We start from the raw sequence: 42,174 nt of genomic DNA, 5'->3' as shown, positions 1-42,174 counted from the left end.
GTCTGCTCGATCTCGTACGGCTTGATCTCCCGGGAATGGGCAGACATCCTCATTTTCACCACTTCGAGCGCAAGGTGAACATCCGTGAGATCGCTTGAACGGACATACCTGAGCAGGATGACGGTATCGGCGAGGTATTCAATCAGGCCGTGCCGGCTCGAAAAGGAATTATTCTGGTCGGTCTCGGATGTCATCATGATGGTGCATTCCTTGTCCCGCAGCCCTTCAATGAACCGGAACATCTCGCGGCGCCGTTCCGCATCGGTTGTGAACAGATCTTCAAAGAGCGAGATGGGATCGATCACCACCCGGCTTGCCTGAACTTCGCTGATCAGGTTCGGGAGTTCGTTTTTGATCCGGTTATTTGCAAGATTGAAGTCCGTCGGGTCGAGTTTGATGATATAGAGGGACTTGTTGAGGAACGGCTCCACATCCCATCCTTTCTTTTTCATGTACAGGACCAGCCTGTCCTCACGTTCCTCAAGGCTGATGTAGATGATCCGTTCCCCGGCTTTGAGACCGTCCCAGACAAATTCGAGAGAAAACGTTGTCTTTCCGGTCCCATATGTTCCGATGATGGCGCAGATACTTCCCGCAAGCAGGCCGCCGCCGAGCATATCATCAAGACCTGAGATCCCGACTTTTACGCGTTGTCCGTTCATATGACCATCCTGATATTACTCACTTCAAATCCCCCGGTCGTAGATATCCTGACGGCAAACTTCACGAGATCCTGCTCTTCGAGATGGGGCATAACCCCCCGGAACTTTTCAAAGAACATCACCCGCTGTCGCCGTGAACCGGTGCTCTCCTCCCACCGGAACAGGAAGACCGCATCGGCAATATCGGCAAGTTCGCTCTCTTGGGCCGGCTCGATAATGCCCTTACTCAGCAACAGGTATATGGTCAGGCTCTTTGTCTTTGAGAGCCGCTGGAGCCCGCGGAGGAATCCGGTCAGGTCCGCCCAAAGATTCGGGAGGACCGTCTGGGTGGCAATATCGGTGATCGAATCAACGATGATCATACTGCCCGGTTCTGCAGCTGCAAAGATGTCAGCAAGCCTCATGAAGATGTTCGCATGTTCGGAGCGTTTCTGGAGCCGGGTCAGGGTGTTGCTGTGGCTGTACCAGGAGTCGGGGACGATGCTCCGGTCAAAATAGAGATCCGAGAGATCTTCGAACTGTATCGCCGTCATGCCCTCGGTCACGCCATCGGCATGGAACGACTGGATAATTTCGTGGCGGACATCTGCCTCAAGCCGGGTAAAGGTGATATACAGGATCTTTGACGGGCAGCTGGTGCCGGCATCCCTGGGGCGGCTCATGCACGCGAGCGAGCTTACCGTGGAACTGTAGGCAAATTCATAGTGTCCGGCCCCGATCTCCCCGAGAAGGAGGATCATGGACCCCGGCGGGACGCCGCCGTCAAGGATAGGATCGAGCGAAGCGATCCCGGTAGGCATTCTGGTCTTGGTTGTATCCTGCATCTGGCACTCCATGCATCCCGTGAAATGGTTTAACGTATCTCTCATGGGTGCGATGATAAATATATCTGAACCTGTACGGCGTGCGCTCTTTTTTACCAATAACCTTTGTTTAAAGTGCAGGAAAAAACAAAAAAACTCCCTGCATTTGCTTACAGATATGACGTGATTTCCCGTAAAACACTATTTATACAAGAATCCCCCGAACTATAACCGGGAAATATAGTCATTCTTCGTGGAGCGCGGGTTATGCGGCTTTCAGAATTCTTTGCAGGACTTAAAAGACACGAGCCCGGTACCGGGGATATCACGGAGGATGCGATTCCCCGGGAACTGCGTACCGATGATGCCGGGGCAGAACTCCCTGCAGAAGCCTCCCCCCATGCGGAACCTGCGGCGCCAAAAAAACATGAGGCGAGTTACCGGTATTATTTTCGTCTCTTTAACACCAGGGAAAACGTCTCAAGCGATGAGTACGACTTTGCAAAGCATGGCACGCTTGTGAGCGGGGAGCTTCCCGAAGGGTATGAACTCCTTGACCAGTACTGGATCGAAGAGGGCCGGACACTGGTGTATATTGCACTCAACAAAAAGACGAACCAGACCGAGTACCTCCTTTTCGAACCGCCCCTGTCGGATTTCGAGTACGAACTCCTCGAGCGGCTCCACCAGGACCTTATAGATGTCCTGATCCTGACCGCGGATGAGATCAAAAAAGATCGCAAAAGGATTTTGCTGTCCAAGGTGCACGGCCTCCTTGACGATTACGGTCTCGTGCTCGACCAGATCCCCCTCTTCAAGCTCGAGTATTATCTTGTCAGGAACTTCATCGGCTGGTCGCGTATCGACCCCCTCATGAAAGATCCTCATCTTGAGGATATCTCCTGCGACGGGAGCATGATCCCCATCTTCCTGTACCACCGGAAACACCGGAATATCAAGACCAATATCGCGTTTGAATCCGATGTCCTCAACTCGCTTGCCATCACGCTCGCTCAGCGATCCGGCAAGCATATCTCGACCGGTTCCCCGATGCTCGATGCCACCCTTCCCGACGGTTCCCGGCTCCAGCTGACGCTCGGGACGGAAGTGACGACCCGGGGGACATCGTTTACCATACGGAAATTCCGGGAAGAACCGTTCTCACCGATCGAACTCATGGAGTACGGCACGTTTTCCAGCGACGAACTGGTATATTTCTGGCTGGCCATAGAAAACAGCATGAGCCTGCTCTTCATCGGCGGGACGGCGTCCGGGAAGACCACCTCGTTAAACGCAGTCTCGCTGTTTATCCCCCCCATCGCAAAGGTCGTGAGTATTGAAGACACGCGGGAGATCACGCTCTACCATGACAACTGGATCGCAAGCGTCACCCGGGAATCGCTCACTGAGGGCGGCAGTGCGATCAACATGTTCGATCTCCTCCGGGCCGCTATGCGGCAGCGACCAGAGTATATCCTTGTCGGGGAAGTGCGGGGCCCCGAGGCGCAGACGCTGTTCCAGGCAATGAACACGGGCCACACCACGTTTTCTACCATGCATGCAGGCAGCATCGATGCGGCGATCCACCGGCTGGAGAGCGAACCCCTCAATGTGCCGCGTAATATGCTCCAGGCATTAAACATCATCAGCGTCCAGGCGCTCATCTACCGGGGGACCGAACGGGTCAGAAGGGTACAGGAAGTCGTCGAAATTGTCGGCATCGACTCGGCGACCGGCAATCTTCAGGTCAACAATGTCTTTGAATATGACCCCCTCCATGACCGGACCTCCTATACCGGGAGATCGCAGGTCTATGCAAAGATGGCTGAGAAGCGCGGGTGGACACGGGACCAGCTCGATACGGAGATCGCGGTACGGGAAAACCTGCTTGAAGAGATGCGCAAACAGGGGATCCGCGACTATATATCAGTCGCCTCGCTTTTCCATCTCTACCATATCAACCGTGCGCACGTGCTCGCTTATATTTCTGATCTCAGACAGGTACTGTAATGAATTTCCGGCACTCCCTCCAGAAATGGCTGCTGCGCGACCCGTTCCGGTACCACAGCCTTCATGCCGATCTGATTGCGTCCCGATCCGGTGTGACGCTTGACCAGTACCTCTGGAGAGCCATCCGGGTTGCGCTTGTCTCGGGGGTACTCTTCGGTGTTCTGGGATACCTGGTGAGCCGGTTTTTTGCCCTGCAGGTTGAATCAGGCAAGGGCATCTACAATGTCTTCAATCTCCACCTGCCCGAAAATCTTGGGGTTCTCTCCAGTACAACCGTTGTGGTCTCTGCAAGTGTCGCGCTCTCGTTTGCCCTTGGGGCATACCTCACGTATCTCATCCTGCTCCGGATCCCGGGTATCGAAAAGAAAAACCGGAGCATCAGGATAAACCTGACGCTCCATAACGCGGTCGCGTACATGTACGCGATGCGCCGGGGCGGGGCGCAGCTGACGACTATCTTTTATGCCCTCTCTGAAAATGCAAATATTTACGGCGAGGTTGCGCTCGAAGTCCGGCAGATCGTGCGGGATGTGGACTTCTTTGGATCAGATGTCGTGACCGCCATCCGCCGGCTCTCTGAAACAACGCCATCGGCAAAGCTCAAGGATTTCCTCGAAGATCTGCTTTCAGTTATCGAGAGCGGGGGCGATATGACGGAGTTCCTTTCAAGCCGGGTGAGGCTCTACCAGGAGGAGGCACGGTTCGAGCAGAAACAGTTCCTGACCATCCTCTCCATGGTGGCGGAATCATATGTAACCCTCTTTGTTGCCGGCCCGCTCTTTTTGATCATCATCATGGTGGTCATGGGCATGATGGGCGGGTCGGCGGTTCTCCAGCTCTCCCTTATCGTCTACGTGATCATCCCCATCGGGTCGCTCATCTTCATCCTCATGATCGATCTCATCTCAACTAAAGCGGAAAAGACCGAACGCTACACAAAGGCCAAGCAGCTCAACACGTACGCGGATGTAAAGATCGTTAAAAAGGCAGGGGAAGAGTCGCTCTTTGAACAGCTCAGAAAATACGACAAGATACGGACACTGGCCCACAACCTCCGGCACCCGCTCGAAAGTTTCGTGAGCGATGTAAATCATACCCTGTATGTCACCATTCCCGCGGCGCTCATTTACCTGGCGCTGGTTCTTTACAGCGTCCCGCAATATGCCGATCCTGAACTTTTTATCGATGTCGTGGACGATCACGTCGTTATTGCCCTGTTGATCGTTCTTATTCCCTATGCGATCTTCTACGAAATCTGGGCCCGAAAAGTCAGGGGGATCCAGATCATGATCCCGGATTTCCTTGAACGGATGTCCGGGATTAACCGGGTCGGCCTGACGATAGCGCAGGCCATCGGGATCATGGTCAACACCAACCTCGGTCTCCTGAGTTATGAAATCCGGCGGATCAAACAGGATATGGACTGGGGCGCGAACTTTTCCGAGGCACTGATGCGCTTTGAGCGGCGGGTCAGTACCCCGACCATTGCCCGGACGGTCACGCTGATCACGAAAGCAAGCGAGATGAGCGGACAGATCGGAGAAGTACTTGCAATTGCTGCAAGCGACGCAAAGATGAGCGAAACCCTGAAAAAAGAACGTTTTGCCGAGATGTTCATCTATACGGCGATCGTGTACCTCTCGTTCTTTGTCTTCCTTTTTGTCGTTGCGGTACTCTCCACGCAGTTCCTGCCGGTCCTTGCCCACATCGGGACATCGGGGATTTCATCGACCGCCGGCCCCCTCTCCGGCATCGGATCGGTGCCGGTGAAATCGCTTGACCGGCTTCTCTACCACGCGTGCCTGGTCCAGGCGCTTTTCTCGGGCCTTATCGCCGGGCAGATGGGAGAGTCCTCGCTTGCCGCCGGTGTAAAACATTCCTGCATCCTGTTGATCATCGCCCTTGTTACCTTCAACTTCATCCTTGTCGTATAGTGAGATAAGAAAAAATCCTTTATAAAAAAGTACGGCCTCCATACCGTAAACAAGCATAAATAATACCATGGGTAGATTAGAGTAGTGAGGTGATTGGAGCATGTGTAGTGTTGGCGGACCTACAGATATCGATCTTCCCGAAGACCGGGTTGTGGCGAAAAACTACCGGTGCAAGGAATGCGGCGAACGGTTCAAGGGGATCGGAAAACATCCCATGTGTCCTTCCTGCCAGTCGGAAGACGTTGTTGAGATATGAACACCTCCATAGGTAACGATGTCCTGCAGGTCAAGGGCATCCATTCTTTTCTGCTTGCGGCGGTTGTCCGCGAAAATTTTTCCCTCTGCATCGAGGCCAGTCATGCAGAGTACTGCCAGGGAGTTCATGCCGGGGATCTCGTGGTGGTTTCCGCTCCTGAATCAGGTCCGGTCGAACCCGCCCTGATGCTGCTTGAGCTGGTCAGGACGTACCATCTGCCGCTCCTGGTTCTTCCGAGGGATCACCCGGGATCGAAACGGATCCCCTACGTGGTCTCGGTGGGACCGGTAATCCGGACAAACTGCTCGATTGTACGAGGGACGCACCCGGAGCAGCACCTGATATGTTCTTCGGACGAACTCGCCGGCATCACGCTGAGTGGAAACGGGGACGGTATTGATGTCTCGCTGCTCTCCCCCACGCTCACGATGGATCGAATAAAATCCAGAGATAATCGCTGATTTTTATTTAAATGCCCGTTTTTTTGGGAATTTCCGCTCTTTAAAACAGACATGAAATCCTAAATAACAATACATATATTGTGTTTTTCACCAACTAATGTACTGCCGTGAGTGGAGGGTTGGATGAAAACTGAGGTCTTAAACGACATCAAGAAAACTGAAACCGAGTATCAGTCGATGATCAGTGCGGCGCAGGAAGAAAAAAAGCGCAGGCACTCCCAGGCAGATCTGGAAGCTGATAACCTGATAACGAAGGCGCAGAGCAATGCTGAACAGTACAAGAAGCTGAAACTGGAAGAAGCACGGCACCAGGCAGCCCAAAAGCACGCTGAAATCATAAAAGAAGGCAATCAGCGTTCAGCGGCATTGAAAGAGAAGGGCACAAAGAACCTTTCAAAAGCAGTGCAGCTGCTGGTATCGCGGTTTAAGGAGCAGCTGCATGTTGGCGCCTAAACCGATGGGCCGGATGCTTATCGTTGCGTCCCGTGATCAGGCGGCACCGATCATTAACGAGCTGTACCGCGAGCACATGTTCCATATCGAAGACTATGTGGAGCAGGGGCAGGGAGGGTACGAGGGCTTTAAGATTGGCACCCCTCTCGAAGGGGCGACGGAAGCATCAGCTGAGCTTATCAAGGTCAGGGCAATCGAGAACGTTTTTGCGATCCGTGGCGAGGATGCCGACGCAAAGCAGAAACTGAGTACGCCGGAGATCCAGAAGAAGATCGAACAGGATCTCCCCGGCATCGAAAAAGAAATCGAAGGACTGACAGGTGCCCGGTCGAAGCTCGATACGAAGGCAAAGGAATACGAGCAGAAGATCGTGGAACTCGCCCCGTTTAAGGAGATCCCGCTGGATCTCGCTCTTTTGCAGGGTTTTAAGCATTTTTCCGTGCTCGCCGGCTATGTCCCGCGTGAGGTGACCATTTCCGTCCCGCACGAGATGCAGGTCGTAAAAGGCAAAGAACGCTCGTTTGTCCTTGTCGTCGTTACGGAGAACGACCGGGCCCGGGCCGAACGGGAACTCCAGGAAGCGCAGTTCCAGTCGGTGTCGATCCCGGCGGAGACCGGCACTGCGACGGCCCGTACCGCGTATTACACGGAACAGATCGCATCGCTGAAAAAAGAAATCGAGGCGATCAACGTAAAACTCGCGAAGATCAAGGAGTCGCATGCCGATCTCTTGGTTGCGTGCGAGGAAGCGTTCCGGGCACGGATCGAACAGACCGAGGCACCGTTACGTTTTGCCACGACCTCGAAAGTGTTCGTGGCAGAGGGCTGGGTCCCGGCGGACCGCATCGCAGCGCTCAGCGCGGCGCTCGACAAGGTGACCGGTGGCCGGGTCTTTGTCTCGGAACAGCCGGTCGACCCCGTGCACGACAACGTGCCGGTGGAGTACAACAACCCGGATTTTGCCAAACCGGCGCAGCTGCTCATGGATGTTTACTCCAGGCCCACGTACACGGAAGTGGACCCAACGCTTGTCTTATCGATCATGTTCCCGATCTTCTTCGGGGTGATCGTAGGCGATGTCGGCTACGGCCTTTTGATGCTTGTGCTGTGCATTGGTCTCTGGAAGTTCATGAAGGGTGACGAGGTCCACCAGTTCCTCAAAATTCTTCGGAACGCAAGCATCATGAGCATCATCTTCGGGCTCCTCTTCAGCGAATTTTTGGGCTTCGAGCTCCCGTGGGCCCCGATCATCTACAGCCGCCACCTCAACATTGGCGTGACTGAAGCCGGTGGGCACGGGGCAGCGATCGCCCAACTCTTGATCGTCTCGGTCTGGGTCGGTATCCTGTATGTCACGCTTGGAAGGGCGCTTGGCATGATCAACCACGCCCGCCAGGACCATGGCGACCACCGGATAAAAGCTGTGCTAGCGAGCCTTGGCTGGATAACCGTGATGTGGGGTATCCTCATTGCTATCTGGTCGATGTTCCCGATCCCGCTCATGCCGGACCTCACCGGGCTTCCCATTGTGGCCGTGGGGCTTTCGGTAGGGATGGTTCTTGCCATCGTGTTCATCGTGATGGGCGTCATCTTTATCGCCCGCGATGCGGTTCTTGAGATCATCGAAATTCCGACGATTATTTCCCACGTTCTTTCTTACACCCGTCTGACAGCCGTGGGACTTTCATCGGTCGCTATCGCGATGGTCGTCAACTACATGTCTATCGGGATGTTCATCAATCCCGGCATGAAAAGTCTCTCAATTGTTGGAATTGTCATGATCATCGTCGGTGTCCTGATATTCTTACTCGGGCACGCGTTTAACCTGGCCCTGGGCATGCTTGACGGTGGTCTCCACTCAATCCGGTTGCATTATGTCGAATTCTTCACCAAATTCTATAAGGGTGGAGGCAGGAAGTATATTCCATTTGGAATGAAACGAAAATTTACGGAGGATTAGATTATGGCAGACGTTAACATGACTCTTGAAATGGTACAGGCATCGCAGGTTGGAATGAAGGCAATCGGAGCCGGTCTTGCAGTTGGTCTCACCGGTGTCGGTACCGGTGTCGCTGAGATGGGCATCGGTGCCGCAGCAGTCGGCGCAATCGCGGAGAACAAGGACTTCTTCGGGCTTGGCCTGCTCTTTACGGTCATTCCGGAAACCATCGTCATCTTCGGTCTCGTCATTGCACTTCTGCTCCTGTTCTAAGCGAGGCAAGAACAATGGGACTGGAAGCAGTACTGGACGAGATCAGGGAAAAAGGCAAAAAAGAAGCGGATGCGATCCGTGCCGAATCGAAAGTGGATTCGGACAGGATTCTCGCGGAAGCAAACCGGAAAGTTGCAGAGATCAAAACGGGTGCTGAGGACGTCTCGAAAAAACAGGAGTCCCGGATTATCGCCCAGGAGGTCTCAGCCGCAAACCTTCTTGTCAAGCGCGAGCTCTTGAACACGCAGAAGGGACTTCTCGACGAAGTGTACGAGAGCACCCGCTCGGAAATTGCAAAACTCCCTGAAAGCTTCCATCGCGAAGCCATCAAAAAACTCCTTACGGAAGCGAAAAAGGAGATCCCGAAAGGCAGCATCCACTGCAATGCACGGGATGCCGCGGCAGCAAAAGCCGTCCTTACCGATAAGGAATTCTCAGGGTTTACCCTGGGTGAACCGGTCGATATCGATGGCGGGATCCTGATTGAAGGCGAAGGTAACGAGCTGCAGATCGATTACAGCTATCGCACCTTCATGAACAAAGTGTGGGAATCCGGGCTCAAGGATGCATCTGATCTCCTCTTCGGATAGGGTGGTACAGGTATGGCAGGGATGAAAGGAATTTCAGCGCCCACTATCTACGTCTGTACCAGGATGCGGGTGAGGAAGTCCAAGCTTCTCCCCAGAGAAGAGTACCAGCGGATGCTCAACATGAGCCTCCCCGAGATTACCCGTATCATCGAAGAGACCTCGTACAAGCAGGAGATCGACGAGCTCGGCACCACGTTCAAAGGGATCGACCTCCTTGAGGTAGCCTTAAGCTGGAACCTTGCAAAGGAGTACCAGCGGATCCTGGAAATTACGCCCGGGATACTCAAGCAGTTCACCCGTGCGTACCTCAGGTACTGGGATATCCAGAATGTGCTCACGATCCTGCGCGGAAAGGCGCAGGGTGAGAAGACCGGTAAGATAAAGGAAGTCCTTGTTCCTGCCGGCAGCCTCGACAAGGTCGTGCTCGACCGGCTTCTTGCCGAAGACAGCCCGGACCGCGTCATCGAAGCCCTTAAAGGAAAACGGCTCTACCCGGTGCTTGCACGGGAGTTCCCGGCAGCAAAGGAGACCGGTTCGTATGCCCGTATGGAAAACGAGCTGTACAAGCAGTTCTATGCGGAGATCATTGCAGAATCCAGTGGCGGGGATGCCGGGGGCCGGCTGTTCCTCGCATTCATCCGGCTGGACATTGATATCAAGAACATCCTGACGCTCTTCCGGCTGCGGGCAGACAAGCTCCAGGAAGATACAAAGGAGATGTATATCCTTGGCGGCACGATGTCCGCAGCAGACTTTGCCGCGTTAAACACGATCCAGGACTACCGGGAGTTTGTCGACCAGCTCAGGATAAAGGTCCGCACAGAGCCGGTCATTGAACTCTTAAAGGGACTGGAGAGCGAACGGCCGGTTCATGAAATCGCATCGCTTCTCGTGCGGGTGCAGATGGAACAGATGGAGAAACTCTCCAAGCGAAACCCCTTCTCCATCTATCCGATCCTCGTGTATCTCGAGAAGAAAAAGTATGAAGTATTCAACCTCCGGGCACTGGCGAGGGGCAAGGAATCCAGGCTCCCCGCAGAGACGATTGGGAAATACCTGGTGATGTAAGATGGAGATTGCAGTCATCGGCAACAGCGAGTTCATTCTCGGATTCCGCTTAGCAGGCATCAAAAAGACCTACACGGCGGAGAACGATGAAAAACTCAACGAGTGCATCACCAGCGCCCTTTCGGACGGACAGGTCGGTATTCTTGTCCTGAACAGCAGCGACATGGAACGGCTCCCGCGCCGTCTCCGTGCTATGCTCGAAAACTCCGTCAAGCCGACCGTGATCGCCCTTGGCGGCGAAGAAAGCGGCCTGTCCTTGCGGGAGAAAATCAAGAGATCGGTGGGTGTTGATCTGTGGAAGTAAAAACCGAAAAAAACAAAGAGGCAAAAAAGGGTGTCCTGAAAAGGATCGCCGGCCCCGTCGTCACGGCAGTCAATCTTGACGCCCACATGTACGATGTGGTCAAGGTCGGAAAGGAAGCGCTGATGGGTGAGGTCATCAAGATCCAGGGCAATAATACCATTATCCAGGTATACGAAGATACCTCGGGTATCAGGCCAGGCGAGCCGGTCGTAAATACCGGGCTCTCGCTTGCAGTCGAACTGGGCCCCGGCCTCCTCACCAGTATCTACGATGGTATCCAGCGCCCCCTTGAAGTCCTCGTGAAAAAGATGGGCAACTTCATCGAGCGTGGTGTCACCGCACCCGGGCTCTCCCATGAGAAGAAGTGGACATTCAAGCCGGTTGTAAAGGCTGGCGACAAGGTAGAGCCGGGCGCAATCCTTGGCGAAGTGCAGGAGACCAACATCGTCCACAAGGTCATGCTCCCGCCCAATGTAAAGGCAGGCGTGGTAAAGACAATCAGGAGCGGGGACTTCACCATCGATGAGACGATCTGTGTTCTCGACGACGGTCGCGAGTACCCGATGCTCCAGCGTTGGCCGGTCCGTGTCCCCCGCCCCGTGCGTGAGAAGAAGAACCCGACGATCCCTCTGATCACCGGTCAGCGGATCCTCGACGGTCTCTTCCCGATTGCAAAAGGCGGCACCGCCGCAATTCCCGGCCCGTTCGGGAGCGGCAAGACCGTTACCCAGCAGCAGCTCGCCAAGTGGTCGGATGCCGAGATCGTGGTTTACATCGGCTGTGGAGAACGCGGCAACGAGATGACGGAAGTTCTTACGGAGTTCCCGAGTCTTGAGGACCCGAAGTCCGGCAAACCCCTGATGGAGCGGACGGTGCTCATCGCAAACACCTCCAACATGCCGGTTGCGGCCCGTGAAGCATCCGTGTACACCGGTATCACCATCGCGGAGTATTTCCGTGACATGGGATACGATGTCTCCTTAATGGCAGACTCGACCTCCCGGTGGGCAGAAGCGATGAGAGAAATCTCGTCCCGTCTTGAAGAGATGCCCGGCGAAGAAGGATACCCGGCATACCTCGCAGCCCGGCTCTCGGAGTTCTACGAGCGTGCCGGTCTTGTCGAGACCCTGAACGGAAAATCCGGGTCGGTCTCGGTTATCGGTGCTGTCTCCCCACCAGGTGGGGACTTCTCGGAGCCGGTCACCCAGAACACGCTCCGTATCGTGAAGGTCTTCTGGGCACTGGACGCAAAGCTCTCCCAGCGCCGGCACTTCCCGGCGATCAACTGGCTCAACTCGTACTCACTGTACCTTGACGCCCTCCATGACTGGTACGACAAGGAGGTCTCCCCCGACTGGAACAAGATCCGGTCCTGGGCCATGGAAGTTCTCCAGAAAGAGGCAGAACTCCAGGAGATCGTGCAGCTCGTCGGTTCCGATGCCCTGCCCGAGTCAGAGCAGGTGACGATCGAGGTCGCCCGTATGATCCGTGAGATCTTCCTCCAGCAGAACGCGTATGACGCGGTCGACACGTTCTGTGACATGAAAAAGCAGTACGATATGTTGAAGGCGATCAAGACCTTCGCTGACTATGCCTATGCTGCCCAGATTGCTGGTATCAGCCCGGCACAGATCATCGCGGTCAAGGCGAAGAATGAACTGCCCCAGATCAAGTTCATCAAGGACTACAAGCCCGAACTTGCGAAGATCGAGAAGGAAATGGACGCAGAGTTCAACACACTGAGGTCGGCAGCATGAAGGAATACAGGACTATCACAAAAATTGCCGGTCCGCTTGTCTTTGTAGAGAAGACCGAACCTATCGCGTACCAGGAACTCGTAAACGTGGTTCTTTCCGACGGCACGATCAAGCGTGGCCAGGTGCTGGACACAAGCGATGAGATGGTCGTTGTCCAGATCTTCGAGACCACAACGGGTATCGGCAGGGACAGTGGCGTCCGGTTCACCGGCGAGACCATCAAGATGCCGGTCGGCAGGGAGATGCTCGGCCGCATCCTGTCCGGTGGCGGTAAGCCTATCGACGGCGGCCCGGAGATTGTGCCGGAAAAGCGCCTCGACATCACCGGTGCTGCGATCAACCCGTATGCCCGTGGCATGCCGGCGGATTTTATCCAGACCGGTATCTCAACCATCGACGGTACGAATACCCTTGTCCGTGGACAGAAACTCCCGATCTTCTCGGCAGCAGGTCTGCCGCACAACAATGTTGCGCTCCAGATCGCCCGTCAGGCAAAGGTGCCCGGTTCGACCGAGAATTTCGCCGTGGTCTTCGCTGCCATGGGTATCACCAAGGAAGAAGCGAACTACTTCATGGCGGACTTCGAGCGCACCGGTGCTCTTGAGCGTGCCGTCGTCTTCCTCAACCTTGCGGATGACCCGGCCGTCGAGCGTATCATCACGCCCCGTCTTGCTCTGACCACCGCAGAATACCTTGCCTTCGAGCTCGGTATGCACGTGCTTGTCATCCTGACGGATATGACCAACTACTGCGAAGCGCTGCGTCAGATCGGTGCCGCCCGTGAAGAAGTGCCCGGTCGCCGTGGCTACCCGGGGTACATGTACACGGATCTCGCCTGTATCTACGAGCGTGCCGGTATGATCAAGGGTAAGAAGGGCTCGGTCACGCAGATCCCGATCCTGACCATGCCCGGTGACGATATCACCCACCCGATCCCTGACCTGACCGGTTACATCACCGAAGGCCAGATCGTGGTCAGCCGTGAACTGCATAGAAAGGGTATCTACCCACCCATCAACGTGCTACCCTCGTTATCACGACTCATGAACCTCGGTATCGGCAAGGGGAAAACACGTGAGGACCATAAGAAGGTCTCCGACCAGATGTACGCAGGATACGCAGAGGGTAACGACCTCCGCGGCCTCGTTGCCATCGTCGGTAAGGACGCCCTCTCCGAACGTGACCGGCTGCTGCTTGAGTTCGCGGATCTCTTCGAGAACCGCTTTGTCCGGCAGGGATATGACGAGGACCGGACCATTGAGGACACGTTGGGTGTCGGCTGGGAGATCCTGTCAACGCTGCCGGTTGAGCAGCTGACCCGTATCGACCGTGACCTGATCAACAAATACCACCCGAAAGTCAAGGCCGGTGCAAAGAAGGAGTAAAAAATCCATGGCGCTGCGCGATATCAAGCCAACCCGTTCGGAACTGATCGACCTCAAAAGGAAGATCAAACTCTCCGAGCGCGGCTATAAAATTCTCAAGATGAAGCGCGACGGGCTGATCATGGAATTTTTCAAGATCCTCTCAGAGGCAAAGGACAGCCGGGGAGAACTCCTGAGAAAGTACCAGCACGCTGTCGACATGATGGCAGTGGCAAACACGGTTGAAGGCGCGATCGGTGTCAAGGCCGCCGCCCTTTCGGTAAAAGAGACGCCGGAGATCACGCTCAAGAGCAAGAACATCATGGGCGTGGTCGTGCCGGAGATCGAATCGTCGAAAGTGAGAAAGAGCCTAGCCGACCGGGGATACGGCGTGCTCGGCACGTCGCCGGTCATCGATGAGACCGCATCGGCGTTCGAGGAACTGGTCGAGGCAATCATCGAGAGCGCCGAGATCGAGACCACGATGAAACGCCTGCTCGATGAGATCGAGAAGACCAAGCGCCGGGTCAATGCGCTCGAGTTCAAAGTGATCCCCGAGCTCACCGCCGCCCGGGATTTCATCAAGATGCGTCTTGATGAGATGGAACGCGAGGAACTTTTCAGGATGAAGAGGATCAAGGCCCGGGGTTCGGCGTAACCCCGGGGATGTGGCCACATGCCGATCGGTACCCTCCGGGACTTGGGATGCAGCGGGAAGACGGTACTTCTCCGTCTTGACCTCAACTCCCCCATCGATCCCACCACTCATCTTATTCTGGACGATAAACGGTTCCGCGAACACCTGCCGACGATCCATGCGCTCTCTGACAGCAAAGTCGTCATCGTCACCCACCAGAGCCGGCCGGGAAAGAAGGATTTCACGACGCTTGAGGCCCATGCCGAAAAACTCGAAGAACTCCTTGGCTCACCGGTTACCTACATCGACAGTATCTTCGGGCGACACGCAAAGGAAGCCGTGCAGGCTTCAAAGCCCGGCGATGTCCTGATGCTCGAAAACGTGCGGTTTGCTGCGGAAGAGAACCTCACGATGAAACCCGAGGAGGCCAAAAAGACCCACCTCGTCCGGAGACTTTCCGCGATGTCGGATTTTTTCGTGAACGATGCGTTCGGGACTGCCCACCGGTCCCAGCCAACGGTCGTGGGTCTCCCGCTCGCGATGAAATCAGCGGCCGGTCTCCTGATGGAAAAAGAGGTTTCCACGCTCTCGAAAGTCTTCTCGGGAGCGCCCCGCCCGGTCTGCATGGTGCTCGGGGGCACCAAGGTTGACGACTCGATCGAGGTCGCCGCCCATGTGCTTGAAAACGGCATTGCCGACACCGTGATCGTGATCGGTGTCGTGGCAAACGTCTTCTATCTTGCCGCTGGCTACGATATCGGCAAACCCTCCACCCAGCTGATCGAACAGCTCAAGTACCAGGGCGAGATCAGGAAAGCACAGGATATCCTTGCAAAGTTCGGCGACCGGGTGATCATGCCCACATCGGTTGCGGTGCGGCAGAACGGCAAACGTGCTGAGTACTCGATCGACCGGATCCCTGTCGATTCGCCGGTCATGGATCTCGGCATGGACGCGCTAGCGGCGCTTGTCTCGACCTTGAAGAGGTCCGGGACCGTGGTCTTCAACGGCCCCGCCGGTGTCTTTGAGGATCCGGATTTTGCCACGGGAACCTTCGAACTGCTCAGGGCCGCGTCCCGGGTCGAGTTCTCGGTCGTCGGCGGTGGCCATACTGCCGCCGTGATCGAGAAACTCGGGCTCGAAAACGATTTCACCCACATATCCACCGGCGGGGGAGCCTGCATCGAATTTTTAACCGGGAAAAAGCTCCCGGCAGTCGAAGCGCTCGAAGAGTCGTACAAACTCTTCGGGTAAGCGGCATCCCCACCCCATTTTTTTAAAAGTATTATTTCAAGTCGGGTGAATACAGGATTTTTGTGGTGCACGACGGACCCGAAACCCTATTTATAGTAATCTGGCCTATTTCTACAGCGCATGGCGGATAAAGTACCGGCAAGCCGGGGTGAACGGGTTGCGATCTCCTACAAGATGCCGCCCAATATCTACGAAAAGGTCAACAATCTCGTGTACGTGGAGAAAAAGTTCTCCACGGTCTCGGACTGTATCACCCAGGCACTCCTCTCGTTTGTCGATAACCACCACGACAGGGAGCAACTTCGGGAACTCTTCAGGGAGTACATGGCATCCGATGAAGGCCGGGACCTCATGAAAGCCATGATGAAAGATATGCTGTTGGATGTCCTGTTGTCCGGGAAAACCGACCCGCAGGAACCCGGGCACAATTCATAAAAACTCTTTTTCCCGGTCTTCCTGATGCTTGCAGGAGCGTATTTTTCATGTCAGGGTGAACAATGTATGATGAGGGTGGCTTTCTATGCAGGTACGCATCATTGCGGTCGGGAAGATTAAGGAGCGGTTCCTATCAGAAGGTATTGCTGAGTACGAAAAGCGCCTTACCCCGTACCTGAAACTTGCCATCGCTGAAGTCGCGGATGAAAAGCGGGGTGTTCACTCCTCCGCCGGCCACGAGCAGCTCATAAAAGACCGGGAAGGTGACCGGATCCTCGCTGCGATCCCTGACGGGGCGTACGTCGTGGTGCTTGATGTACGGGGAAAGGAATTATCGAGCGAGGCACTTGCCGCCCGGCTGCATGACTGGCAGCTTGTCGGGACGAATGTTATTGCGATGATCATCGGGGGCGATCTCGGGCTCTCCGATGCGGTGCTCTCCCGTGCCGATCTCCGGCTGTCGATCTCGCCTATGACCTTTACCCACCAGATGGTGCGGCTGATCCTGTTAGAGCAGGTGTACCGCGCCTGCCGGATCAACAGCGGGGAGCCGTACCATAAATAACTCGTCACGGTGGTCCTCCCGTATCCTAAAACCGGCCCGTGGCCAATGTGGTACCCGGGGGTGCATACCCTTTTTTCCGATTTGGGGGTGTATCAGCAGTCCCCGATCCACACTTATATCACCCGGCCCACAAAGAACACCTTCCATGGTAACAAAGGAGCATACAACAAAAGTTGTCGATGAGAAGACGGGCCTGATGGAATGCCTTGTTTGTGGGGAGAAATACCACACCACGATGAAGGCCAAACCGGACGGGAAGTTCATGCCCGAAAACTGGGAATGTGTCAACAAGTGCCGGTTGATCCACACCGAAGAGAAACCTGCACATAAAAAATAAGGTTTGTAGATCGGACGGCTGATCAGGCAAACCGGCCGGTCAGGCTGTTTTCCTGTCTGTTATTGAAGCATATTTTTTGTAGAACCAGCGTTTGACCAGCTCGACAATGATAAGGTAACTGATCACAAGGCCGGCAAGCACCGCAAAGAACGACGCCGGCAGCGGGACAAATCCAAACAGGCTTCCTATCGGGGTAAACGGCAGGATACAGGCAATTGCCACGATCAGGATCGTGCTTGCGGTGAGGAGCCGGTTCGGCCTGCTGTTGTAGAACGGGACAACCCGGGTCCTGATCACGAAAATGACGAGCGTCTGGGTGCAGATCGACTCGACAAACCAGGCCGTCTGGAAGAACGCTGCATCAGCGACAAAGAAGAACAGCAGGATACCAAACGTGATGAAGTCAAAGATCGAGCTGATCGGCCCGAAAATAACGATGAACTTCTTGATGAAATCCATATCCCATTTTTTCGGGGCCATGATATAGGACTCATCAACGTTATCGCTCGGGATGGTCGATTCCGATACGTCATAGAGGAGATTGTTTAAGAGGATCTGGATCGGGAGCATCGGGAGGAATTTGAGGAAGATGGAGGCCCCGGCGACCGAGAACATGTTCCCGAAATTGGAACTCGTCCCCATCAGGATATATTTCATGGTGTTCCCAAATGTCTTCCTGCCTTCAAGCACGCCGTCGCTGAGGATACGCAGATCGTTTTTTAAGAGGATGATGTCTGCCGATTCCTTGGCAATATCCACAGCATTTTCCACCGATATGCCGACGTCCGCCTCACGTATTGACGGTGCGTCGTTGATCCCGTCGCCCATGAACCCGACGACATGGCCGTTCTTTTTTAAGGCCATCATGACCCGGTTCTTCTGCACCGGGGTCATGCGGGAAAAGACGGTCACGTTCTCGACCACCCGTGAGAGGGTCTGGACGTCCATGTGTTCGACATCCTCCCCGGAAAGGACACCTTTGATCTCAAGACCTATCTCTTCGCAGATCTTTCGTGTTACCAGTTCGTTGTCCCCGGTCAGGATCTTCAGCTCGATCCCGGCGTGTTCCAGCTGCCGGATCGATTCCCGTGCGGTATCCTTGGGGGGATCGATAAACGTGACAAATCCGGCGAGGGTCATCTCCTTTTCGTCAGCGACGGAAAACTGCGTCACATCGCCTGGCACGACACGATAACATACCGCGAGGGTCCGAAAGCCATCTGCACTCTGGGCCTGGTAGATCCCCTCGACCTGCGCCCGAACGGCCTCGGTCAGCGGTCCGGTGACACCGTTTCTGTCAACCTGCGAACAGATCCGGAAGACCTCCTCCGGGGCACCCTTGGCAATGATCAGGCGCTTGTCCCCGTCGGTAACGACAACGGAGATCCTTTTCCGGAGAAAATCAAAAGGGATCTCGTCGATCTTATGGAACCTGTCGATATCGAGGTGCCGGAATTTGAGGATCGCATCGTCAAGGGGACTTTTCAGCCCGGTGTCGTAGGTGCTGTTGATAAACGAGTACAGCAGGACGTTCTCGCTGTCGTTTCCTTCCGTGTCCAGGTGCCGTACGAGCGCGATCTCGTTCTGGGTGAGTGTCCCGGTCTTGTCCGTGCAGAGCACGTCCATGCTCCCGAAATTCTGGATCGATTCCGGGTGTTTCACGATGGCGCCCTTCTTTGACATCGCGACCGAGCCCTTGGACAGGTTCAGGGACAGGATCATGGGCAGGAGTTCCGGCGTCATGCCGACCGCAAGTGCGATGGAGAAGAGCAGGGATTCAAGGATGCCGTGCCGGAGCAGGGCATTGATGAAAAATACGAAGATGACGAGGAAGAAGACGAATTTCGACATCAGGTAACTGAAATGCCGAAGTCCCCGTTCGAACTCCGTCTCCGGGGGGCGTTCGACAAGGGTCTTTGCCACTTTGCCAAACTCGGTCGACACCCCGGTCTTTGTGACAAGCGCCGTTGCCGTCCCGCTGACAACCGATGTGCCAAGGAAGATGTAATTTTCCGCTGTGGTGACCGGGGTTCCGGCACCGGCAACGCCCGGTTGTTTTTCGACCGGGAACGGCTCTCCCGTGAGAGAGGACTGGTTTACGTAAAAGGTCCGTGCTGTCAGTATCCGGGCGTCGGCAGGGACAATGTCCCCGGCGGTGAGCCTGACGAGATCCCCCGGGACGAGCTCGGTGATCGGCAGGTCCTGTTCTTTCCCGTCCCGGAGTACGGTGGCCCGGGTAAGGATTTTCTGCCTGAGCAGGTCGGCTGCTTCCCCGGCCTTGTATTCCTGGAAAAAGTCCAGGGTGACGCTTGCAAAGACGATGATAAAGATGATAACGGCATCGGTCAGTTCGCCGACGAACAACGATATCCCCGCAGCGATGAGCAGGATGATGATGAGCAGGTTTTTGAAATGGCCCAGGTACTGGAGGATCACTGGGACTTTCCGGATATGGGAGATGTCGTTATTCCCGAAGCGAAGCAGACCGGCCTGTGCCTGATCTGAGGTCAGACCATTCGGGCTGCTGCCAAGAACAGAGAAGAGTTCTTCCTCTGGTAAGGTATGGAACTGCGCTTGCGGATCCGGTTTTTCCGGTGGTGGTTGGGGTGTCATCGTATCGGGCCTTGAGGAAACATCCTCACAATTATTGAATAATTATATGTTGTTCATGATGATGACTTCGATCGGATGTTTTCATGCCGGGCGGGGGTTTTACAGAGACCTCCGAAACAGATACCACGGGACGCAGGCGCTCCAGTTCATGGGTTCCGCCAGTCTCCCGGGTAAAAAAAAGATTTCTATGACTGCACAACAATGGTGCCGGTCATGGAGGGGTGAATCGAGCAGTGATAGGTATACGTTCCCGGGGTGGTGAACGTGACATTATAGGATGCACCGGGTGGGATCGGATCTGACGAGAACGGGACCAAAGAACCGGTGTCCGAAGTGACGGTGTGCGTGGTTGCGTCCTGGTTCACCCACGTGACCACAGTACCGGTCTTTACTGTGAGGGTTGATGGATTGAACGCGAAATTTTTCATCGTGATAGTTGTCCCTCCTCCCGTGGGGGCCGGGGTCGATGCAGTTGCTGACGATGTCTGGTAGGAAGAACAGCCGGCAGACATGCAGGCGAGGATCAAAAGGACGATACAGGCTGAGCAGAATACCAAGCGGGAATATGCGGGCATAATTCCTTAATGATCGGCCGAATTATAAAAACAGTATGCTCGCACAATGGAAAATAATCCGGCCTGCACTAGTCACCCGGGTGTTGAAATTCTATTAAGTAGTAGTGCACGAAAATGAACATCCGGGAGAACTGGATCATGGACAGGAAAAAGGGGATCGGGCTCTGCAACTGCGGCATGTGCCCGAGTTTTGTGGACTGTAAAGAAGAGATCGCCTATTGTCTCGCAGAAAAAGGAACGAGCGGCTGCATTAAATTTGAGCAGGGATGTCTCTGCCCGGGATGCCCGGTACAAATGGAGGAGAATTTCCAGCATGTCTACTACTGTACCCGGGGAAGCGAGACCGGACAGTCCCATGCCCGGTAAAGCCTGGAAGTGTGCGGTCTGCGGCTACATATCCCGTGCGGAGAGCCCGCCCGCAGAATGCCCGCAGTGCGCCGGCACTGTTAGGGAGTTTGTTGAGTTTTCCGAAAAGAAAACGCTTCGCTATGACGGGGAAAAGTTTGATGTACTGCTGATCAATGGCAGCAATCACCGGGCCAACAACACCGGCTACCTTGCGGATCTTGCCGAGGAGGTCCTGCGTGAAAAGGGGGTGAGTTACCGGCGGTATAATATCAATGAATTTACCATCAACCACTGCTGGTGCTGTTACAGCATGCGGGACAACGCGTGCCGCTACCCGTGCAGGGATCAGCTCGACGACATGCCTGGGTTCCACGAGATGGTGATTGCGTCAAAAGCGATCATCGTTGCCTCGCCGATAAACTGGAACAATATGTCGGCACGGCTCAAGGATTTCCTCGACCGGCTCAACTGCATCCAGAACCTCTACCTGCTAAAAAAGCCAGGCCTGACGGAAGGAAAGGTCGTGGGTATCGCGGTCTCGGGGCACGAGGACGGTGCCACGAAGACAGCGATGGATATATTCCTGTACTTCCAGCAGCTGGGGTACGTGCTCGCGCCGTTTGGCATCGCGTACCGCACGCACGGGTCGCAGTTCAACACAATCACCGATACGGAATTCTTAAAAACCGACCCGCTTGTGATCCAGAAGGTAAAAGGGATGGCAAACAATGTCGTGGAGATGATGCGGCTGGAGAGCGAGGAGAACCTGAAAGGAAAACTGGTGCCGGTCTGCGAATAACAATATCCTATTCTCTCAATTAGCAATTCCTGCCTCCGGTAAGACCGACCCCCCATATGCTGAGTGAGGGGGGTGCCCCCACCTGCCCGGACCCATGGGTGGGGGGTAGGCCCCTACCCCCCTCCGCCATATGTGGGATGCGTGCTGTTTCTGCACGGGAAACAAGGGTTTGTTCGTGTGGAACCTTCGGCGTGAAGGTCCGGTTGCGCTATTTCCCGGATAAAGAAAAGAGGAGCCGGTCCGGGCCAGTGGGGGGTGATCCCCCCATTGAAGGAAAGAAGGGGAGGGGGGTGGGCCCCCTCCCCTCCCTTACATTTTTTTGAGCACAGCCGCCCGGTTCACAAAGAAGAACCGGGACTCAACCAGCCGGAGCCCGGCGTTTTCTGCGAGCGCACAGCTCTCTCGGAATTCGCCACCGGAGACAATGAACGGGGGTTCGGAATAGAAGAACAAGCCGCTAGGCACGAGCATCGCGGCGATCTCCCGAAACAATTTTTCCCGGTCCGGGACTTCGTGGACGACAAAGATGGCAAAGGCGACATCGACCTGCCCGTCCCGGTCCGGCAAAAGATCGAGGGAATCCGGCTGGCAGCGATGCGTTTTTACCCGTGACAGGAACCCTTCGGGCCCGAGCTTGTTGCGGACGATTGCAAGCATCTCTTCCTGCAGGTCGGCGGCGATCACGCTTCCCTTCTCCCCGACCCTCTTTGCGAACTCGCGGGTAAAGAACCCCGGGCCGCAGCCGAAGTCGAGGACCCGGTCGCCGGGTTTCACGTACCGTCCCGCGAGTCGGTCGGGGCGGTAGAGGAAGTGGCGGAAGCGGGTGTCGAGGTGCCCGGCCTTTTCCGCGGAGAAGACGTCGTGGTGTTTGTGGGATTTTTCGCTGGGGGTCATTGGAGTGATGTTGGGAGGAGGTGGTGATATGGTTGTGGGCTTTTGGGGTATTTTTCATTCGATCATAATGTTGATGCCTGCAGGCACCCATAATTGTCCATGATTCCGGATGCGGATGACGATCCGTTTCCCAAGGTCTTCAAGGTCGACCGGCTCTACCCGGAAGAGCAGGATTTTGTTGCCGATGATACGACTCCGCTCTCCCCGTACGAGAGGGCAGACCTCGATGAACCGGCAACGAGAATCGACCTGCCTCCGCTGCTGCCGGGAGAAGAGTCCAATCCCCCTGCAGAGAAGGTGGCCGGTCGCGCCGGCCCGCTGGACGAACCTGCGGTGTCACGGGATATGGAAAAAGCAGATGAGCAGGTAACTCTTGCGTTTTTCAAAAAGGAGAAGGAGAAACTGCGCCGCCCGTGGGATGGGCCTGACCTCTCTGCCGCCGGTCCACGGAAATGATGAAGATCTCCTCACAGAGATGATCTATGGCTCCTGCAACATACAACCCGGCGCATAAAGCGGTACTGGATGACCTCCTCCTGGCAATCCCCGGGGTCGAACCGGGAAAGATGTTCGGGTACCCGGCCTATTACATAGAGGGAAAACTCTTCGCTTGCCTGTACGAAAACGGTGTCGGCATCAAGGTGCCGGCGGCGATGGCAGAAGAACTGGCGGATCAGCCCGGCATGAGCTGGTTCCAGCCCATGGGACGGCGGAGAATGAAGGAATGGATCCGGATCGACCGGGACGCGTCCGGAGAGTACCGGAAAGACCGTGCGATCTTTCTGGCCGCGGTTGCGTACGTCTCTTCGCGGACACAATAACCGGCGTTGTCTTAAAACCCGGTAAAAAAGAGATCGGTTTCCTGAAAGGATCAGTTCTCCGGTGCCGGCTCTGCCGCGGGAGATTCTTTCCCGGCTGCCTCTTCCCCTTCCGCCTGCATGCTCTTCATGGACGGGAAGAGGATCACTTCCTTGATCGAGTTATTGCCGGTGAGAAGCATCACGAGCCGGTCGATCCCGATCCCCACGCCCCCGGTCGGCGGCATGCCGTAGCCGAGCGCGTTGATGTAATCGTAATCGATCATCTGGGCTTCGAGGTCGCCGAGCAGCCGTTTCCTGTCCTGCGCCTCGAACCGCTCCTTCTGGTCGAGCGGGTCGTTGAGTTCCGAGAAACCGTTTGCCATCTCCATCCCGTAGATGAAGAGCTCGAAGCGCTCGGTAAATCCCTCTTTTGTCCGGTGGCGTTTTGCGAGCGGCGAGTTCTCGACCGGGTAATCGTAGATGAACGTCGGCTGGATCAGTTTCTCCTCGACCATGTTCTCGAAGAAGTAGACAAGGAACTCGCGCTGGCTCTTTGGCTTGTCAGACTCCTTGAATTTGTTCTGCACGGCAAGCGCCCGGAGTTCTTCGACAGAATGTGCAAAGATGTCGATTCCTGCGTACTCCTTTACCGCGTCCTCCATCGTGAGCCTGCGCAGTGGCTTCTTAAACGAGATCGTGGTCTCCTCGAACTTAATCTCGTGCGACCCGTGGACCTCCTCTGCGAGGGTCGCAAGGAAGTCCTCGGTGAGGTCCATCATGTCATAGACATCATGGTACGCCCAGTAGATCTCCACCATCGTGAACTCGGGGTTGTGGTGCGTATCGATGTCCTCGTTGCGGAAGTTGCGTGCGATCTCAAAGACCCGCTCGAACCCGCCGACCACGAGGCGCTTGAGATAGAGTTCGGGCGCGATCCGCAGGAAAAGTTTCTGGCCGAGGCAGTTGTGGAACGTGGTGAACGGCCTGGCGTTTGCCCCGCCGTAGATCGGCTGGAGGATCGGGGTCTCGAACTCGAGAAAGTCCCGGTCGTTTAAGAACCGGCGGATGGACGAGATGATCCGGCTCCGGCTCCGGAACCCCTGCCGGCTCTCCTCGTTCACGATCAAATCGACGTACCGCTGCCGGTAGCGTTTCTCCACATCGGTGAGGCCGTGGAATTTCTCGGGAAGGGAGCAGACCGCCTTCGAGAGCAGCGTGAGTTTATCCACCCAGATCGTGATCTCGCCCAGTTTCGTCCTGAAGACGTGCCCGGTCACACCGACAAAGTCGCCCCGCTCAATGAACTGGTTAAAGAAGTCGAACGCCTCGTCCCCGAGGTCGGCCTTCCTTATGTAGAGCTGGATCTTGCCGTTCTCATCCCCGAGGTCGGCGAAGATCGTCTTGCCGTGGTTGCGGATGATGTAGAGCCGTCCTGCGGTGGAAATGCTCTCGTCGCTCTTCTCGTGGGTGATCTCTGCAAACTTTGTCCTGATGTCTGCTATCGTGTTCTTCCGGTCGAACGTGGGGGGGTAGAGGTCGACGCCCTTTTCCCGCAGTGCACGGACTTTGTCGAGCCGGGTCTGGTCAAATGCAAGGGTTTGTGAAGGATCGGTCACGAGAATGCTCCGCACTTTTAAGCTGTACCTTATACCTTCGGTGTCAAGCGTAATAATACCTACAGCGGCGGATCGCACGTCGGCAACCATCAGGTGGAATGGTAAAAACGGTCGGTGCCACGACCACAGGATATCATCAGTGTGTAACAAAAGGAACGCGACAAAAACAGGTTTTACGGGGGGTTATGTCTCTTGAACAGTTCCGAGGCGTACTTCGCGAGGCCGTTTACGCCATCTGTTGACGGGTGGACCTCGATAAACTCCTCGAAGTCATGCACCGAGATATGCCGCTGCATAAGAAACGCGAGGTACCCGGCAACGACCCCTCCCGTCGGCCCTGCTGCGCACATGCCGGTAATCTCGCCCGATGCCGGATCGGCAAAGACCTTTGCAAGCCCTGTATCGCCATACGGCACCGACCAGTAGGTCCCCGGCCCGGCCGGTCCCGGAAGGGCAAGCGATGCGCTCCCTTCACCACCGGACCCGCAGAACGCGAGATCGTGGGCAAGATAGATCGCCTGCGGGATACGGGAATAATCCATGTGCCGCTCCTTACCGAGGATATTGTCGGCCGCGACAATCCCTTCGTGACGGGCGACCGGGGTTAGGAACGGGGCCCCGGCCACGTCCCCGCATGCGTAGATCCCGGGCACGCTCGTCTGCATCCGGTCATTCACCACGATCTCCCCGTCCGGCCCCTTGTCGATCCCGGTCACCATCCCGGAGTTTGGCACGAGACCGGCGGCAAGCAGCACGGCACCGGCCTCAACGGATGCATCCGCTCCCGCCGCTGAATACCGGACGCCCGTAACCCGGGACGTGCCGGCGATCCCGGTCACTTCCGCCCCTTCCCGGATGTCCACGCCGGCAAGTTCCTTAAGGGCGATGGCCCTGAGGTGCTTGTCGAGATTTTTCAGAAAACCACTCCGGGAGAGGACGGTCACCTCGCTCCCGAACGTCTGGAAGATATACGCAAACTCCGCCGCCATCACGCTTCCGCCGATGATGGTGAATTTTTCCGGCAACTCGCGGAGATCCCACAGCGTATGGGGTGTGTACACCCCGGGAAGAGTTATCCCCGGAACATCCGGGATATTCGGCCGGGAACCCGTGGCAATAATCGCGGCCTCTGTATCGACCGGTTCGTCGCCGATGAAGACCTGCGGGCCGTCCACCCGCCCCTCTTTCCCGTAGACCACGTCCACCCCGGCGCTTACGGTCTCGTGGTCGAGGATGCCGGCGATCTTCTGCTGGACCGCGAGCGTCTCGTCCATCACGTTTGAAAAACGGAGCGCCGGGACGGCATCGGTCATCCCATGCTCGTAAAATCTGCGTGCCTGGCCGATGATGCGGGCGACATCATTGAGGGCACAGACCGGCATACAGCCAAAATGGAGGCACTGCCCGCCGATCCCCCGGGATTTTCCCCTGGGTTCGACAAGTGTGACCTTTTTTCCTGCCGTCGCGAGCCGTAGTGAGGCCATCCGCCCGGCAGGACCCCCGCCAAGAACAACGATCATACGGTCCGGTTTTTTAGAAGACTTCGACGCCTTCGTCCATCGGCTCTGAGAGAAGCTCCCCGGTAAAGGCATTGACCTCGACAATCTTCTTGCCCCGGATCTGCCAGACCGGGATGTAAACCTGCTTGGTGTCGACGGTAATGTTCTTGCGGTCCGGTTTTAAGGTCTTTTCCTCGTAGAAGATCGCATCGCCCTTCTCCTGCTTGATCCGGACTTTCTGGGTAAGTCGTTCGATGAGTTCGGTCACCATCCGTTCGGTGGCCTCTTCTTTGGTGATATGCGCATCGGAGACCTCCGCGTTTGCCGGGATCTCCGTATCCTCGACCAGTTTGCCGTCGAGATCGAGCTTGATCCCGTTGATGGCGTTGATCGCACCCCAGCCGTCAGCATCGAAGGGGACGCGCCGGTCCTTGTATACCTGCTCCCCGCTGCTCGCGTAGTGGATCAGGTAGTAGGGGATGAACCGGAGTTTTGCCGCCCCCTGTATCCCTGCGGTACGGATAGCAGCCTGCTCGGAAAGTTTGACCGGGAAGTGCAGGAGCGAAATACCGGAAGGCTCCTCTTCTGCTGCCTCTGCCGGGCCTGCCGCAGCTCCTGCCGCCGCCTTCTTTACCTTTCCCTTGCCCGGTGTGAGGTCGAGCTTCAGTTCCTGCGCGACGATATCGGCAAGCACCGCTTCACCCGCGTACTGGACAAACTCGTCGATGCCCCACTGGGTGCAGTTCTCTGTTGAGATATCCTTTTCCAGGGTGAAGAGGAGCTTCTTGCAGGTCATTTCCTGGTCGTCAACCATCAGGCTGTAGTTGGTCTTGTCAAACTGCCCGATAAGCTCGGCATCGTTTGAACAGAGAACAAGGAGGCACTCCCCGTCCCGGACCGCAGAAAGATCCAGAGGCTCGTCCACCTCTTCGACTTCAAATTTCGCAGCTTCAAGAATGAGCCTCATCGCATTCCTGGCTTTTTCCCGCATGTCGTGTTCCATCATATAAGGATTACCTTGGGCTTATAGAACAATTTTTCTATTGTAATAGCCCAAAATCACTACAATGACCCGTCCGCTCAAGTTTGTCGATCAGAGTATCGATGATTACGCGATGCAGGTGACCTATGATCCCGCCACGGGAACCGGAAATGTCGTTTACAATCTCTCGCTTGTAAAAAACGAGGACTTCGAGTACGCTGTTTCGATCTTAAAGGACGCGTACAAGACCGGGGTTTCTGTCAGCGGGCTGGTAAAGTTTTTTTCATCAGGAGAGCGGATCGCTGATTTCATCGTACCCGAAGGGCGCACGGCCATCTGCACGATATGCAGCATCACGTTCGATGGCCTTTTGATCCGGCGGGGCGTCCCGATCACCCCGATTGGCGGCGGTGTGGTCGAAATCGAGAACCGGGCCCCGCTCCGTTTCACGCATATTATTCTCTACGAGTATACGACCATTGATCCGTTGCAGGTGCTCATCTCCCAGCAGATCACGTCGGTCAACGATGTGATGCGCAAAGGCAGCGGGAACATCCTCGCGAATATCCGGGAGTTCCACATGGAAGCCGAGCCGCTTGTCGGGAGCGTGCTCGACGAACTGGCAGAAAGCAGTTTCACCGGGATCCTCGAAGTTGGCGTGCCCAACGTCCCGCTGCTTGGGGTACCGGGAAGCCCGCAGTATGTTTCCATCGTTGCGGTGGGTGGCACGAACCCGATGGCTGCGATCCGCGAAGGCGGGCGATTTGTCCAGACACAGGCCATGAAGGGCCTCATGGACGTCCGGGAGTTCGTTGAGATCCGGGACTACTAAAACAGGTTTTCCTCGCAGTTTCTGTTTCTTTTTTAACCTGACGGCATCCTGCCTCGCATCGCTTTATATGATACGATATAAATGTGTACCAATAACAACCGCATGTGATTACCGATGAAATATCATTTTACTCTCACACTCCTGATCCTCGCAGCAGTCGTCTGCTGCTGCATGCCCGCGCTGGGTGCGGACAAATATCTGGGGGGAACCCCGGAAATAACGGCGTATCTCACCGGAGTAAACGAATTTTCCCCGGGACAGGATGCCACGATAACGGTTGTCATCCAGAACAGCGGAACAAATGTGGCGGAATTTATCGATCAGAGTACATTGACCCGGGACGATCTCCCCACCACGGCAAAACTTGTCACGGCAGGACTTTCGTCCGGGGGCGCTCCGATCAACATCACGACCGACCCGCAGAACCTTGGCGATCTCCAGAGTCCGGGGATCACCCCCGCGAGTTTTACCGCGAAGATCACCTCGGATGCGACGCTCGGAGAATACACCATTCCCCTGACCGTCCAGTACAAGTACCTCTCCAACAGCCTTGCCAACCAGCCGACGAGTGAAATTATCCAGGACCAGTACACCCCGGTGACCGTGACAATCCCGATCACGATCAAGATTAAACCGGTCGTCCAGATTGACGTACTCAACGCTGACGCACCGGACCTTGTCGTGGGAATGGAAGGGTATGTCAACCTGACGATCAAGAACATCGGCTACGAAGACGGAAAACAGGCGACGGTCACGATCATAAGACACGGTGACAGCGCCGTGATCCCGACCGATGATAATGTCTATATCGGGGACTTCCCGAGAGACGGGATCGTGACCTGCCTGTACAAGGTCGCCGTCTCCAGCGATGCGCAGCAGCAGTCTTATCCTATCGATGTGGACGTGACCTACACAAACGCTGAAGGCGACACGGTGACCTCGGCGATCGATACCGTCGGTGTGCCGGTGGAAAACAAACTCAGTTTTGTTGTGGTTTCACCCCCGACGGTCGTCACGCAGGGATCGACCAGCGTGATCACCGTGGTCTACCAGAATACGGGATCGGTTACGGCACACCAGGCACAGGCCCGGCTCTCGGCGGTCGATCCGCTGTCAAGCTCGGACACCAATGCGTATCTCGGGGATATCCCGCCCGGCGGAAACGTGACCGCTCAGTACGCGATAACTGCCGCAGGCGGGGCTGAGCCCGGGATCTATGCTCTCGATACCGAGGTCAGGTACCGTGATGTCCTCGATAACAGCCAGATCTCCGATACTTTCAAAGCGGATGTTCAGGTTGTGCCCCGGCCGGCAACCTCTGCTCTTGTACAACTGCTTGAGATTGTCGCTGTCGTCGCGGTGCTTCTCGGCGTTGCAGGCTACTACATGTTCGTCATGAGGAAGAAACAGTGAGGTGCGGCTGGAGCGGGGCGTTGCCGGCCCCCGGAATACGGACGATACGGGAGATGCGCTCTGTTCTTGCCGACCCTGCGTGCCCGGCAAGCGACCCCCTCTATTACATGTACCGGGATCTGGCCCGGTCTGAGGCGGACCGGCGCTGGTTATCAGCTCATCAGCTTCGCTATGATATTACGGTCATTCCCCCGCGGGATCTCTGCGGCGAGTATGTCAAGACAAAGGGGCATTACCATCCCGTCAACCCGGCTGGCACCGGATATCCGGAGCTGTACGAGGTTGTGGAAGGGACAGCACAGTTTCTCCTCCAGACACGCACTCTGGATGATATCGTCCTTGTCTTTGCTGGTACCGGGGCGTGCGTGGTCATCCCGCCGGGGTATGGTCATATCTCCATCAATCCTTCACCGGACACCACGCTTGTGATGGCAAATCTGGTCTCCACGGCGTTTGAGAGCGAGTACGGGGAGTACGTGACCCTCCACGGAGCGGCATATTACGTCATGAGCGATGGCCGGATCGTCAAAAACCCGCACTACCCGGACATGCCCCCGGTCAGGAAGTGTACTGTGGTTAAGGGACAGGGTATGGGGGGTCGATCCTGTGCAGGGCCGATCTATTCCCAGATCGGCGACCGGGATACCCTTGCATTCCTCAACGAGCCGGAAAAATACCCGGATATTTTTAGGGGACTGTTAAAAGACTAGGTGCGGCAAGGCGCTTATGGGCGTTCTTCTGTGCCCGGGCCAGCACTTTTTCTTCGGCCGGGGATGCGGCTTTCCAGCCATTTGCCTCGAGATTCCTGAGTGCCGCATCGATCTCGGCATAGGAAAGTCCGATCTCGCCCTCGTCACTCTGCCCGGCCCAGAGCCCGGCTGACGGCGCTTTTGTGAGGATAGGCTCCGGGATCTTCATCTCCCGTGCCATTTCGTAGACCTCGGTCTTGTACAGGTGGACGATAGGCTGGAAGTCTGCCGCATTGTCCCCGTACTTGGTGCAGTAGCCAAGCATGCACTCGCTCCGGTTGGAGGTCCCGCAGACAAGCCGGTGGTCCCGGTTCGCATGGTAGTACAGCACCGTCATCCGGATCCGGGCCATGAGGTTCCCGAGCAGGTACGGGGATTCGGTAAAGCCCGGGAGGGTCTTAAATGCCGCAAGCATGGGGTCGATGCATACCACCCGATGCTCCATACCGAGGCCGGCACAGAGCACCTGTGCATCCTTTACATCCTGCGGGTTACTGACCGATGTCGGCAGGGAAAGCCCGAGTACCTTTTCTGGTCCTACTGCCCGGCAACAGAAGGCGGCTGCGACTGCCGAGTCCACGCCTCCGGAAACGCCGACAACTATCCCGGTACACCCGCTGTTCCAGTAGGCGTACCGGATCATCTGCTCAACCTGTCCCATCCGGCACCCGAGTTCTATGGCCATACCTTATTTCCTCTGTCAGAATAAGCGGATAAATTTTTTTAACTGTTCGGTGTTCCCCGCCACAATCACCGCATCCCCTTCCCGCAGTGCCTCCGCTTCTGATGGCAGGACAATGACCCGGTCCGAGGTTTCGATTCCGAGGACCCGTACGCCGCTTGCGCCTGCGACACTCCCGACCGTTCGGTTCGTGGGATGCCGTATCTGCTTTAAGACAACGACTTCACCGTCCGGAAGATCGATAAGGATCGTGATAGTGTCGGCAAGTACGATCCTGCCGACCGTCTGGCCGCCGATCCGCGGGAGCAGCGCAACGTAATCAGCACCAGCCCGGTATAGTTTCTCCACAGATGACGGCTCGTTTGCCCGGGCAAGGATCCGGATATCCGGGTTGAGGTTGCGTGCCATCAGCGTGGTGAAGATGTTCACGTCATCATCGTTGAGCGCGACGATGCAGAACCGGGCCTCCCCGATTCGCGCCTCTCGCAAAATCTCCTCGTCTTCAGCATTCCCGGTTACCTCGTTTACATCGTATTTTTTTGAATCGACCACCACGCAGGAGATGCCCGATGCCACCATCTCGCTGTATGCGGCAGATCCCACATCGCCAAATCCCGCGATAACCGCGTGGCCGATCTGTTCTTTATCGACTTCAAGTTCTTCGTGGACTGCCCGGCGGATAGCATCCGCAGTCCCGAAGAGAAAAAGCGAGGTGGTAATATCGAGTGTTTCTGACGGCTCCGGACGGGAGATAAACCTGCCTGCTTTCCAGATAAACGGGGCGATGATGCCGTACTGCCCGTACAGGTCCAGCTCGCCGAGCGTTTTTCCCGTCGCCTTGCTCTTGGGCATGACCGGGATATGGATCAGCCGAAGGGTTTTTTCCGGGAATTCATCCTTGTTGATGGTGAGCCGGTCAAGCCCGGGGATGGCGGGTTCGGTGTCCCCTGCCGGGTTGAGGATGGCGTGCCGGGCGAGAATCCTCCCGGTAACCTGCTTGGGGGAGAGCACGTACTCTGCCCCGGCATATCGCAGGTACCGGTCAAAGGAGATCTTGTCGACGATCGAGATAATTCTGGCCGAAGTAAGCCCCCGTATCCCCAGAACAATGCTTGCCGTCGTCCGCTCGTTCTCGCAGAGGATCACAAAATCCGCGTTTTTTATCCAGGCCTGCTCCCATGTCTGCGGGTCATCATAATCCCCCCATATGACAAATGCCCCTCTCCAGTGTTTCCGTGCAAGTTCGCGTGCAGCATTTTCATCTTCTTCGACAAGGAGCACATCCTTGTCCGAGAGAGACAGACTTTCTACCAGTGCGCGGGACAGTTCACCGTTCCCGACGATCACGGTGTGGTGGAAGAGTGCATGGGGCGTACGGCGGGGTGGTCCCGAACGGAGCATCGCAACGAGATACGGGGTGAGAAGAAGGGGTATGACCATGAAGATCATGATGACACCCGAGAGCATCATGACCGATGAGAAGAGGATCATCGCATCCGAGTGGTAGACGAGAAGACTCCCCGTGGTCGTGATCGTCTGTATCACGAATAAAACCGACTGCGACCAGTCTACCGATGTCCCTTCCAGCTGCGGGTACAGCCCATGAAAGAGGATGGTATAGATGAGGATGAGCAGGGCAAATAGCACGAAGTAAATCAGGATCCGCATCCATGCAGACGTGTGGATGATCCGCCAGACGACATTTTTCCTTGATCTCATGATACACGCCTCCGTTCAATGTTCCGGCGGATGCTGCAGGCTTCACATTCCCCGTCGCTGATCGGTTCGCCGCACACCGGACATGATGCGGGTAACCCTTGCGCGGCAGCGATACCGGTAAGGGTCCCGGCGAGGTTTGCGAGCGCGAATTTTGTGGCCGGGTGCCGGTGATCGTAGGTGTCGAGTGCCACCCGTGCATCCGCAGAACGGGAGCCGCTGCCGGGACAGGGGCACGGAGGCAGGGTGCCACAACCGTCACACTCCGGATGCAGCTCCGCATACCGGATCACTTCCGGCGCTGGGACCTCCATGAACGGCCGGATGACGGGGATGTGATTTTTCCCCGTTGTTCCCGAAGAGAACAGGGTGCATTCGACGGTTCCTGAAAGCAGGCTGGAAAAAAAAGCCCCGGCGCTGTCGTCAACGGTAGTGGGGAATGCGCACCGGGTGACACTGTGTGCTTCTGCTATCTCCCCGATCAGATCATGTATGAGCACCCGACAGGAACGGCAGGCCACTTCCTGCCCGTCCTTCTGTACGATCGCATCCATCGTCGTACCGTACCGTTCCGCAAAAGAGCCGCAGAACAATTCGATACCGCACGCATCCGCCACGTTCCGGGCCTGATCCGGTGCAGAGCAGCCGCTCATACCGGGGTCGATGGCGATCGCAGAGAGCCGGATGTCACGGCGATTTGCCGTGAGTTTTACAAGGAATACGAGCAGGGCGGCGCCTGATGCATCGCCCGAAAGTACAACGGCGATATGGTCCCCCGGGCGCAGCCAGCCGTGCAGGCGGATGGCACGCTTTGCCTTTGCCTCGAAATCCTTGAGAAAATGCACCGGGCAGAGGTGTTTTCCCGAATAGGGCTGGAAAACGAGCGCCTCGCGCCGGCACGTATCGCACTGCATAGGAGACAGATCCTGTTCTGATCTGGATGATCAAAGATGTTTAAGGTTGTGATGCTCCGGCGATAGTGGCCACGGAGACCATGATTTTATAGTCTGCCACGTAACCACTTCTAACAACCATGGTCGTGTCTCCGGAGCGTATCCGCAGCCTGCACAAATACGAAAAAGCGATTCTTGTCGCGCTCGAGCGCCAGATGAAGCGGTACAAGTGGGTGCCGCTCGAAAGTCTCCAGCAGGCGACGTGTCTTGCCGACTCCGAGGTCAATTACCGGTTGTCACGGCTCATCCAGTGGGGCATGGTGCGGTTCAACCCGGTGCCATACGATGGTTATGCACTTGTTTTTGGCGGGTACGACACGCTCGCTCTTATCACGCTCACCAAAAAAGGTGTTATTTCGGCGCTCGGCCAGAAGATTGGTGAAGGCAAGGAGTCTGTGGTATTCGATGCGCTCGGCCTTGGGCCGGTGGCGATCAAGTTCCACCGTATCGGCCAGCGTTCGTTTAACACCGCCCGGGTCAACCGAGAGTACATGCCTGAACGCAGCTACTGCCCGTGGCTGCTTGCCTCCCGGCTCTCTGCCGAACGCGAGTACGCGGCACTCACGCTTCTCCATCCGAAAGTTTCCGTCCCGCTCCCCATCGGCCAGAACAGGAACGCGGTCGTCATGTCGCTTATAGACGGGCCGAGCCTTTCAAAGTGCAGACTTTTGGATCCCCGGGCCACACTCGAAGAGATCCTCGCAAATGTGCGGGCCGCGTACCAGGCCGGCGTGATCCACGCAGATCTCTCGGAGTACAACATCCTCCTTGAGAACGGGAAATGTGTCATCATCGACTGGCCGCAGTGGATGGAGGCCACCCACCCCAATGCTGGTGCTATCCTCGAGCGCGACATCAGCAATATTTTAGCCTTCTTTGTGCGGAAGTACAAACTGGAGTATGACCCCGGGGAAGCACTGCGATGCGTGACCGGCTGAGTGTTTTTGGGATCGACATCGTCAAGGGCTCGGTGCGGTCGCGATCACGCCGGCCGATGTACGCGCTTGTCCGTATGGACGGGCAGGATATTTTAAGCGAGAACACGGTCTCGATGTTCCGGCTCTTCCGCCTGCTTGCCGAGGAACGGCCTGATATCCTCGCCGTCGACAGCCTCCAGGAGATTGCGACCGACCAGCACGAACTTTTCTTCTTTTTGCAGGGTCTTCCGCCGCAGACCAAACTCGTGCAGGTGACCGGCGGCGAGAAGAAAGAGACGCTCGGGAAAGTTGCAGCACGGTTCAATATCAGTTTCGACCGGTTCGATCCCTTTGCCGAGGCCCGCACCACGGCCCGGGTGGCATCGCTTGGTGCCGGCGCAGAGGTTATCGCGTTCGAGAACGAGAGCGAGGTCGTGGTGAGCCGGCACCGGTCGCCGGGCCGGGGCGGGTGGAGCCAGAACCGGTACGTGCGGAAGATCCACGGCGCTGTCCAGCTCAAGGGCCGGGAGATCGAGCAGCATCTTTCAGGCGCCGGGCTCCGGTACGAGAAGAAGGAGACGAAAGCATTCGGGGGGTGCAGCCGGGTCGCCTTCCGGGTCTTTGCCGTGCGGGGCCAGGTACCGGTCGGAACGTACCGCGGCGCCGACGTGCAGGTCAGGATCAGCGGCAAGCGCCTCGAACGGATCCGGTTCAGGCCCCTCTCGGGAAAACCCCGGTACCTGATCGTGGGGATCGACCCGGGCACCACCACCGCGGTCGCTGCGCTCGACCTTGACGGGAACCTCATGCATCTCGAAAGTTCGCGGCAGATGAACATGTCAGGCGTGATCGAGGCCCTGTACCGGGTGGGTAAACCGCTCGTCGTTGCATCCGATGTGCAGGAGATGCCGTACTCGGTCGAGAAGATCCGCCGGGCGTTCTCGGCAGTTGCCTATACCCCCCGGCAGGACATGGGCGTCGAGGCGAAGATTGCCCTCACCGCCGCTTTCCCGTACGCAAACGTCCACGAGCGGGACGCGCTCTCGGCAGCGCTCGATGCCTGCCTCCAGTACCAGAACAAGTTCCGGAACCTTATCCGGCGCGTGCCCCCGGGCCACGACCTCGACGAGGTCCGGGCCGGGGTGATCCGGGGCCAAGCGCTCGACCAGGTGCTCATCGATTTGAATGCCGTGGCCCCGGCCGCCCCGGCACCGGCAGCACCGCAGGCGCCGGTGGCAGCGCAGCACGATGACCGGGTAAGGGTTCTGGACGGGATGGTCAAGCGCCTGCGCACGTACGTCGCCGAACTCCAAGAAGAGGTCAAGGCAAAGGAGTACGAGATCCACCGGCTCCAGGGCCGGCTCCGGGCCATGCACGATACCCGGGATGTGCAGCTTGCAAAAGATGCCGAGGTGACAAAGCAGGACGCGATCATCCAGAGCCTCAAAAAACGGCTCAGGAAAGAGGAGCGCCACAGCCGCACGCTCGCAAAAAGGGTGGAACGGATCCGGACCTTTGCCGAACTCTCCATAGATGGCGAGGCGCTTCCGGTCAAAGTGATGGACGCGCTCACAAAAGAGGGGATGCGCCGGCTCGCAGAGGACACCGGCATCCGTGAAGGCGACATCGTGTTCGTGCAGCGCAGCGACGGGTGGGGCAGGGGGATCGTAAAAGACCTGGCTGATGTCCGGGTCCGGGCGCTCATCCTGCCGGCTGCGATCCTGGAAAACGGCGACTCGCAGATCTTCCCTGCATTCCGGGAGGCCGGCATCCCCCTGCTCACTGACACGGTTGCCGGCGTGCAGGTGCGGGGCAGGGTGGGGCTTGCCGCAAAAGACCAACTCGAAACGGCCCTCGCCCGGTGGCAGGACGGGCAGGCACAGTTTTTACGCGAGAAAAAATCCAGCCAGATCGAGCACATGTTCAAGGAGTACAAGAGCGAACGGGGAAAGGAAGTAAAGAAAGGCGGGGGCCAGGGCCATGGACGACCGTGAACTCTTAAAGACCGTGATGGGCATTGTGGGCGAAGAGAACTGCCGTGACGACTGCGCCGTGCTGCCGTGCGGCGACCAGCTGATGGTGGCAACGACCGACATGCTCCACTCGACAACCGATTTTGTTGAAGGCATGACCGACTGGCAGATCGGCTGGATGAGCGCTGCTGTTACCATCAGCGACATCGCGAGCATGGGGGCGGCTCCAAAATATCTCCTCATCGCGGTGGGTCTTGACCGGTGGGAGCACCTTGCCGGCGTCATGCAGGGCGCACAGGACTGCTGTAAAAAATTCGGCGCCGCGATCATCGGCGGGGACATCGACCACCACGGGGAACTCACGGTCGTGACAACCGGCCTTGGTCTCGTGGACCGGGCGCATATCGCCCGGCGGGAAGGGGGCCGGCCCGGCGATCTTGTCTGCATCACCGGTATTCCCGGGCAGGCGCAGGCCTGGCTTGACGGGTATAAGCAGTATGAAAAAGCGCTCTTCGAGCCGCAGCCCCGGGTCGCGGAGGGCCGGCTGCTCGCACGCGGGGGCGTGACCGCGATGATGGACGACAGCGACGGGATCGCCCTCTCGCTCTACGATCTCATGAGCGTGAACGACTGCGGGTTTTCGATCGATTCAGGTCTCGTGCCCCGGCCGGTCGGTATCCCGGAACTGCAGGCCCGCGAGCTGGCGCTGTACGGCGGCGGGGATTACGAGCTGATCTTCACGCTCGTCCCGGACCGGTACCCGGTCGCCGGTGTTCCCTGCACGGTGATAGGAAAAGCCATCCCCGAAAAGGCGGTGCTCGCAGATGGGAAGCCCATGGAGAAACGCGGGTACCAGCACCAATGGTCGTAGCCCGGCATTCCGGGATACACCGGCGCATTTCTCTTAAATACAAACAACAAAAGATAATTGATAGTTAAATGTCCCTTTCACTCAATCATGGAATCGCTGGAAAGTAAACTGGACCGGCTCACTCCCGGAGAGCGCCGGGAGGTCGAGGACTTTGTCGATTTTCTGATCCAGCGGGCGGAGGGGATACATGTCACCGTGCAGGTTGCATCCCACGAGGCCCCGGCCCTCACAAAATCCGTCGCACCCCCGCTTATCGCCCCGGATCCCGTCCCGACTGAGGAGCCGGCCATGCCCCGGTCCCGGGAAGATGTTCCTCCGGCCGCTGTAATGCCGGTGCCTGTGGCAGAACTTCCTACGGTCATCCAGGAGATTGCCGTTGATGACGGGTCTGACGGGTACTTCGATTACGGGAAATTTGAGAAAGCCGCTCCCCCGGCACCGCTTCCCCCGTCTCCGGCAGACGAAGCGGTAAAAAAAGTCAAGAGGAAACTGATCCAGAAGAGCGAGCAGGCGTCAAAGACCCAGCTGCTTGACTGGATCGATTGAGCCCCTCTTGGCAACGGGGGGCAGACTGCTCTCTCACCCGCCGTCCGGAATTTTCAGAACTTTTTTAAAAAAAGAGAGACAGATAGTTCTCACCGGACCGTCACAAGGCGTGCACGAGCGACCGGCGGGTCACGAGGCCAGCCAGTTTCCCTTTGTCGGTGATTGGCACCGTGCTGATGTTCTTTGCCACCATCAGGTCGACCAGCTCGTGGTAATCCGCACCGATGTCAAGCGAGATCAGCGGAGCGCTCATGATATCTTTTACGAGCAGGTTGCGGATCCGGTGATCCTGGTGCTGGTCTTTTACCGTCTCCCGGAACTTCCGCATTGATACCGCCACGTCAGTCTCGGTCACAATGCCGGTGATCTTGTCGTTTGTGGTCACGACAAAACGGGAGATCTTGTCATCCACCATCAGGCGCCGGAGGTGGACGACACGTTCATCGGCATCGATGGTGATGGCCTTTTCAAGGGCGTTTTTTATGGTGCCCTCGTGCGGGTACTTCTTTAACAGGTCGATAGCAGTTACTTGGCCGAGCAGGTTATGGTCGCTGTCATAGACGACCACCACTTTGTACCGCTGGAGCAGGGGGATAAGCACGTCCGTGCTCTCATCGGGATAGACACTCGTGAAATCCTCCTCGACAACACTTGCCACGTGAATGGCGGCCGGCGCAAGGGCGGTGTTCTGCTTGCTGCCCAGTTTCTCCGCGATAGCCTGACGGGATACCGTGCCCACAACCGAATTATTGTTGAGCGCGATGAGGGGGTCGATTCCCTCGTCAAGCATCTTGTCGAGCGCCTCGGTGATCTTTGCCGATTTGGATATGGTCGTTGGTTTTGCCATGATATCTTTAATAAACAATTCTTTTGTCATTTCGCCACTTCCTTTATGATATCATCACGTTTTATTATCCCTACCAGGGTGCCGTGTTCGACGACAACCAGGTTGTTGACCTGTTCTCTCTGCATCAGTCCGACTGCATACGAAAGCGGGCTTACCGGGGCGACCGTGATCACCGGGCTGGTCATCACGTCGCCTGCAGTCACCGGGATATTCGTCGGTTCATCCGGCCCGCTCCCGGCATGAATTGTTTCATATCGTCTGAGAGGTTCTTCGTTGTTTGTCCCCCCGGATCGTTTCCGGTCCTCATCGTGGAAGGCCAGGTTGGTCTCTGTGATGATGCCGGCTACCGATCCATCGTTACTGGTCACCACCAGTTTCTTGTCCCGCTCTTTCATGAGCGCAATTACGTGGGCGAGCGAGTGCCAGCGGTTGACCGTTACTGCATCCTCCATCACGTCCTGCACCGTGCCGCGAAGGCCGGCAACAAAGGCGGATTTCATCAGATCGCTTTTCGTGACAATCCCGGTGATCGTTCCGTGATCCACTATCGGTACACAACCGATGTTTCTTGCCACAAATGTGGCGGCAATAGTCCGGAGCAGGGTGTCGGATGCGGCGACGACCGGGCCGGGTGTTGCATACTCGGCAACCGGAATCTGGTCAGGCATGCGCTTCCGCCATGCCGCACCCTGCTGCAAGAGGCGGTACCCGATGTCTTTTTTCGTGAGGAGCCCGGCAAGTTTTCCCGTATCCACGACAAGTACACGCGAAATTTTGTGCCGCACCATCAGGTTCCGGGCATAAGCAACAGTGTCTGTCGGTGAAACGGCAAAGACCGGGGCACTCATCACATCGCGTGCGGTAAGGTAACTGGCTGGCATGGAGGTTACTCCTCGGAAAATGCCCTTACGAGATCAAATTCCGTCACGAGACCGATAAGACGCGCGTTCTCGATGACCGGCAGCGCCCCGATATTCCGGTTCAGCATCTCCCGTGCCGCCTCGTTCACGGGGGTTTCCGGGGTGGTGGTGAACAGGTCGCCGGCCATGAGCGTCCGCACCGGGAGAGCCATGACCTCTGCGATATTCCCGGTGGTGAGGCGGGCAAATACCTCCCTCGTCCCCAGGTACCGCATGATGTCAGTCGCAGTGATGATGCCAAAGAGCACGTCGTCACTTACCACAGGCAGCCGGCGGAACCGGAATTTTGTCATGTCCTGTGTAACGGTTGCAATCGGGCTGTCGGGAGCGGTTACCCTCAGGGTGGAACTCATTACATCCTCGACAAAGAGGGGGCTGTGCTCCGCGGCAAGCATCCTGAGCACGTCCCGCTCGGTCACGATACCGGCAAGAATGCCGTCATCATCGACAATCGGGAGCCCCCCGATCTTCTTTTTCACGATAAGTTCCAGCGCGTCGACGATACGGGCATCGTGCGGGAGCGCTTCGGGGTGTGCGGTCATGATGGTGCGCACAGGCTCGTTGACAGCGGCCGACAGGTTGCCGTTGTGTCTGACCTTGACAAGTTTGTACTTGTCACCACCGCCCATGAAGTTGATTACGTCGCCGGAGGTGACGATCCCCCGGAGTTTCTTTGTGCCGGCATCGGTGACCGGCAGCCGGCGGAACCCGCATTCCGTCATCGTTGCGACGGCGCTGATAATGCTCTGCGTGGGCGGCACGGAAATAACGTCCTGGGTCGCAATCGCCATCACCTCACCTTCCTGCTGTACGATATGGGATTTGAACTCGACCGGGCCCCGATCGAATTTTCCCTGCATTTTCAAGAGCCGGTCACCCTGCTTGGTGGCCCACCCGTTCTGATTCGTCAACGTTCCTCCTTTTTTTGTCGTCTGCCGGCTCGGTGCTGCATCCCGGTCAGATCTATTTTATCCTGTTCTTTTCCGGCCCGTTTGAGTCCGGGACTGGTTCTCCAGATGGTTTCCTGTGCATCGTGCCATTACGTGGTTTTCTGTAACGTTACTCTTCTCTTTGTGCCGACATCGGTCCCGCCGTAGTTCCCATGGTTTGGGACACCGCCCGGCTTTTACGCAAGCCCGGCAAGGACATCGTGCCGGTCGAGGATTCCCACGAGGGTACTGCCATCAATGACAGGGAGCCGGCTCACATCGTTATCGACCATGAGCCGGGCCGCATCGGAAAGCGGCGCCCCGCCAGAGACGGTCACGACCTCCTGTGCCATAACGTCCCCGGCAGCCTTTGTACTGCTCTGGGCAATCGATGACCGCGAACCACCGGACCGGATCAGGTCGCGGCGGGATATAAGGCCCACAAGCCTTTTTTTCTTCACCACCGGGAACGCGGTAAACCCGGTCTCCACGATCTTCGCATAGACCTGCTGGAGCGTGTCGGCAGGATCCGCGGTGATAATCTGCTTTGACATGTGGGTGCTGACCCGGCCCGAAAGCTCGTTTCTTGATATGATGACCGGGAACAGGTCGGAGAGGAGAACCCCGCCAAGGATATGGCGGCCGGGATCGATGATAGCAGCGCTGTCGGTACGGAATTCCCGCATGGCCCTTGCCACACTCTCGATGGACGCTTCCGGGCCGGCGCATGCCGCCTCCTTCACGAACCCCTCAACGGTCACGTTTGACTTCGTCGCGGTCACCCGCAGGGCATCCGTGATATCGATATACCCCAGCAGGTCCTTTTTTATGCCGGTGACGTAGACTTCGCGGAACCGGTCGTCTCGTAAGATCTGCCGTGCTTTTGTTATCCCGTCATGACAGTTAAGCACAGGAATCTCGATCAGGAAATCCCGTGCTGTTTTCATGTAAGGGTGTCCTCTTCACGGCAGCGGGCGCAGAGCATCACACCGTCTACACGCTTAAGATCATCAGACATCTGACTGCATCGGCTGCACATGCCCACTTCGATATGATCCTCCCGGTTGATCTCGATAAGATCCGTGAGGAGCTCGTTTTGTTCGTTTGAGATGGTCAGAAGATCCCGCACGGTAACGATACCGATGACCTTGCCGCTCTTGTCGACAACGGGAAGTCTCCTGACCTTGTGCTTGACCATCATCTGGGCTGCGTCAGCGACCGTCTTATCCGCACTCACCGTAATGAGTGGCGTACTCATGATTGTACTCACCTGAACTGTGCTTGGTTTGAGATCCTTTGCCACCACCTTGCAGTTGATGTCCTCCTCGGTAACAATGCCAATCGGCTTGTTCCTCTCAAGGATAATGACGCTCCCGACCTCTTCGCGGCACATGGCTTTTGCCGCTTTTGCGACAGTGGCCTCGATGCTGATCATGGTCGGGTTGCGTTTCATCATCTCGCTCAACGGGACGCGGGTTTCAAACCGGATCGTGTTGGTTGTCTTTTTCATGAGTCACCTCCTAAAAAGTGCCTGGCTGATGATTACAATTAGCATCCTTTCCGCCCCTTGTATAAATACAATTTGGCTGCGGCGAAAA

44 protein-coding genes are annotated in these 42,174 nt (G+C 56.7%); 28 read left to right on the top strand and 16 right to left on the bottom strand.

Annotated features, from left to right (window positions below):
• Together WCE46_RS01480 and WCE46_RS01475 are read right to left on the bottom strand one after the other, a co-directional pair.
• The coding region (locus WCE46_RS01480) for a KaiC domain-containing protein (RefSeq protein ID WP_424731926.1) at positions 1-662 on the bottom strand (662 nt) is incomplete at its 3' end.
• Positions 659-1,531, bottom strand: a complete 873-nt coding sequence (locus tag WCE46_RS01475; protein WP_424731925.1) for an RAD55 family ATPase — start codon at positions 1,529-1,531, stop codon at positions 659-661. The genes WCE46_RS01475 and WCE46_RS01480, both read right to left, overlap by 4 nt.
• A gap of 201 nt (positions 1,532-1,732) precedes the next feature.
• On the opposite strand from WCE46_RS01475, the gene WCE46_RS01470 reads away from it, so the two are divergent.
• The 17 genes from WCE46_RS01470 (at position 1,733) to WCE46_RS01390 (ending at position 17,102) form a co-directional block, all read left to right on the top strand.
• Positions 1,733-3,475, top strand: coding sequence for a type II/IV secretion system ATPase subunit (locus WCE46_RS01470; RefSeq protein WP_424731924.1), 1,743 nt, complete (start codon positions 1,733-1,735; stop codon positions 3,473-3,475).
• Positions 3,475-5,409 (top strand): type II secretion system F family protein, encoded by a 1,935-nt coding sequence (locus WCE46_RS01465; protein ID WP_424731923.1) that lies wholly within the window; start codon positions 3,475-3,477, stop codon positions 5,407-5,409. The genes WCE46_RS01470 and WCE46_RS01465 overlap by 1 nt, the downstream gene beginning before the upstream one ends.
• Positions 5,410-5,509: 100 nt before the next feature.
• On the top strand, positions 5,510-5,665 hold the full coding sequence (locus tag WCE46_RS01460; RefSeq protein ID WP_424731922.1) for a hypothetical protein: 156 nt from the start codon (positions 5,510-5,512) through the stop codon (positions 5,663-5,665).
• On the top strand, positions 5,662-6,126 hold the full coding sequence (locus WCE46_RS01455) for an alpha/beta hydrolase (protein WP_424731921.1): 465 nt from the start codon (positions 5,662-5,664) through the stop codon (positions 6,124-6,126). Before WCE46_RS01460 ends, WCE46_RS01455 begins: the two co-directional genes overlap by 4 nt.
• A 123-nt stretch (positions 6,127-6,249) precedes the next feature.
• Positions 6,250-6,579, top strand: coding sequence for an ATPase (locus WCE46_RS01450; protein WP_424731920.1), 330 nt, complete (start codon positions 6,250-6,252; stop codon positions 6,577-6,579).
• Entirely contained in the window at positions 6,566-8,539 is a 1,974-nt protein-coding gene (locus tag WCE46_RS01445) for a V-type ATP synthase subunit I (protein ID WP_424731919.1), read from the top strand. The genes WCE46_RS01450 and WCE46_RS01445 overlap by 14 nt, the downstream gene beginning before the upstream one ends.
• Before the next feature lie 3 nt (positions 8,540-8,542).
• Positions 8,543-8,791: an ATPase gene (locus tag WCE46_RS01440; protein WP_422150630.1), complete on the top strand. Its 249-nt coding sequence runs from the start codon at positions 8,543-8,545 to the stop codon at positions 8,789-8,791.
• Positions 8,792-8,805: 14 nt separating this feature from the next.
• Positions 8,806-9,381: a V-type ATP synthase subunit E family protein gene (locus WCE46_RS01435; protein WP_424731918.1), complete on the top strand. Its 576-nt coding sequence runs from the start codon at positions 8,806-8,808 to the stop codon at positions 9,379-9,381.
• 12 nt (positions 9,382-9,393) lie between these two features.
• A complete protein-coding gene (locus tag WCE46_RS01430) occupies positions 9,394-10,449 on the top strand; it encodes a V-type ATP synthase subunit C (protein WP_424731917.1) in 1,056 nt (351 codons plus the stop codon).
• 1 nt (position 10,450) lies between these two features.
• Positions 10,451-10,753: a V-type ATP synthase subunit F gene (locus WCE46_RS01425; protein ID WP_424731916.1), complete on the top strand. Its 303-nt coding sequence runs from the start codon at positions 10,451-10,453 to the stop codon at positions 10,751-10,753.
• The gene (locus WCE46_RS01420) at positions 10,744-12,510 is read left to right on the top strand and encodes an ATP synthase subunit A (protein WP_424731915.1); all 1,767 of its coding nucleotides are present in this window, start codon (positions 10,744-10,746) and stop codon (positions 12,508-12,510) included. The genes WCE46_RS01425 and WCE46_RS01420 overlap by 10 nt, the downstream gene beginning before the upstream one ends.
• Entirely contained in the window at positions 12,507-13,895 is a 1,389-nt protein-coding gene (locus WCE46_RS01415) for an ATP synthase subunit B (RefSeq protein WP_424731914.1), read from the top strand. The genes WCE46_RS01420 and WCE46_RS01415 overlap by 4 nt, the downstream gene beginning before the upstream one ends.
• Before the next feature lie 7 nt (positions 13,896-13,902).
• A complete protein-coding gene (locus WCE46_RS01410) occupies positions 13,903-14,532 on the top strand; it encodes a V-type ATP synthase subunit D (RefSeq protein ID WP_424731913.1) in 630 nt (209 codons plus the stop codon).
• An 18-nt stretch (positions 14,533-14,550) separates the two neighbouring features.
• Positions 14,551-15,765, top strand: a complete 1,215-nt coding sequence (locus WCE46_RS01405; protein WP_424731912.1) for a phosphoglycerate kinase — start codon at positions 14,551-14,553, stop codon at positions 15,763-15,765.
• 120 nt (positions 15,766-15,885) lie between these two features.
• Positions 15,886-16,200 (top strand): hypothetical protein, encoded by a 315-nt coding sequence (locus WCE46_RS01400; RefSeq protein ID WP_424731911.1) that lies wholly within the window; start codon positions 15,886-15,888, stop codon positions 16,198-16,200.
• Positions 16,201-16,285: 85 nt separating this feature from the next.
• On the top strand, positions 16,286-16,765 hold the full coding sequence (rlmH, locus tag WCE46_RS01395; protein WP_424731910.1) for a 23S rRNA (pseudouridine(1915)-N(3))-methyltransferase RlmH: 480 nt from the start codon (positions 16,286-16,288) through the stop codon (positions 16,763-16,765).
• Between the two features lie 145 nt (positions 16,766-16,910).
• Positions 16,911-17,102, top strand: a complete 192-nt coding sequence (locus tag WCE46_RS01390) for a hypothetical protein (RefSeq protein ID WP_424731909.1) — start codon at positions 16,911-16,913, stop codon at positions 17,100-17,102.
• A gap of 39 nt (positions 17,103-17,141) precedes the next feature.
• Here the strand turns inward: WCE46_RS01390 and mgtA are convergent, their stop codons facing one another.
• Together mgtA and WCE46_RS01380 are read right to left on the bottom strand one after the other, a co-directional pair.
• The gene (gene mgtA / locus WCE46_RS01385) at positions 17,142-19,715 is read right to left on the bottom strand and encodes a magnesium-translocating P-type ATPase (RefSeq protein ID WP_424731908.1); all 2,574 of its coding nucleotides are present in this window, start codon (positions 19,713-19,715) and stop codon (positions 17,142-17,144) included.
• Between the two features lie 185 nt (positions 19,716-19,900).
• Positions 19,901-20,290, bottom strand: a complete 390-nt coding sequence (locus tag WCE46_RS01380) for a cupredoxin domain-containing protein (protein WP_424731907.1) — start codon at positions 20,288-20,290, stop codon at positions 19,901-19,903.
• A gap of 138 nt (positions 20,291-20,428) precedes the next feature.
• Here WCE46_RS01380 and WCE46_RS01375 point away from each other — a divergent pair, with 138 nt between their 5' ends.
• Complete coding sequence (locus tag WCE46_RS01375; protein WP_424731906.1) at positions 20,429-20,656, top strand: DUF2769 domain-containing protein; 228 nt, start codon at positions 20,429-20,431, stop codon at positions 20,654-20,656.
• Entirely contained in the window at positions 20,646-21,437 is a 792-nt protein-coding gene (locus tag WCE46_RS01370) for an NAD(P)H-dependent oxidoreductase (RefSeq protein WP_424731905.1), read from the top strand. The genes WCE46_RS01375 and WCE46_RS01370 overlap by 11 nt, the downstream gene beginning before the upstream one ends.
• A 309-nt stretch (positions 21,438-21,746) precedes the next feature.
• On the opposite strand, the gene WCE46_RS01365 is transcribed toward WCE46_RS01370, so the two are convergent.
• Positions 21,747-22,331: a class I SAM-dependent methyltransferase gene (locus WCE46_RS01365; RefSeq protein ID WP_424731904.1), complete on the bottom strand. Its 585-nt coding sequence runs from the start codon at positions 22,329-22,331 to the stop codon at positions 21,747-21,749.
• Positions 22,332-22,430: 99 nt separating this feature from the next.
• On the opposite strand from WCE46_RS01365, the gene WCE46_RS01360 reads away from it, so the two are divergent.
• Both WCE46_RS01360 and WCE46_RS01355 read left to right on the top strand, forming a co-directional pair.
• On the top strand, positions 22,431-22,787 hold the full coding sequence (locus tag WCE46_RS01360; RefSeq protein WP_424731903.1) for a hypothetical protein: 357 nt from the start codon (positions 22,431-22,433) through the stop codon (positions 22,785-22,787).
• Positions 22,788-22,813: 26 nt separating this feature from the next.
• On the top strand, positions 22,814-23,152 hold the full coding sequence (locus tag WCE46_RS01355) for a TfoX/Sxy family protein (protein WP_424731902.1): 339 nt from the start codon (positions 22,814-22,816) through the stop codon (positions 23,150-23,152).
• A gap of 50 nt (positions 23,153-23,202) precedes the next feature.
• Here the strand turns inward: WCE46_RS01355 and lysS are convergent, their stop codons facing one another.
• The 3 genes from lysS to WCE46_RS01340 form a co-directional block, all read right to left on the bottom strand.
• Positions 23,203-24,747, bottom strand: coding sequence for a lysine--tRNA ligase (gene lysS / locus WCE46_RS01350; RefSeq protein ID WP_424731928.1), 1,545 nt, complete (start codon positions 24,745-24,747; stop codon positions 23,203-23,205).
• 173 nt (positions 24,748-24,920) lie between these two features.
• Entirely contained in the window at positions 24,921-26,267 is a 1,347-nt protein-coding gene (locus WCE46_RS01345) for a dihydrolipoyl dehydrogenase family protein (protein WP_424731901.1), read from the bottom strand.
• Between the two features lie 13 nt (positions 26,268-26,280).
• Positions 26,281-27,252, bottom strand: a complete 972-nt coding sequence (locus WCE46_RS01340) for a hypothetical protein (RefSeq protein ID WP_424731900.1) — start codon at positions 27,250-27,252, stop codon at positions 26,281-26,283.
• Between the two features lie 61 nt (positions 27,253-27,313).
• Between WCE46_RS01340 and WCE46_RS01335 the strand changes: the two genes are divergently transcribed.
• The 3 genes from WCE46_RS01335 to WCE46_RS01325 all read left to right on the top strand — a co-directional run bounded on the left by WCE46_RS01335 (position 27,314) and on the right by WCE46_RS01325 (position 30,183).
• A complete protein-coding gene (locus WCE46_RS01335) occupies positions 27,314-28,060 on the top strand; it encodes a DUF128 domain-containing protein (RefSeq protein ID WP_424731899.1) in 747 nt (248 codons plus the stop codon).
• A gap of 114 nt (positions 28,061-28,174) precedes the next feature.
• Positions 28,175-29,473 carry a COG1361 S-layer family protein gene (locus tag WCE46_RS01330; protein WP_424731898.1) on the top strand — a complete coding sequence of 433 codons (1,299 nt, stop codon included), beginning with the start codon at positions 28,175-28,177 and terminating at the stop codon, positions 29,471-29,473.
• Positions 29,470-30,183, top strand: coding sequence for a glucose-6-phosphate isomerase family protein (locus WCE46_RS01325; protein WP_424731897.1), 714 nt, complete (start codon positions 29,470-29,472; stop codon positions 30,181-30,183). The genes WCE46_RS01330 and WCE46_RS01325 overlap by 4 nt, the downstream gene beginning before the upstream one ends.
• Here the strand turns inward: WCE46_RS01325 and WCE46_RS01320 are convergent.
• From WCE46_RS01320 to WCE46_RS01310, 3 genes are read right to left on the bottom strand one after another with little or no spacing between them, the layout of a single operon-like run.
• Positions 30,161-30,907 carry an NAD+ synthase gene (locus WCE46_RS01320; RefSeq protein WP_424731896.1) on the bottom strand — a complete coding sequence of 249 codons (747 nt, stop codon included), beginning with the start codon at positions 30,905-30,907 and terminating at the stop codon, positions 30,161-30,163. The genes WCE46_RS01325 and WCE46_RS01320 overlap by 23 nt on opposite strands.
• 15 nt (positions 30,908-30,922) lie before the next feature.
• Positions 30,923-32,623: a potassium channel family protein gene (locus WCE46_RS01315; protein WP_424731895.1), complete on the bottom strand. Its 1,701-nt coding sequence runs from the start codon at positions 32,621-32,623 to the stop codon at positions 30,923-30,925.
• Complete coding sequence (locus WCE46_RS01310) at positions 32,620-33,534, bottom strand: tRNA(Ile)-lysidine synthase (protein ID WP_424731894.1); 915 nt, start codon at positions 33,532-33,534, stop codon at positions 32,620-32,622. The genes WCE46_RS01315 and WCE46_RS01310 overlap by 4 nt, the downstream gene beginning before the upstream one ends.
• Before the next feature lie 119 nt (positions 33,535-33,653).
• Here WCE46_RS01310 and WCE46_RS01305 point away from each other — a divergent pair, with 119 nt between their 5' ends.
• The 4 genes from WCE46_RS01305 to WCE46_RS01290 all read left to right on the top strand — a co-directional run bounded on the left by WCE46_RS01305 (position 33,654) and on the right by WCE46_RS01290 (position 37,880).
• Positions 33,654-34,511: an RIO1 family regulatory kinase/ATPase gene (locus WCE46_RS01305; protein ID WP_424731893.1), complete on the top strand. Its 858-nt coding sequence runs from the start codon at positions 33,654-33,656 to the stop codon at positions 34,509-34,511.
• Positions 34,496-36,484, top strand: coding sequence for a DUF460 domain-containing protein (locus WCE46_RS01300; protein WP_424731892.1), 1,989 nt, complete (start codon positions 34,496-34,498; stop codon positions 36,482-36,484). Before WCE46_RS01305 ends, WCE46_RS01300 begins: the two co-directional genes overlap by 16 nt.
• Positions 36,471-37,334, top strand: coding sequence for a thiamine-phosphate kinase (gene thiL, locus WCE46_RS01295; RefSeq protein ID WP_424731891.1), 864 nt, complete (start codon positions 36,471-36,473; stop codon positions 37,332-37,334). Before WCE46_RS01300 ends, thiL begins: the two co-directional genes overlap by 14 nt.
• Before the next feature lie 87 nt (positions 37,335-37,421).
• Positions 37,422-37,880: a hypothetical protein gene (locus WCE46_RS01290; protein ID WP_424731890.1), complete on the top strand. Its 459-nt coding sequence runs from the start codon at positions 37,422-37,424 to the stop codon at positions 37,878-37,880.
• Between the two features lie 100 nt (positions 37,881-37,980).
• Here the strand turns inward: WCE46_RS01290 and WCE46_RS01285 are convergent, their stop codons facing one another.
• The 5 genes from WCE46_RS01285 to WCE46_RS01265 form a co-directional block, all read right to left on the bottom strand.
• Positions 37,981-38,757 carry a CBS domain-containing protein gene (locus tag WCE46_RS01285; RefSeq protein WP_424731889.1) on the bottom strand — a complete coding sequence of 259 codons (777 nt, stop codon included), beginning with the start codon at positions 38,755-38,757 and terminating at the stop codon, positions 37,981-37,983.
• Positions 38,754-39,608, bottom strand: coding sequence for an HPP family protein (locus WCE46_RS01280; protein WP_424731888.1), 855 nt, complete (start codon positions 39,606-39,608; stop codon positions 38,754-38,756). The genes WCE46_RS01285 and WCE46_RS01280 overlap by 4 nt, the downstream gene beginning before the upstream one ends.
• A gap of 5 nt (positions 39,609-39,613) precedes the next feature.
• Positions 39,614-40,507, bottom strand: a complete 894-nt coding sequence (locus WCE46_RS01275) for a CBS domain-containing protein (RefSeq protein ID WP_424731927.1) — start codon at positions 40,505-40,507, stop codon at positions 39,614-39,616.
• A 266-nt stretch (positions 40,508-40,773) separates the two neighbouring features.
• Entirely contained in the window at positions 40,774-41,523 is a 750-nt protein-coding gene (locus WCE46_RS01270; protein WP_424731887.1) for a CBS domain-containing protein, read from the bottom strand.
• A complete protein-coding gene (locus WCE46_RS01265) occupies positions 41,520-42,086 on the bottom strand; it encodes a cyclic nucleotide-binding/CBS domain-containing protein (RefSeq protein ID WP_424731885.1) in 567 nt (188 codons plus the stop codon). The genes WCE46_RS01270 and WCE46_RS01265 overlap by 4 nt, the downstream gene beginning before the upstream one ends.
• Positions 42,087-42,174 lie beyond the last annotated feature (88 nt).

Source organism: Methanoregula sp. (assembly GCF_049690535.1).
Taxonomy (GTDB): Archaea; Halobacteriota; Methanomicrobia; order Methanomicrobiales; family Methanospirillaceae; genus Methanoregula.
The sequence above is the reverse complement of the archived record's forward strand: the minus strand, read 5'-3'. Positions and strand labels throughout refer to the sequence as shown.

What these genes read in the sequence shown, in the direction of transcription:
- WCE46_RS01355 (WP_424731902.1), top strand. Translation starts at nt 22,814, where the DNA reads ATGGCTCCTGCAACATACAACCCGGCGCATAAAGCGGTACTGGATGAC.
- rlmH (WP_424731910.1), top strand. Translation starts at nt 16,286, where the DNA reads ATGCAGGTACGCATCATTGCGGTCGGGAAGATTAAGGAGCGGTTCCTA.
- WCE46_RS01320 (WP_424731896.1), bottom strand. Translation starts at nt 30,907, where the DNA reads ATGGCCATAGAACTCGGGTGCCGGATGGGACAGGTTGAGCAGATGATC.
- WCE46_RS01300 (WP_424731892.1), top strand. Translation starts at nt 34,496, where the DNA reads ATGCGTGACCGGCTGAGTGTTTTTGGGATCGACATCGTCAAGGGCTCG.
- WCE46_RS01335 (WP_424731899.1), top strand. Translation starts at nt 27,314, where the DNA reads ATGACCCGTCCGCTCAAGTTTGTCGATCAGAGTATCGATGATTACGCG.
- WCE46_RS01390 (WP_424731909.1), top strand. Translation starts at nt 16,911, where the DNA reads ATGGTAACAAAGGAGCATACAACAAAAGTTGTCGATGAGAAGACGGGC.
- WCE46_RS01375 (WP_424731906.1), top strand. Translation starts at nt 20,429, where the DNA reads ATGGACAGGAAAAAGGGGATCGGGCTCTGCAACTGCGGCATGTGCCCG.
- WCE46_RS01305 (WP_424731893.1), top strand. Translation starts at nt 33,654, where the DNA reads ATGGTCGTGTCTCCGGAGCGTATCCGCAGCCTGCACAAATACGAAAAA.
- WCE46_RS01280 (WP_424731888.1), bottom strand. Translation starts at nt 39,608, where the DNA reads ATGCCAGCCAGTTACCTTACCGCACGCGATGTGATGAGTGCCCCGGTC.
- WCE46_RS01405 (WP_424731912.1), top strand. Translation starts at nt 14,551, where the DNA reads ATGCCGATCGGTACCCTCCGGGACTTGGGATGCAGCGGGAAGACGGTA.
- WCE46_RS01345 (WP_424731901.1), bottom strand. Translation starts at nt 26,267, where the DNA reads ATGATCGTTGTTCTTGGCGGGGGTCCTGCCGGGCGGATGGCCTCACTA.
- WCE46_RS01450 (WP_424731920.1), top strand. Translation starts at nt 6,250, where the DNA reads ATGAAAACTGAGGTCTTAAACGACATCAAGAAAACTGAAACCGAGTAT.
- WCE46_RS01430 (WP_424731917.1), top strand. Translation starts at nt 9,394, where the DNA reads ATGGCAGGGATGAAAGGAATTTCAGCGCCCACTATCTACGTCTGTACC.
- WCE46_RS01360 (WP_424731903.1), top strand. Translation starts at nt 22,431, where the DNA reads ATGATTCCGGATGCGGATGACGATCCGTTTCCCAAGGTCTTCAAGGTC.
- WCE46_RS01380 (WP_424731907.1), bottom strand. Translation starts at nt 20,290, where the DNA reads ATGCCCGCATATTCCCGCTTGGTATTCTGCTCAGCCTGTATCGTCCTT.
- WCE46_RS01425 (WP_424731916.1), top strand. Translation starts at nt 10,451, where the DNA reads ATGGAGATTGCAGTCATCGGCAACAGCGAGTTCATTCTCGGATTCCGC.
- thiL (WP_424731891.1), top strand. Translation starts at nt 36,471, where the DNA reads ATGGACGACCGTGAACTCTTAAAGACCGTGATGGGCATTGTGGGCGAA.
- WCE46_RS01310 (WP_424731894.1), bottom strand. Translation starts at nt 33,534, where the DNA reads ATGCAGTGCGATACGTGCCGGCGCGAGGCGCTCGTTTTCCAGCCCTAT.
- WCE46_RS01440 (WP_422150630.1), top strand. Translation starts at nt 8,543, where the DNA reads ATGGCAGACGTTAACATGACTCTTGAAATGGTACAGGCATCGCAGGTT.
- WCE46_RS01285 (WP_424731889.1), bottom strand. Translation starts at nt 38,757, where the DNA reads ATGACAAAAGAATTGTTTATTAAAGATATCATGGCAAAACCAACGACC.
- WCE46_RS01340 (WP_424731900.1), bottom strand. Translation starts at nt 27,252, where the DNA reads ATGATGGAACACGACATGCGGGAAAAAGCCAGGAATGCGATGAGGCTC.
- WCE46_RS01475 (WP_424731925.1), bottom strand. Translation starts at nt 1,531, where the DNA reads ATGAGAGATACGTTAAACCATTTCACGGGATGCATGGAGTGCCAGATG.
- WCE46_RS01465 (WP_424731923.1), top strand. Translation starts at nt 3,475, where the DNA reads ATGAATTTCCGGCACTCCCTCCAGAAATGGCTGCTGCGCGACCCGTTC.
- WCE46_RS01470 (WP_424731924.1), top strand. Translation starts at nt 1,733, where the DNA reads ATGCGGCTTTCAGAATTCTTTGCAGGACTTAAAAGACACGAGCCCGGT.
- WCE46_RS01410 (WP_424731913.1), top strand. Translation starts at nt 13,903, where the DNA reads ATGGCGCTGCGCGATATCAAGCCAACCCGTTCGGAACTGATCGACCTC.
- WCE46_RS01275 (WP_424731927.1), bottom strand. Translation starts at nt 40,507, where the DNA reads ATGCAGGGAAAATTCGATCGGGGCCCGGTCGAGTTCAAATCCCATATC.
- WCE46_RS01400 (WP_424731911.1), top strand. Translation starts at nt 15,886, where the DNA reads ATGGCGGATAAAGTACCGGCAAGCCGGGGTGAACGGGTTGCGATCTCC.
- WCE46_RS01435 (WP_424731918.1), top strand. Translation starts at nt 8,806, where the DNA reads ATGGGACTGGAAGCAGTACTGGACGAGATCAGGGAAAAAGGCAAAAAA.
- WCE46_RS01370 (WP_424731905.1), top strand. Translation starts at nt 20,646, where the DNA reads ATGCCCGGTAAAGCCTGGAAGTGTGCGGTCTGCGGCTACATATCCCGT.
- WCE46_RS01265 (WP_424731885.1), bottom strand. Translation starts at nt 42,086, where the DNA reads ATGAAAAAGACAACCAACACGATCCGGTTTGAAACCCGCGTCCCGTTG.
- WCE46_RS01365 (WP_424731904.1), bottom strand. Translation starts at nt 22,331, where the DNA reads ATGACCCCCAGCGAAAAATCCCACAAACACCACGACGTCTTCTCCGCG.
- WCE46_RS01315 (WP_424731895.1), bottom strand. Translation starts at nt 32,623, where the DNA reads ATGAGATCAAGGAAAAATGTCGTCTGGCGGATCATCCACACGTCTGCA.
- WCE46_RS01330 (WP_424731898.1), top strand. Translation starts at nt 28,175, where the DNA reads ATGAAATATCATTTTACTCTCACACTCCTGATCCTCGCAGCAGTCGTC.
- WCE46_RS01445 (WP_424731919.1), top strand. Translation starts at nt 6,566, where the DNA reads ATGTTGGCGCCTAAACCGATGGGCCGGATGCTTATCGTTGCGTCCCGT.
- mgtA (WP_424731908.1), bottom strand. Translation starts at nt 19,715, where the DNA reads ATGACACCCCAACCACCACCGGAAAAACCGGATCCGCAAGCGCAGTTC.
- WCE46_RS01270 (WP_424731887.1), bottom strand. Translation starts at nt 41,523, where the DNA reads ATGAAAACAGCACGGGATTTCCTGATCGAGATTCCTGTGCTTAACTGT.
- WCE46_RS01415 (WP_424731914.1), top strand. Translation starts at nt 12,507, where the DNA reads ATGAAGGAATACAGGACTATCACAAAAATTGCCGGTCCGCTTGTCTTT.
- WCE46_RS01290 (WP_424731890.1), top strand. Translation starts at nt 37,422, where the DNA reads ATGGAATCGCTGGAAAGTAAACTGGACCGGCTCACTCCCGGAGAGCGC.
- WCE46_RS01460 (WP_424731922.1), top strand. Translation starts at nt 5,510, where the DNA reads ATGTGTAGTGTTGGCGGACCTACAGATATCGATCTTCCCGAAGACCGG.
- WCE46_RS01455 (WP_424731921.1), top strand. Translation starts at nt 5,662, where the DNA reads ATGAACACCTCCATAGGTAACGATGTCCTGCAGGTCAAGGGCATCCAT.